General features: G+C 66.1%; 61 protein-coding genes (1 of these 61 cut by a window edge). 30 read left to right on the top strand and 31 right to left on the bottom strand.

Annotation, left to right across the window (positions count from 1 at the left end; translation table 11 throughout):
• The 5 genes from ABIA65_RS30250 to ABIA65_RS30270 all read right to left on the bottom strand — a co-directional run.
• The coding region (locus ABIA65_RS30250) for an MlaE family ABC transporter permease (protein ID WP_354526016.1) at window positions 1-473 on the bottom strand (473 nt) is incomplete at its 3' end.
• A gap of 14 nt (window positions 474-487) precedes the next feature.
• Window positions 488-1,297: an MlaE family ABC transporter permease gene (locus tag ABIA65_RS30255; RefSeq protein ID WP_354525865.1), complete on the bottom strand. Its 810-nt coding sequence runs from the start codon at window positions 1,295-1,297 to the stop codon at window positions 488-490.
• Entirely contained in the window at window positions 1,287-1,679 is a 393-nt protein-coding gene (locus ABIA65_RS33545; RefSeq protein ID WP_502919638.1) for a thiolase C-terminal domain-containing protein, read from the bottom strand. Before ABIA65_RS33545 ends, ABIA65_RS30255 begins: the two co-directional genes overlap by 11 nt.
• Window positions 1,680-1,695: 16 nt before the next feature.
• Window positions 1,696-2,904 carry a CaiB/BaiF CoA transferase family protein gene (locus ABIA65_RS30265; RefSeq protein WP_354525866.1) on the bottom strand — a complete coding sequence of 403 codons (1,209 nt, stop codon included), beginning with the start codon at window positions 2,902-2,904 and terminating at the stop codon, window positions 1,696-1,698.
• Window positions 2,904-4,406 carry an aldehyde dehydrogenase family protein gene (locus ABIA65_RS30270; RefSeq protein ID WP_354525867.1) on the bottom strand — a complete coding sequence of 501 codons (1,503 nt, stop codon included), beginning with the start codon at window positions 4,404-4,406 and terminating at the stop codon, window positions 2,904-2,906. Before ABIA65_RS30270 ends, ABIA65_RS30265 begins: the two co-directional genes overlap by 1 nt.
• A 268-nt stretch (window positions 4,407-4,674) precedes the next feature.
• Here ABIA65_RS30270 and ABIA65_RS30275 point away from each other — a divergent pair, with 268 nt between their 5' ends.
• Genes ABIA65_RS30275 through ABIA65_RS30290 form a run of 4 tightly spaced genes read left to right on the top strand, consistent with a single transcriptional unit; the run spans window position 4,675 to window position 7,946 of the window.
• Window positions 4,675-5,376, top strand: coding sequence for an SDR family NAD(P)-dependent oxidoreductase (locus tag ABIA65_RS30275; protein ID WP_241404228.1), 702 nt, complete (start codon window positions 4,675-4,677; stop codon window positions 5,374-5,376).
• Window positions 5,377-5,426: 50 nt separating this feature from the next.
• A complete protein-coding gene (locus tag ABIA65_RS30280; RefSeq protein ID WP_354525868.1) occupies window positions 5,427-6,287 on the top strand; it encodes a mycofactocin-coupled SDR family oxidoreductase in 861 nt (286 codons plus the stop codon).
• 51 nt (window positions 6,288-6,338) lie between these two features.
• A complete protein-coding gene (locus tag ABIA65_RS30285) occupies window positions 6,339-6,530 on the top strand; it encodes a ferredoxin (protein ID WP_354525869.1) in 192 nt (63 codons plus the stop codon).
• 51 nt (window positions 6,531-6,581) lie between these two features.
• Window positions 6,582-7,946, top strand: a complete 1,365-nt coding sequence (locus ABIA65_RS30290) for a cytochrome P450 (RefSeq protein ID WP_354525870.1) — start codon at window positions 6,582-6,584, stop codon at window positions 7,944-7,946.
• A gap of 66 nt (window positions 7,947-8,012) precedes the next feature.
• Here ABIA65_RS30290 and ABIA65_RS30295 read toward each other — a convergent pair whose 3' ends face one another.
• Window positions 8,013-9,188, bottom strand: a complete 1,176-nt coding sequence (locus ABIA65_RS30295) for an acyl-CoA dehydrogenase family protein (RefSeq protein ID WP_354525871.1) — start codon at window positions 9,186-9,188, stop codon at window positions 8,013-8,015.
• Entirely contained in the window at window positions 9,172-10,170 is a 999-nt protein-coding gene (locus ABIA65_RS30300; RefSeq protein ID WP_354525872.1) for an acyl-CoA dehydrogenase family protein, read from the bottom strand. Before ABIA65_RS30300 ends, ABIA65_RS30295 begins: the two co-directional genes overlap by 17 nt.
• A 284-nt stretch (window positions 10,171-10,454) precedes the next feature.
• On the opposite strand from ABIA65_RS30300, the gene ABIA65_RS30305 reads away from it, so the two are divergent.
• Genes ABIA65_RS30305 through ABIA65_RS30320 form a run of 4 tightly spaced genes read left to right on the top strand, consistent with a single transcriptional unit; the run spans window position 10,455 to window position 14,038 of the window.
• Window positions 10,455-11,576: an amidohydrolase family protein gene (locus ABIA65_RS30305; RefSeq protein ID WP_354525873.1), complete on the top strand. Its 1,122-nt coding sequence runs from the start codon at window positions 10,455-10,457 to the stop codon at window positions 11,574-11,576.
• Window positions 11,577-11,596: 20 nt separating this feature from the next.
• A complete protein-coding gene (locus ABIA65_RS30310) occupies window positions 11,597-12,739 on the top strand; it encodes an amidohydrolase family protein (protein WP_354525874.1) in 1,143 nt (380 codons plus the stop codon).
• A 3-nt stretch (window positions 12,740-12,742) separates the two neighbouring features.
• Window positions 12,743-13,132: a Rieske (2Fe-2S) protein gene (locus ABIA65_RS30315; protein ID WP_241404221.1), complete on the top strand. Its 390-nt coding sequence runs from the start codon at window positions 12,743-12,745 to the stop codon at window positions 13,130-13,132.
• 33 nt (window positions 13,133-13,165) lie between these two features.
• Window positions 13,166-14,038 carry an alpha/beta fold hydrolase gene (locus ABIA65_RS30320; RefSeq protein ID WP_241404220.1) on the top strand — a complete coding sequence of 291 codons (873 nt, stop codon included), beginning with the start codon at window positions 13,166-13,168 and terminating at the stop codon, window positions 14,036-14,038.
• 11 nt (window positions 14,039-14,049) lie between these two features.
• Here ABIA65_RS30320 and ABIA65_RS30325 read toward each other — a convergent pair whose 3' ends face one another.
• Entirely contained in the window at window positions 14,050-14,541 is a 492-nt protein-coding gene (locus ABIA65_RS30325; RefSeq protein ID WP_241404219.1) for a hypothetical protein, read from the bottom strand.
• A 68-nt stretch (window positions 14,542-14,609) separates the two neighbouring features.
• Between ABIA65_RS30325 and ABIA65_RS30330 the strand changes: the two genes are divergently transcribed.
• The 9 genes from ABIA65_RS30330 to ABIA65_RS30370 all read left to right on the top strand — a co-directional run bounded on the left by ABIA65_RS30330 (window position 14,610) and on the right by ABIA65_RS30370 (window position 22,812).
• Window positions 14,610-15,908: an NADH-ubiquinone oxidoreductase-F iron-sulfur binding region domain-containing protein gene (locus ABIA65_RS30330; protein ID WP_354525875.1), complete on the top strand. Its 1,299-nt coding sequence runs from the start codon at window positions 14,610-14,612 to the stop codon at window positions 15,906-15,908.
• Window positions 15,905-16,192 carry a ferredoxin gene (locus ABIA65_RS30335; RefSeq protein ID WP_354525876.1) on the top strand — a complete coding sequence of 96 codons (288 nt, stop codon included), beginning with the start codon at window positions 15,905-15,907 and terminating at the stop codon, window positions 16,190-16,192. The genes ABIA65_RS30330 and ABIA65_RS30335 overlap by 4 nt, the downstream gene beginning before the upstream one ends.
• A gap of 1 nt (window position 16,193) precedes the next feature.
• Window positions 16,194-17,846: a thiolase C-terminal domain-containing protein gene (locus tag ABIA65_RS30340; protein ID WP_354525877.1), complete on the top strand. Its 1,653-nt coding sequence runs from the start codon at window positions 16,194-16,196 to the stop codon at window positions 17,844-17,846.
• Window positions 17,847-17,946: 100 nt separating this feature from the next.
• Window positions 17,947-18,852, top strand: coding sequence for an alpha/beta hydrolase (locus ABIA65_RS30345; RefSeq protein WP_354525878.1), 906 nt, complete (start codon window positions 17,947-17,949; stop codon window positions 18,850-18,852).
• Window positions 18,852-19,670, top strand: coding sequence for an NAD(P)-dependent oxidoreductase (locus ABIA65_RS30350; RefSeq protein WP_241405563.1), 819 nt, complete (start codon window positions 18,852-18,854; stop codon window positions 19,668-19,670). The genes ABIA65_RS30345 and ABIA65_RS30350 overlap by 1 nt, the downstream gene beginning before the upstream one ends.
• Window positions 19,670-20,461 (top strand): NAD(P)-dependent oxidoreductase, encoded by a 792-nt coding sequence (locus ABIA65_RS30355; RefSeq protein ID WP_354525879.1) that lies wholly within the window; start codon window positions 19,670-19,672, stop codon window positions 20,459-20,461. The genes ABIA65_RS30350 and ABIA65_RS30355 overlap by 1 nt, the downstream gene beginning before the upstream one ends.
• A gap of 123 nt (window positions 20,462-20,584) precedes the next feature.
• A complete protein-coding gene (locus ABIA65_RS30360; RefSeq protein ID WP_354525880.1) occupies window positions 20,585-21,787 on the top strand; it encodes a cytochrome P450 in 1,203 nt (400 codons plus the stop codon).
• 34 nt (window positions 21,788-21,821) lie between these two features.
• A complete protein-coding gene (locus ABIA65_RS30365; RefSeq protein WP_241404212.1) occupies window positions 21,822-22,022 on the top strand; it encodes a ferredoxin in 201 nt (66 codons plus the stop codon).
• 10 nt (window positions 22,023-22,032) lie between these two features.
• Entirely contained in the window at window positions 22,033-22,812 is a 780-nt protein-coding gene (locus tag ABIA65_RS30370; protein ID WP_354525881.1) for an alpha/beta fold hydrolase, read from the top strand.
• Window positions 22,813-22,884: 72 nt separating this feature from the next.
• On the opposite strand, the gene ABIA65_RS30375 is transcribed toward ABIA65_RS30370, so the two are convergent.
• The 10 genes from ABIA65_RS30375 to ABIA65_RS30420 form a co-directional block, all read right to left on the bottom strand.
• The gene (locus tag ABIA65_RS30375; RefSeq protein WP_241404210.1) at window positions 22,885-23,169 is read right to left on the bottom strand and encodes a DUF1330 domain-containing protein; all 285 of its coding nucleotides are present in this window, start codon (window positions 23,167-23,169) and stop codon (window positions 22,885-22,887) included.
• A 34-nt stretch (window positions 23,170-23,203) separates the two neighbouring features.
• The gene (locus ABIA65_RS30380) at window positions 23,204-23,392 is read right to left on the bottom strand and encodes a ferredoxin (protein ID WP_241404209.1); all 189 of its coding nucleotides are present in this window, start codon (window positions 23,390-23,392) and stop codon (window positions 23,204-23,206) included.
• Complete coding sequence (locus ABIA65_RS30385) at window positions 23,389-24,684, bottom strand: cytochrome P450 (RefSeq protein ID WP_354525882.1); 1,296 nt, start codon at window positions 24,682-24,684, stop codon at window positions 23,389-23,391. Before ABIA65_RS30385 ends, ABIA65_RS30380 begins: the two co-directional genes overlap by 4 nt.
• 173 nt (window positions 24,685-24,857) lie before the next feature.
• On the bottom strand, window positions 24,858-25,043 hold the full coding sequence (locus ABIA65_RS30390) for a hypothetical protein (protein ID WP_354525883.1): 186 nt from the start codon (window positions 25,041-25,043) through the stop codon (window positions 24,858-24,860).
• Entirely contained in the window at window positions 25,040-25,768 is a 729-nt protein-coding gene (locus tag ABIA65_RS30395) for a helix-turn-helix transcriptional regulator (RefSeq protein ID WP_354525884.1), read from the bottom strand. The genes ABIA65_RS30390 and ABIA65_RS30395 overlap by 4 nt, the downstream gene beginning before the upstream one ends.
• A 37-nt stretch (window positions 25,769-25,805) precedes the next feature.
• A complete protein-coding gene (locus ABIA65_RS30400) occupies window positions 25,806-26,129 on the bottom strand; it encodes a cupin domain-containing protein (RefSeq protein ID WP_354525885.1) in 324 nt (107 codons plus the stop codon).
• On the bottom strand, window positions 26,126-26,956 hold the full coding sequence (locus ABIA65_RS30405) for a class I SAM-dependent methyltransferase (RefSeq protein WP_241404204.1): 831 nt from the start codon (window positions 26,954-26,956) through the stop codon (window positions 26,126-26,128). Before ABIA65_RS30405 ends, ABIA65_RS30400 begins: the two co-directional genes overlap by 4 nt.
• Entirely contained in the window at window positions 26,953-27,747 is a 795-nt protein-coding gene (locus tag ABIA65_RS30410; protein ID WP_354525886.1) for an ABC transporter permease, read from the bottom strand. The genes ABIA65_RS30405 and ABIA65_RS30410 overlap by 4 nt, the downstream gene beginning before the upstream one ends.
• Window positions 27,744-28,457 (bottom strand): ABC transporter ATP-binding protein, encoded by a 714-nt coding sequence (locus ABIA65_RS30415; protein ID WP_354525887.1) that lies wholly within the window; start codon window positions 28,455-28,457, stop codon window positions 27,744-27,746. The genes ABIA65_RS30410 and ABIA65_RS30415 overlap by 4 nt, the downstream gene beginning before the upstream one ends.
• A 7-nt stretch (window positions 28,458-28,464) precedes the next feature.
• Complete coding sequence (locus tag ABIA65_RS30420) at window positions 28,465-28,899, bottom strand: MTB12 C-terminal domain-containing protein (RefSeq protein WP_354526017.1); 435 nt, start codon at window positions 28,897-28,899, stop codon at window positions 28,465-28,467.
• A 204-nt stretch (window positions 28,900-29,103) separates the two neighbouring features.
• Here ABIA65_RS30420 and ABIA65_RS30425 point away from each other — a divergent pair, with 204 nt between their 5' ends.
• Genes ABIA65_RS30425 through ABIA65_RS30440 form a run of 4 tightly spaced genes read left to right on the top strand, consistent with a single transcriptional unit; the run spans window position 29,104 to window position 33,122 of the window.
• Window positions 29,104-29,763, top strand: coding sequence for a TetR/AcrR family transcriptional regulator (locus tag ABIA65_RS30425; protein ID WP_354525888.1), 660 nt, complete (start codon window positions 29,104-29,106; stop codon window positions 29,761-29,763).
• Between the two features lie 20 nt (window positions 29,764-29,783).
• Window positions 29,784-31,082 carry an acyl-CoA dehydrogenase family protein gene (locus ABIA65_RS30430; protein ID WP_354525889.1) on the top strand — a complete coding sequence of 433 codons (1,299 nt, stop codon included), beginning with the start codon at window positions 29,784-29,786 and terminating at the stop codon, window positions 31,080-31,082.
• A 38-nt stretch (window positions 31,083-31,120) separates the two neighbouring features.
• Complete coding sequence (locus tag ABIA65_RS30435) at window positions 31,121-32,107, top strand: phosphotransferase family protein (protein ID WP_371747088.1); 987 nt, start codon at window positions 31,121-31,123, stop codon at window positions 32,105-32,107.
• A 4-nt stretch (window positions 32,108-32,111) separates the two neighbouring features.
• Window positions 32,112-33,122, top strand: coding sequence for an NADPH:quinone oxidoreductase family protein (locus ABIA65_RS30440; protein ID WP_354525890.1), 1,011 nt, complete (start codon window positions 32,112-32,114; stop codon window positions 33,120-33,122).
• A gap of 13 nt (window positions 33,123-33,135) precedes the next feature.
• Here ABIA65_RS30440 and ABIA65_RS30445 read toward each other — a convergent pair whose 3' ends face one another.
• The 9 genes from ABIA65_RS30445 to ABIA65_RS30485 all read right to left on the bottom strand — a co-directional run bounded on the left by ABIA65_RS30445 (window position 33,136) and on the right by ABIA65_RS30485 (window position 42,380).
• Window positions 33,136-33,645: a hypothetical protein gene (locus ABIA65_RS30445; RefSeq protein WP_241404197.1), complete on the bottom strand. Its 510-nt coding sequence runs from the start codon at window positions 33,643-33,645 to the stop codon at window positions 33,136-33,138.
• A complete protein-coding gene (locus ABIA65_RS30450; RefSeq protein WP_354526018.1) occupies window positions 33,642-34,325 on the bottom strand; it encodes a TetR/AcrR family transcriptional regulator in 684 nt (227 codons plus the stop codon). The genes ABIA65_RS30445 and ABIA65_RS30450 overlap by 4 nt, the downstream gene beginning before the upstream one ends.
• A 213-nt stretch (window positions 34,326-34,538) precedes the next feature.
• The gene (locus ABIA65_RS30455; RefSeq protein ID WP_241404196.1) at window positions 34,539-35,687 is read right to left on the bottom strand and encodes an acyl-CoA dehydrogenase family protein; all 1,149 of its coding nucleotides are present in this window, start codon (window positions 35,685-35,687) and stop codon (window positions 34,539-34,541) included.
• A gap of 31 nt (window positions 35,688-35,718) precedes the next feature.
• Window positions 35,719-36,864, bottom strand: coding sequence for a thiolase family protein (locus ABIA65_RS30460; protein WP_354525891.1), 1,146 nt, complete (start codon window positions 36,862-36,864; stop codon window positions 35,719-35,721).
• The gene (locus ABIA65_RS30465) at window positions 36,864-37,757 is read right to left on the bottom strand and encodes an enoyl-CoA hydratase/isomerase family protein (RefSeq protein ID WP_354525892.1); all 894 of its coding nucleotides are present in this window, start codon (window positions 37,755-37,757) and stop codon (window positions 36,864-36,866) included. Before ABIA65_RS30465 ends, ABIA65_RS30460 begins: the two co-directional genes overlap by 1 nt.
• Entirely contained in the window at window positions 37,754-38,983 is a 1,230-nt protein-coding gene (locus ABIA65_RS30470) for a CaiB/BaiF CoA transferase family protein (RefSeq protein WP_354525893.1), read from the bottom strand. The genes ABIA65_RS30465 and ABIA65_RS30470 overlap by 4 nt, the downstream gene beginning before the upstream one ends.
• A gap of 20 nt (window positions 38,984-39,003) precedes the next feature.
• Complete coding sequence (locus ABIA65_RS30475) at window positions 39,004-39,768, bottom strand: SDR family NAD(P)-dependent oxidoreductase (protein WP_354525894.1); 765 nt, start codon at window positions 39,766-39,768, stop codon at window positions 39,004-39,006.
• A 15-nt stretch (window positions 39,769-39,783) separates the two neighbouring features.
• Window positions 39,784-40,962, bottom strand: a complete 1,179-nt coding sequence (locus ABIA65_RS30480) for an acyl-CoA dehydrogenase family protein (RefSeq protein ID WP_241405560.1) — start codon at window positions 40,960-40,962, stop codon at window positions 39,784-39,786.
• A 125-nt stretch (window positions 40,963-41,087) separates the two neighbouring features.
• The gene (locus ABIA65_RS30485; protein WP_354525895.1) at window positions 41,088-42,380 is read right to left on the bottom strand and encodes an amidohydrolase family protein; all 1,293 of its coding nucleotides are present in this window, start codon (window positions 42,378-42,380) and stop codon (window positions 41,088-41,090) included.
• Between the two features lie 356 nt (window positions 42,381-42,736).
• Here ABIA65_RS30485 and ABIA65_RS30490 point away from each other — a divergent pair, with 356 nt between their 5' ends.
• From ABIA65_RS30490 to ABIA65_RS30515, 6 genes are read left to right on the top strand one after another with little or no spacing between them, the layout of a single operon-like run.
• A complete protein-coding gene (locus ABIA65_RS30490; RefSeq protein WP_354525896.1) occupies window positions 42,737-44,077 on the top strand; it encodes an aromatic ring-hydroxylating oxygenase subunit alpha in 1,341 nt (446 codons plus the stop codon).
• On the top strand, window positions 44,070-44,408 hold the full coding sequence (locus ABIA65_RS30495; RefSeq protein WP_241404189.1) for a hypothetical protein: 339 nt from the start codon (window positions 44,070-44,072) through the stop codon (window positions 44,406-44,408). Before ABIA65_RS30490 ends, ABIA65_RS30495 begins: the two co-directional genes overlap by 8 nt.
• A gap of 2 nt (window positions 44,409-44,410) precedes the next feature.
• Window positions 44,411-45,667: a metal-dependent hydrolase family protein gene (locus ABIA65_RS30500; protein ID WP_241405559.1), complete on the top strand. Its 1,257-nt coding sequence runs from the start codon at window positions 44,411-44,413 to the stop codon at window positions 45,665-45,667.
• Window positions 45,651-46,103, top strand: coding sequence for a nuclear transport factor 2 family protein (locus ABIA65_RS30505; RefSeq protein ID WP_241404188.1), 453 nt, complete (start codon window positions 45,651-45,653; stop codon window positions 46,101-46,103). The genes ABIA65_RS30500 and ABIA65_RS30505 overlap by 17 nt, the downstream gene beginning before the upstream one ends.
• Window positions 46,100-47,233 carry an acyl-CoA dehydrogenase family protein gene (locus ABIA65_RS30510; RefSeq protein ID WP_354525897.1) on the top strand — a complete coding sequence of 378 codons (1,134 nt, stop codon included), beginning with the start codon at window positions 46,100-46,102 and terminating at the stop codon, window positions 47,231-47,233. Before ABIA65_RS30505 ends, ABIA65_RS30510 begins: the two co-directional genes overlap by 4 nt.
• A 2-nt stretch (window positions 47,234-47,235) precedes the next feature.
• Complete coding sequence (locus ABIA65_RS30515; RefSeq protein ID WP_241404186.1) at window positions 47,236-48,039, top strand: acyl-CoA dehydrogenase family protein; 804 nt, start codon at window positions 47,236-47,238, stop codon at window positions 48,037-48,039.
• Between the two features lie 18 nt (window positions 48,040-48,057).
• Here the strand turns inward: ABIA65_RS30515 and ABIA65_RS30520 are convergent, their stop codons facing one another.
• Complete coding sequence (locus tag ABIA65_RS30520; protein WP_354525898.1) at window positions 48,058-49,233, bottom strand: acyl-CoA dehydrogenase family protein; 1,176 nt, start codon at window positions 49,231-49,233, stop codon at window positions 48,058-48,060.
• Window positions 49,234-49,402: 169 nt separating this feature from the next.
• On the opposite strand from ABIA65_RS30520, the gene ABIA65_RS30525 reads away from it, so the two are divergent.
• The 3 genes from ABIA65_RS30525 (at window position 49,403) to ABIA65_RS30535 (ending at window position 52,158) form a co-directional block, all read left to right on the top strand.
• On the top strand, window positions 49,403-50,119 hold the full coding sequence (locus tag ABIA65_RS30525) for a TetR/AcrR family transcriptional regulator (RefSeq protein WP_354525899.1): 717 nt from the start codon (window positions 49,403-49,405) through the stop codon (window positions 50,117-50,119).
• Window positions 50,120-50,494: 375 nt separating this feature from the next.
• The gene (locus ABIA65_RS30530; protein ID WP_241405558.1) at window positions 50,495-51,328 is read left to right on the top strand and encodes a mycofactocin-coupled SDR family oxidoreductase; all 834 of its coding nucleotides are present in this window, start codon (window positions 50,495-50,497) and stop codon (window positions 51,326-51,328) included.
• Between the two features lie 35 nt (window positions 51,329-51,363).
• The gene (locus tag ABIA65_RS30535; protein WP_354525900.1) at window positions 51,364-52,158 is read left to right on the top strand and encodes a 1-acyl-sn-glycerol-3-phosphate acyltransferase; all 795 of its coding nucleotides are present in this window, start codon (window positions 51,364-51,366) and stop codon (window positions 52,156-52,158) included.
• Window positions 52,159-52,200: 42 nt separating this feature from the next.
• On the opposite strand, the gene ABIA65_RS30540 is transcribed toward ABIA65_RS30535, so the two are convergent.
• The 3 genes in view from ABIA65_RS30540 to ABIA65_RS30550 are tightly spaced (at most 13 nt apart) and all read right to left on the bottom strand, a layout consistent with a single transcriptional unit that may run on beyond the window.
• Window positions 52,201-54,636 (bottom strand): CaiB/BaiF CoA transferase family protein, encoded by a 2,436-nt coding sequence (locus tag ABIA65_RS30540; RefSeq protein ID WP_354525901.1) that lies wholly within the window; start codon window positions 54,634-54,636, stop codon window positions 52,201-52,203.
• A 13-nt stretch (window positions 54,637-54,649) separates the two neighbouring features.
• Window positions 54,650-55,636, bottom strand: coding sequence for an enoyl-CoA hydratase/isomerase family protein (locus tag ABIA65_RS30545; RefSeq protein ID WP_241404181.1), 987 nt, complete (start codon window positions 55,634-55,636; stop codon window positions 54,650-54,652).
• Between the two features lie 11 nt (window positions 55,637-55,647).
• Window positions 55,648-56,104: the end of a M24 family metallopeptidase gene (locus tag ABIA65_RS30550; protein WP_241404180.1), read on the bottom strand. 683 nt of this gene lie beyond the right edge of the window; the window shows 457 of its 1,140 coding nt (coding positions 684-1,140); its start codon lies beyond the right edge, outside the window; its stop codon occupies window positions 55,648-55,650.

A 56,104-nucleotide genomic window follows, 5' to 3' on the forward strand; every position in this document is an offset into this window, starting at 1 on the left:
AGATACTCGATCGGCCGGATCCCCATCGACTCCAACGCGTCGATCTCCTCGTTGATCCGCATCGCCCCCAACTGCGCGGTCACCCCGGCACCAAAAGTCGCCGCCAACCCGATCCCAGCCACCACCGGCGCCGAGATCCGCACATTGATGAACGCCGCCAAAAACCCCGTCAACGCCTCGATACCGATATTGCCCAGCGAGGAGTAACCCTGCACCGCCAGCGTGCCACCAGTGGCCAACGTCAAGAACCCGACAATCACCAGCGTGCCGCCGATCATCGCCAACACACCAGCACCCATGGAGATCTCAGCGATCAACCGCACAATCTCCTTGCGGAAGTGCACCGCGGCATGCGGTGTCCCACCGATGGCCCGACCAAAGAACAGCGTCTGATCCCCGATCCGCGACAACACACCAACCGGACGTGTCACCGCCCGGGTCAAACGCGGATACGTCGCTCGAAGCGCCACGATTGCGTCCCCGCCCGCTACTTGGCCGTCAACTGGATGCCGATCGCGGTGACCACCACGTTGATCACGAACAACGCCATGAACGCGAACACCACCGTCTCGTTGACCGCATTACCCACCGCCTTGGCCCCACCCCCGGTGATCGTCAACCCCCGATAACAGGCGATCAACCCGGCGAACAACCCGAACAACGCCGCCTTCACACACGAGATGATCACCTCGGGCACCCCGGTCAACAACGTGATCCCCGCCGCGAACGCCCCCGGGTTCACATCCTGAACGAACACCGAGAAGAAATACCCACCCAAAATCCCGATGATCACCACCAACGAATTGAGCAACAACGCCACCAGACCCGAGGCCAACATCCGCGGGGTCACCAACCGCTGCACCGGATTGATCCCCAACACCTCCATCGCGTCGATCTCCTCACGAATCGTCCGCGACCCCAGATCAGCACACATCGCCGTGGCCCCGGCCCCAGCCACGATCAACACCGTCACCAACGGACCCACCTGAGTCACCGCACCAAACGCCGCCCCCGCACCCGACAGATCAGCCGCACCCAACTCCCGCAACAAGATATTGAGCACAAAACTCACCAACACCGTGAACGGAATCGCCACCAACAACGTCGGCGCCAACGACACCCGCGCCACAAACCACGACTGCTCCAAAAACTCCCGCCACTGAAACGGCCGCACAAAGATGAACCTGAACGCATCCACCCCCATCGCAAACAACCCACCAACCGCCTGCATCGGCGACGCCAGTCCCTTGGGCAATGAGATCCCCGGCGACCAACGCTCTGGCCCTTTAACTGCCATACGTCCCGGGTCCTTCCGAGCTCGTCACGGCCGACGCATCCGTCGGACCGTCAATGTTGTGCGCCAGCGCGATTCGCGCGCGACCGTCCTTATTGACAGCATCCCGCAGTTGTTGGAACAACTCGACGCACTGTCCCATACCAAAGGCACCCGGCGGGTGCCGTTTGGCGTTAAAGCCACCACTGGAATTCACCGGTAAAGACTTACGAGACTGACGGTCTCGGTTGCGACGCGACGCATTGGCCGACTTATGTTGGCGCATAGCCGAATCCGGCGCTGTCCACACGCGCCCGATGCCACTCCCGGCGGCACCCACCATCGGCTGCTGAGCTGTCGCCCAGCACGGCAGGCGGGGGCGGTCAATCGCTGCGATTAACGGCATCGTTGTTATCCGCCGCCTAGGTGACGGCGCCAGCCGTCTTGAGTTCGATGATGCGGTCCCAATCCAGGTCGAGTTCCAGGAGGATCTCGTCGGTCTGCTCGGCGAACGCGGGTGCCGGCCCGGCCTGCGGAGCGGCCACATCGAACTGCACCGGGTTGGCGACCAACTCGAGTTCGCCTGCCGCAACGATGTATTCATTGGCTCGGACCTGTGCGTCCTGGGCCGCCTGCAGCGTGTCCTGCACGGGGGCCCACGGGCCGGCGAGGGTGGCGAAGCGCGCACTCCACTCCGGCAGGGTCCGCGTGGCGATCACCTCGCGCAGGATCTCGACGGCCTCGGCGGTGTGCTCGGCGATGCTCTGCGCCGTTGCGAACCGCGGGTCGTCGATCAGGTCCTCGCGATCGACGTGGCGGCAGACGTCGGCCCAGAACTTGGTCGGCTGCATCATCACCAGCGAGATGAAGCGGTCATCCTTGGTTCGGTAGACCCCCACCAGCGGGTTGATGGGTGAACCGTGCACCCCGGGCGGGGGCTGCACCATCAACTGGTTCAGGTGTGAGGTGAGTGCGATGGTGTGGCCCATCGCCCACAGACCGCTGCCGAGCAGCGACACGTCGACGATCGACGGCTCCCCCGTGCGCTCGCGCTTGAGCAGCGCCGCGGCGACTCCGCCCGCGAGATTGGTGCCAGAGATGGTGTCGCCGTAGGCCGGTCCGGGAGGCCCGATCATGCCCTCGACACCGGGTGGGGTGATGGTGGCTGCGGTACCCGCCCGGCACCAGAAGGCGGTCATGTCGTAGCCGCCCTTCTCGGACTCGCCGCCGCGCGGTCCGAGCGCGCTGCCGCGCGCGTAGACGATGGTCGGGTTGACCGCGCGGATGTCGTCGACGTCGATGCCGAACTTGGTGCGGTGCCCCGGCAGGAAGCTGGTCAGGAAGACGTCGGCGCGCTTGGCGAGCTCCAGCAGGACCTCACGCCCCTCGGGCTTGGAGACGTCCAGCCCGATACTGCGCTTGCCACGGTTGGCGTGCTCGATGTTGGGATTCGGGTCGCCCTCCACGCGCAGCGGGCCGGTCTGGCGCAGCCCGCGCTGGGGGTCACCGGTGACGGCGTGCTCGACCTTGATGACCTCGGCGCCCCACTCGGCGAGCACCGCGCCAGCGGACGGGACGAACCCGTACATGGCGACCTCGAGAACACGGATTCCATCCAGGGGCCCGGCCATCAGGACACCACCGTGGCAAAGGTCTTGGACTCGAGGAACTCGTCGAGGCCCGCCGAGCCCATCTCCCTGCCGATGCCGGATTGCTTGAACCCGCCGAACGGACTGTCGGGGCTGAAGTAGTTGCCGCCGTTGATCGAGAACGTGCCGGTGCGGATGCGGCGGGCGATCGCCAGAGCACGTTCCTGGCCGCCGAACACCGCGCCGGACAGCCCGTAGATCGAGTTGTTGGCAATCCGGACGGCGTCATCGTCGTCGTCGTAGGCGATCACTGCCAGGACCGGCCCGAAGACCTCCTCCTGGGCGATCTCACTGTCGGGCGCGACATTGGTCAGCAGCGTCGGCGTGTAGAAGTAGCCCGGGCCCTTCTTCTCGCCGCCGGTGACGAGCGTCGCGCCGGCCGCGACAGCCCGCTGCACCATCGCGTCGACCTTGTCCCGTTGCCGTCCACTGATCAGCGGACCCATGTAGGTCTTGGGGTCTGTCGGGTCGCCGTAGCGCACGTGGCTGAAGTTCGTCTTGATGAGTTCGACGATCTCGTCGTGGTGCTTGCGCGGCACCAGCAGCCGCGACGTCAGCGCGCAGCCCTGACCGGCGTGGGTGACCATGCTGAACGCCGAGAACACCGCGGCGGTGCCGAAGTCGGCATCGTCGAGCACAATCGCCGCGGACTTGCCGCCGAGTTCGAGAAACACCTTCTTGAGTGTCTCGCTGGCAGCCGCCATGATGCGGCGCCCTGTCGGGGTGGATCCGGTGAAGGTCACCATGTCGACGTCGGGGCTCGTGGTGAGCACCGCGCCGACCGCGGGGTCCGAGGAGCTGAGCACGTTGACGACACCCGCGGGGATGTCGGTGTGGTTGGCGATCAGCTCACCGAGCGCCAGCGTGACGAGCGGGGTGTCGGGTGCACCCTTGAGAACCACGGTGCAGCCCGCGGCCAGGGCGGGTGCGAGCTTCGCCAGGGCCAACTGGTTGGGGTAGTTGTAGGCGATGATCGCCGCGACGACACCTGCGGCTTCCTTCTCCACCCAGCGGTGGTGCTGCATGCCGCGGCTCTCGATGTTGCCGAGGTCCTCGGTCAGCGGATAGTCGCGCAGCAGATCGGCGTAGTACCGCACGATCGCGATCGGCTGATCGAGCTGTGCGCCCTGGGTCAGTGCCGGCGTGGCACCGACCTCGGCGATGGTGAGATCGGCCAGTTCGTCGCGGTGCTCGACGAGCGCGCGATGGAACTGATCGAGGCAACGGATCCGAAGGTCGACGTCGGTGGCCCAGTCGCCGGTGTCGAAGGCGCGCCGCGCTGCCGCGATCGCCCTCTCCGCGTCGGCCACCGTGCCCTCGGGGGCGTATCCCAGCACCTCTTCGGTCGCCGGATTCACCGAGGCGAAGGTCCCCGCCACCTCGACCAGTTCCCCGTCGATCAGCATCCGTCGATCAGCCTGCGACACCGGCGCCGACTCGGCGCGATCCTGTGCGCCACTGGAGATGGTCGGCGTCTGGGACATCCAGCCTCCTGGCTTCGTGATTTGGGTGGTGCGTGGTCACTGTGATGGAAATTTCATTCTCATCAGGGGCGAATCTTACATTCGCAGAGTGAGAACGCAAGGAATGCTAGACCACCTAGTCAGGTTGGTTGACGCCGCCGGACATGGTGTTAGGCGACGTCACCAGGACTGGCCCGGATCTTGCGGGACAACGCACCGCGAGAGTACGGTTCTCATAATCGAAAGGACGATTCTTGATGCCTGTGCGACAGCCCCTCGGAGGCCGTGAGTGAAGAACGCCGTTGTCACCGGAGGCGGGTCCGGCATTGGTGAGGCGATCGCCAATCGGCTGCGGTCCGATGGGCACCACGTCGCGGTCATTGATCTGAATCCGTCAGAGGCCGATTTCAGCTTCGTCGCCGACGTCACCGACCGTGGCGCGATCGATGAGGCCCTGACGGGTATCCGCGCACAGCTCGGCCCGGTGTCGATCCTCGTCAACGCCGCCGGCCTGGACAGCTTCAAGAAGTTCCACGACGTGTCCTTCGAGCGCTGGCAGCGCGTGATCGACGTCAATCTCAACGGCGTCTTTCACTGCATCCAGGCAGTGCTGCCCGACATGATCGAGGCGGGCTGGGGACGCATCGTCAACATCTCGTCGTCGAGCACGCACTCGGGCGCTCCCTATATGGCTCCGTATGTGGCGGCCAAGTCCGCGGTCAACGGCCTCACCAAGACGCTGGCCCTCGAGTACGGCCCCGACGGCATCACGGTCAACGCCGTGCCTCCGGGCTTCATCGACACACCGATGCTGCGCGCCGCCGCGGACAAGGGCTTCCTCGGCGATATCGAGCAGACCATCAAGGCCACCCCGGTGCGACGTATCGGCAGGCCCGAGGACATCGCCGCCGCGTGCGCCTTCCTCATCTCCGAGGAGGCGTCCTACATCACCGGACAGATCCTGGGCGTCAACGGCGGCCGCAACACCTGATCGACCACCACGACTTATGACAACGCAAAGACTCTCGAAAGGACAGACCTGTGGGACGTGTTGAGGGCAAGGTCGCATTCGTCACTGGCGCAGCTCGAGGACAGGGCCGCAGCCACGCGGTTCGACTGGCGGAGGAGGGCGCCGACATCATCGCCGTCGATCTCTGCGAGAACATCGACACCATCGGTTATCCGATGGCCACTCTCGAGGATCTCGAGGAGACGGCGAAGTTCATCGAGAAGACCGGGCGACGTGCCTTCACCGCGCGGGCCGACGTCCGTGAGGCGAGCCAGCTGCGTGAGGCGCTCGACAACGGGCTCAAGGAGTTCGGCAAGGTCGACATCGTGGTCGCCCAGGCGGGTGTCGCAGGGATGAAGGGCCAGCCGCCACTGCAGGCCTGGATCGACGTCATCAACACCAACCTGATCGGCACCATCAACGCCATCCAGGTGGCCCTGCCCCACCTCACCGAGGGCGGGTCGATCATCGCGACGGGTTCGACGGCGGCGCTGATGGACACCAGCAAGAAGGACAACCCCGGCAACGATCCCGGCGGCATGGCCTACGTCCACTCCAAGCGCGCACTGTCGGCCTTCGTCCACGACCTGGCCACCGAGCTGGCGCCACGCGGTATCCGCGCCAACGTCGTTCATCCGACGAACTGCAACACCAACATGCTCAAGAGCGACCCGATGTACCGCTCGTTCCGCCCTGACCTGGAGACCCCCGAACTCAAGGACGCCGAGCCGGTGTTCTACGTGCAGCAGGCGATGAAGGTGCCGTGGGTGGAGCCCGAGGACATCAGCAACGCGGTGCTGTGGCTGGCCTCCGACGAGGCCAGGTTCGTCACGGGAGCCCAGCTGCGCATCGACGCGGGCGGCTACCTGAAGTGGTACGACTACCACAACTGAGCCCATCTGGTTTCTCGCCCAACGGAAGTCACTACAAGAAGGGGTCCGCTCGTGAAGGTCTCGGTTGACGGACAGCGCTGCCAGGGCCACACCCTGTGCTCGATGATCGCGCCCGACTCGTTCGAACTCGATGACGTCGATGGCCACGCGACACCGGTCAACGAGGTGGTACCCGCAGACCAGGAGGCCCTGGTCGCCGAGGCGGCTCACTCCTGCCCCGAACAGGCCATCGTCATCGAATGACTCCCGTGAGGGACGTCTGATTCTTCAAGAGAGACAATAGGAGACACCGCCGTGAGCATCGACGACGTCGCATGCGACGACGATCGCAAGAAGGACAGCTTCCACTTCGACCGGCACACACCGGAGTACCGGGAGCAGTTCCAGCAGATCACCGAGGAGATGCACGCCAAGTGCCCGGTGGCGTGGACCGACGTCTACGACGGCCACTGGGTCGCCGCGGGCAGCAATGAGGTGTTCGAACTCGCCCGTTGCCCGGTGATCTCCAACGATCACGACCTGCACGGCGAACGCCGCGGCTACAAGGGCATCACCATCCCGAAGGCGCAGCGCGCCACGGTGGTCCGTGGCGGGATCCTGGAGATGGACGAGCCCGAGCACAGCACCTACCGGGGCGCACTCAACCCGTACCTGTCCCCCGCCGCGATCAAGCGGTGGGTGCCGTTCGTCGACGAGATCACCCGCGCGGCCATTGACGACAGGATCGAGACCGGCCGCATCGACTTCGTCGACGATCTGGCCAACATCGTGCCTGCGGTGCTCACCCTGGCGATGATGGGCATCCAGCTGAACAAATGGCTGATCTACAGCGAACCGGCCCACGCCGGGGTGTCCACGCCGGAACACTCGCCGGACGCCCCGCGCGTCGCCGAGATGAATCGGCAAATGGGCATCGACATGATCAACGCGATGATGGAGATCCGTGCGAATCCCCGGCCAGGTCTGGTGAACGCGTTGTTGCAGTTGCGCATTGACGGCGAGCCGGCGCCGGACCTGGAGATCCTGGGCAACCTGGGCTTGATCATCGGTGGCGGATTCGACACCACGACCGCGCTCACGGCGCACGCGCTGGAGTGGCTGTCGGAGAACCCGCACGAGCGTGAGCGTCTCAGCCGCGAGCGGGAGACACTTCTGCATCCCGCCACCGAGGAGTTCCTGCGCTTCTTCACGCCCGCGCCCGGCGACGGCCGCACCTTCGCCGACGATGTCGAGGTCGACGGACGCCGCTTCAAGGAGGGCGAGCGGCTGTGGCTGTCGTGGGCGATGGCCAACCGCGACCCGTCGGTCTTCGAGGACCCCAACAAGGTTGTCATGGACCGGAAGGGCAACCGCCACTTCAGCTTCGGCATCGGCGTACACCGCTGCGTGGGCTCCAATGTGGCCCGCACGGTGTTCAAGTCCATGCTGACCGCAGTCCTCGACCGGATGCCCGACTATGTCTGTGACCCCGAGGGCGCGGAGCACTACGAGAGCATCGGGGTGATTCAGGGCATGAAGCATCTGCCCGCAACGTTCACACCCGGCAAGCGCCTCGGCCCCGGTCTCGACGAGACGCTGGAGAAGTTACAGCGGATCTGCGATGAACAGCTACCGGCCCGGCCCATCACCGAGTACAAGGAAACCGTCGTCATCGACTGAGCCCCGTCCCCGTTGCGATTTCGGCGCGGTTTGGAGCGGTGAGCGCTCCAAAACGCGCCGAAATCGCTAGGAGCGGGGCAGTCCGAGCACCTGCTGCGCGATGATGTTGCGCTGGATCTCCGAGGTCCCGCCTGCGATGGTCCCCGAGAAGCTGCGGGCGTACCGCTCGAACCAGCTGGCGAAATAGTGGTCGAGGTTCATGTGCGCGTACGGGCCCGACGTGGACGGATGGATCAGCCCCTGTGGGCCGGCACCAGTGAGCGCGTTGCCCGCCGCCCGCATCTCGGCCTCGGCGCCAAACAGTTTGGGTATCGACACCGCAGCGACGTCGACCTGCCCGCGCGCCGCCTGCGCCAGACCCACCGAGCCGAGCAGCCGCAGGGCCTGGTAGTCCATGATCGTGCTGGCGAACGCGTCGCGCTCGAGCGCGTTGCTCGGCTTGAAGTCGGCGATCGAGTTGGCGATCCGGTCGGCGAATCCCAGCCACATCATCGTGCGCTCGTGGCCCAGTGAACCGTTGGCGACCTTCCAACCGCCGTTGAGCGGTCCGACGAGGTTCTCGGCGGGGACGCGGACGTCGGCGAAGAAGACCTCGTTGAAGTCCTTGTTCTCCTCGCCGCAGATGTCTGCGAACGGACGGCACACCACGCCAGGAAGGTCCGTCGGGATGATCAGCACACTGATGCCCTTGTGCTTGGGCGCATCGGGGTCGGTGCGCACGAAGGTCAGCAGCCAGTCGGCATCGTGCGCCCCCGACGTCCACACCTTCTGCCCGTTGACGACGAACTCGTCGCCGTCACGGACCGCGCGCGTGCGCAGCGACGCAAGGTCAGAACCCGCACTGGGCTCACTCATACCCAGCGACGCGGTGCGCTCACCACGCAGGACGGGCACGGCCCACCGCTGCTTCTGCTCATCACTGCCGAACGAGATCAGTGATGCGGCAATGATATTGACGCCCTGCGGGTTGAAGCTGTGATAGATCCGGCGGGTGCACAACTCCTCGAGGTGCACGTACTGCTGCAGGACCGACGCATTGCGCCCACCGAACTCGGGCGGTTGCGCGGGCAGGAGCCAACCGTTGTCGAACAGCAGTCGCTGCCAGTCGCGGGCCCACTGCGGCATGTGCGATACCGAGCGCGGACGCTCGAGGGTGTCGGCCGCCGAGGGTAGGTGCTCGTCGAGAAACGCGGCGAACTCGGCGCGGAACTCCTCGACCTCGGCATCAAATGTGAGCTGCATCGAACTCCTCCGCGATCAATGCACGGTGCTCCGCGGCACCACCGAGCATCAGCTCCCCCGCCTTGGCGCGCTTCAGCGCGAACTGCAGGTCGTTCTCCCAGGTGAATCCCATCGCCCCGAACGTCTGCAGTCCGTGCCGGAAGACCAGGTCCTGGCACTCGCCGGCGGACGCCTTGGCCATCGCTGCCGCGAGGCGGCGCCTTGGGTCGTCAGCGGCGATGGTCAGCGCCGCGAAGTAGGACAGGGCACGAGCACGTTCGATCGCGACGTGCATGTCGACGGCCTTGTGCTGAATGGCCTGGAAGGAGCCAATCGGCACACCGAACTGGTGGCGGTTCTTGGCGTGGTCGAGAGCCATGTCCAGGATGCGTTGACACGCACCGACCATCGTCATTGACATGCCCATCAGCGCGATATGCCTGGCGCGCTCCACGTCGACCTCGAGCCGATCACTGTCGGCGACGTGCGCGCCGTGGAATGACACCTCGGACACGTGCAGTACGGGGTCGAAGACATCGGCGCGGTGGGTGCTCACCGCGCCGGCCTCGACGAGGAACACACCGGCATCGGTCACCACGGCGAAGCGGTCGGCCCGGTCGCCGTCGAGGACGAACCGGTCGGTGCCGTTGAGCAGCCAGCCGTCGGCATCTCGGTGGGCGCTGATCCCGGTGTACACAGCACTTCCCGTGCACTGCGGATCGAATCGGTCCCCCACCAGGGGTGCGTACTGGGTGAGCGTGGCCAGAAACGGCGTCGGGTCGGTGGCGCGGCCGAGTTCCTCGAGCACGATCGCCAACTCGACGGCGTTCTCGGGATCGGTCAGCTCGGTCCAGCCGGCATCGACGTAGGTCTTCCACAACGGCGTCGCATCCGCACCGTTCTCAGCGATATCGCGCACCAACGTGGCCGGACACTGCTTGCCCACGGCGTCGCGGACAGTCTCCTGCCATAGTCGCTGATCAGCATCGAACTCCAAAAGCATGCAGCCGCCTCCCGATGACTTGCGTGGTCAGAGTGAGAATAACATTCTCATCATGTGGTTACGCGTTCTCCGTTTCCACGTACGCTGTTTCGCATCAGCCCCGCTGCGCAACTGACCAGCAGACACGCTTACCAGCGAAGACGTGAGAGATCATCTGGAGAATCTTGTTCTTGCTAATGAAGAACAACGATCTACACTGAGGATATGACCGACGTCGGTGGCCGCCTGGCACGACCCGTCGGCAGGTTTGGCCGGGCCATCAGGACATCGGAGGGCAGATCTCGGTGAGGGAACTCATTGACGGCGCGGGCAACGTCACGACGACGCCCGTGATCGACGCGAGCGTGCACATCTTCTGCCAGTCCAACAAGGACCTGCGGCAGACGTTCATGCGGGAGCCCTTCTCCAGCCGGGGCTTCCCCGATTACGAGATGGACTGGTACGGCGCGCCCGGCGGCGAGTACATCAAGGGCAGCAAGGGGCCGGACCGGCAGTACCCCGGCTCGGACCCCGGGCTCGTCGGCGAGGAGCTGTTCGGCAGGCGGGGCGTGGACATCGCCATCCTGCATCCGATGACGCGCGGCATCATGCCGGACCGCCACCTCGGCACCGCGATCGCAGCCGGGCACAACGAGATGATGGTGACGCGCTGGCTCGAGCACGACGAGTTCGGCGACAAGTTCCGTGGCACCATCCGGGTCAACCCCGACGACGTCGCCGGTGCGTTGCGCGAGATCGAGAAGTACAAGGACCATCCACGCGTGGTGCAGATCGGCATTCCGCTGCAGTCGCGTGAGCTGTACGGCAAGCCGCAGTTCTGGCCGCTGTGGGAGGCCGCGGTAGCCGCGAATCTGCCTGTCGCCGTTCACATCGAGGTGGGCGCAGGCATCGCCTTCCCGCCGACTCCGTCGGGTAAGACCCGCACCTACGAGCAGTACCTGTCCTTCATGTCGTTGAACTACCTGTACCACCTGATGAACATGATCGCCGAGGGCGTCTTCGAGCGTCTCCCGGAGTTGAGGTTCGTCTGGGCCGACGGCGCAGCGGACATGTTGACGCCATTCATGTGGCGGATGGACTGCTTCGGCCGACCGCACCTGGAGCAGACGCCGTGGGCGCCGAAGATGCCCAGCGACTACCTGCCGGGCCACGTCTTCTTCGTCCAGGGCTACTTCGACGGTCCCGGCGACACCGACTTCGCGGGTGAGTGGTTCAGCTTCACCGGCAAGGAGGACATGACGATGTTCGGCTCCAGCTACCCGCACTGGGACAGCAACGAGTTGGTCGTGCCGAGCAGCTACTCAGCCGAGCAGCGCGACAAGCTCTGCTGGCGCAATGCCGCTGAGCTGTACGGCCTTGAAATGCCGGCAAGCCCGGTCATTCCGTCCGCGCGTGCGGCACAGTAGAGGGAAGCGAGGAGGCCACCATGTCCGTGACTGCCAATCCACGAGTGCCCGCCGCCGAGCGCATCGCCGTTCGGTGCGTTGACTCCGATGTTCACCCGATGCCCAAGCGAGGGCAGCTGATTGAGTACATCCCGGAGCCGTGGCGCAGCAAGTACTTCACCAACCATGCCGTCGGTGACCAGATCTATTACGACGCGCCGGATTACGCGCACTCCTACGCCATGCGGGTCGACAGCTTCCCGCCGGACGGGGAGTTCGCGTGCAGCGACCCCGATATGGCACTGCGGCAGCTGATCATGGAGGCCGGCTCCGATATCGCCATCCTTGAGCCCACCCACGGCGAGAGCAGGCTGGCCGAGGCCACCGGCGCGTACTGCACGGCCACCAACGCCTGGCTCGCCGACAATTGGCTCGACAGCCACAACAACTGGCACGAGCGCTGGCGTGGTTCCATCTGCATCGCCATCGAGGATCAGAAGAGCTCCATCAGCGAGATCGAGAAGTGGGCCGAGCACCCCTACATGTCGCAGATCCTGATCAAGGCCGAGCCACGCCCGTCGTGGGGTGACCCGAGCTACGACCCGATCTGGGCAACCGCCACCAAGTACGACATGCCGGTGAGCTGCCACCTGTCACGCGGCGTGTACGAGACGCTGCCGATCCCGCCGGTGGGCCTGCCCAGTTACAACCACGACTTCATGGTCACCTACTCGCTGCTGGCGGCCAATCAGGTGATGAGCCTGATCTTCGACGGCACGTTCGACCGCCACCCCACCCTGAGGATCGTGTTCATTGAGCACGCGTTCACCTGGATCCTGCCGCTGATGTGGCGGATGGACGCCATCTACGAGAAGCGCAAGTCCTGGATGGACATCAAGCGCAAGCCCAGCGAGTACGTCAAGGACCACATCAAGTTCAGCACCCAGCCGCTGGACTATCCGCAGGACAAGACCGAACTCTCACGCACCTTCGAGTGGATGGAGTGCGAGAAGATCCTGCTCTACAGCAGCGACTACCCGCACTGGACGTTCGACGACCCACGCTGGTTGGTCAAGCACCTGCCCGAGCACGCCCGCGAGGCCATCATGTTCCGCAACGGCATCGAGACCTACAAGCTGCCGGACACCGTGCCGGTGCTCGAGGGTCAGGTCCGGGTCTTCTAGAGCATGGCTGAGGACAAGACGCCCCGGCTGGCGCAGGGGCGAGAGCACGCCGTCGCCACCGTCGACGAAATACCCCCTGGCACACACAAACTGGTGCCAATCGGCAGACATGGCGTTGGCGTGTACAACGTCAACGGTACGTTCTACGCCATCGCGAACTACTGCCCACACGAGGGCGGACCGCTGTGCGCGGGACGCGCGCGCGGCCGCAACATCGTCGACGAGAGCGTGCCCGGTGACGCGGTGATGGTGCGCGATATGGAGTACATCTTCTGCCCCTGGCACCAATGGGGTTTCGAGCTCGCAACGGGGACTACCGCGGTCAAGCCCGAATGGAGCATTCGCACGTACCCCGTCCGGGTCGTCGGCAACGACGTCCTGGTACAGGCCTGACCGGACTTCGAGCCCAGGAGAGTTGGAGAGAAGTTGCCCGACAAGAAGATCGAGATCAACGGCGGGAATGTCGTCTACGAGATCCTCGGCAAGGAGGGTGATTTCATCGCCCTCACCCCCGGCGGTCGATTCAGCAAGGACATTCCCGGTCTGAAGCCCCTTGCGCGCAAGCTCGTCGCGGGTGGCTACCGGGTGTTGCTGTGGGACCGGCCGAACTGCGGCAAGTCCGACGTGCAGTTCTACGGGCAGAGCGAATCCCACATGCGCGCTGAGACGTTGAAGGAGCTGATCACCAGGCTCGACATCGGGCCGTGCATCATCGCGGGCGGATCTGGTGGCGCCAGGGACTCGATGATCACCACGATGCTCTATCCCGAACTCGTCACCAAGCTGGTGGTGTGGAACATCGTCGGCGGGGTCTACGGGTCCTTCGTACTCGGCGGGCACTACATCGTGCCGAGCATCCTCGCGGTCCGCGGGATGGGCATCAAGGGGTTGCAGCACGTCGCGGAGTGGAAGGAGCGCATCGAAGAGAACCCCGACAACGAAGCGCGCCTGCTTGGTCTTGATGCCGATGAGTTCCTCAAGGTGATGTTGCGCTGGCTCAACGCATTCGTGCCCAAGCCCGGTCAAACCATCCCCGGCGTGCCGGACGATATGTTCGACGAGATCAAGGTTCCGACGTTGATCATCCGGGGCGGCGAGAACGACTGGGACCACCCCAAGCGCACCTCACTCGAGGTCAACTGTCTCATCAAGGGATCCAAGCTGATCGATCCACCGTGGCCGGAGGACGCCTGGGAACGGGCGGGCGAGAAGTTCGCCGCCAGCGGCGGAACGAAGTTCTGCCTGTTCGACACCTGGGTCAAGGCGGCGCCGCCGATCCTCGACTTCCTCAGGGATTGATGACGGTGCAGCTACACCGTCACGATCTGGACCTCGCAATTGAGCGACGCCTCCAAAGCGGTGTGGACACGGCTTTCCGGCACGCGTTCGAGGTCCGCCTTGCGCAGGGTCACCCGCACGGTGTCCCACCCCGGTCCGTCAGGGCCCCCATCGGTTCGCTCGACATCGCCACGAAGCCCCAGTCCGGCGAGCACGCCATGCGCGTCGTCATCGGTGCCCCTGCTGACGTAGGTCAGCACTCCCGCAGCGGGTTCCGCACCGAATCCGCCGAATGCCGTGGTGCACAACTCGACCGCCGTGCGCTCCAGCGCCTCGGCGTCGTCTCCGACGATCAGTACCTCGACCTGTCTGCGACTGGGTGGCATGGCCGCGAGGTCGACATGCACTACCTCGGCACCGATCGCCGCGGCCAACCTCGCGAGGCTCGTCATGCCGTCAGTGAGTTGGGCGGGCGCAAGCCGCGCAGACGGGTCGACGTCGACACGCACCACCGCAGTTCTCATGCCCGCCAGCCTATCCGCGGGAAGGAAGGCCGTGAAATGACTACCGACGAGCGCTTGCGCGAGGAGCCATGACTACCGCCGAGAATCCGGTTGCCACCGACCTCAAGGTCGCGTCGTGGCCCGGACTCCAACCGCGGCTGCTCCTGGACACCACATCCGGTGTCGAGGGCTACCCCGAGTACGTCCGGGCCGGCGGATATCAGAGCCTCACCGACCCCGATGCCCTGCTCGATGAGATCGACCGCAGCGGTCTATTGGGTCGCGGCGGTGCGGCATTCCCGATGGCGGTCAAACTGCGCACGGTGCGCGACGCTGGCCGCGCGGGCCGTCGCACGGTCTTGCTGGCCAACGGCGAGGAGGGCGAGCCGGCATCAGTCAAGGACAGGTGGCTGCTCCGAAACCGTCCGCACCTGGTACTGGACGGCGTGCGACTCGCGGCGCGCATCGTCAACGCCGACAGCGCATTCGTCTACGTGTCGGACCCGCACGCCGCCCACGCTGTACGCACCGCGTTAACGGCCGTGCCGTCGGACGGTGTCGCCGTCAGCGTCGTCACCGTCGATCCCGGCTACGTCGCAGGCGAGGAGACCGCCGCGGTGCGCGCCGTCAACGGCGGACCGGCCAAGCCCACCGACAAGCCGCCACGTCCCTTCCAGGAGGGCGTCGGCGGTCATCCCACGCTGGTGAGCAACGTGGAGACGCTCGCCAATCTGCCGTTCATCCTCAAGCACGGAAGCGATGCCTACCGCCTGACGGGCACATCGGCCTCCCCCGGCACGTTCCTGGCGACCGTGACGGGCGCAGGCAGGGCCGCCGGACTGTACGAGCTGCCGCACGGGACATCAGTGGCCGATCTGCTGGTCCTGCACGGTGTTTCGGCCGACGCCGTGACCGGTGTGCTGATGGGCGGCTACTTCGCCGGTTTCATCAACCGTGATGTGCTGGGCGCCACGCTCGACCACGAGACGATGCGAGCGCTGGGCAGCGGGCTGGGTTGTGGCGCCGTGGCGATCCTCACCGACGACTGCCCCGTTGCCGTCGCGGCCGCGGTGCTGGCGTACTTCGACCGCGAGAACGCCGACCAGTGCGGTTCCTGCTTCAACGGCACTGCTGCGATGTCCGCGGTCGCCGCAGCCCTGCGCGACGGCGTCGCCACCGTCGAGGACCTGGCCCGACTGGAGCGGTGGTCGGTGGTGCTACGGGGCCGAGGCGCGTGCGCGACCCTCGACGCCGCCACCAACGTGGCCGCGACCCTGCTCAAGCAGTTCTCCGAGGATGTCGCCCGCCATGTGACCGGCGACTGCGACTCATGCCGTAACGGTGCGTACACCGCGCTGCGGCCCTATGAAGTGGAGGTGGAGTCATGAGTGGCCCCATGAGGATTCGTCTGGACCGCACCCTGTGCGACGGCTTCGGCATCTGCGCAAAGCACGCCCCCGAGTACTTCTCATTGGACGACTGGGGATACGCGTCGCTCATCGGCGACGGCACGGTGCCCGAGGCCGACCACGATGCCGTCCAGCGCGCGCTGTTTGACTGCCCCGTCCACGCGATCATCGAAATGAGCGAGAACCCCGGCGCCACGAACGGCGCGAACGGTGCGACCAACCTCCCCGTGCACGCCACGGCATCCGCGAAGACGGGTAACTGACATGGACCTGCCCGGCCGCCCGCTACCGCAGATCACGGCGGAGAACGAGTTCTTCTGGACATCGGGCTCCGACGGCCAACTGCGCATCCAGGAGTGCCAGAGCTGTCAGGCACTCATCCATCCGCCCGCGCCGATCTGCCGCTACTGCCGAAGCCGTGACCTGGGTGTCCGCGCGGTATCCGGCAAGGCGTCGCTCTCGGCTTTCACGGTGAACCACCGGTTCGGGTTTCCCGACCTGCCTCCCCCGTACGTCATAGCGCAGGTCGGTATCGCGGAGGATCCGCGGGTGCGCTTGACCACCAACATCATCGAGTGCGATCCCGAGGACCTCAAGATCGGCCAGACAGTCGAGGTCGTGTTCCAGCAGATCGCCGACGTCTGGCTGCCGGTGTTCCGGCCAGCGAGCGACGGTGAGACCGCGGCCCTGCCCGTCGACGAGATCGCACCACAGGACTTCGCCAAGCACGTTCGCCCGGCGTTGTCGGAGAAGAGATTCGAGGAGCACTCGGCGATCACCGGAATCGGCGCCTCGCGCATCGGCCGCCGTCTGATGGTGCCTCCGCTGTCGCTGACCATTGAGGCGTGTGAGGCGGCTGTCGCCGACGCCGGCCTGACGTTCGACGATATCGACGGCCTGTCGACCTACCCCGGGCTGGACATGGCCGGCATGGGCGAGGGCGGCGTGAGCGCACTCGAGGGCGCCCTCGGCTTGCGGCCGACGTGGATCAACGGCGGTATGGACACCTTCGGTCCCGGTGGATCGGTGATCGCGGCCATGATGGCCGTGGCCACTGGTATGGCACGCCACGTGCTGTGCTTCCGCACGCTGTGGGAGTCGACATTCGGCGAGATGTTGAAGCAGGGCAAGATGTCGCCGCCCGGCGGAGCACGAACCTCCAGTTGGCAGATGCCCTTCGGCGCGTCGTCGGCGTCACACACCTTGGCGCTCAACGCTCAACGTCATTTCGACCGGTACGGCACGACGCGAGAAACACTCGGCTGGATCGCGATCAATCAGCGCACCAACGCCGCACTGAACCCGACGGCGATCTACCGCGATCCCATGACGATGGACGACTACCTCTCGGCGCGCCTGATCACGACACCCTTCGGGCTCTACGACTGCGACGTGCCCTGCGACGGCGCCGTCGCCGTCATCGTGTCGGCTGTCGACGTCGCGCGTGACATGCCCAAGACCCCGGTGCTGTTCGAGGCCGTTGGCACGCAGATCCTCGAGCGCACCGACTGGGATCAGTCCACCCTGACCCATGAGCCGCAGGTGCTCGGCCAGGCCGCGCACATGTGGTCCCGAACGTCGCTACGGCCAAGCGACGTCGACGTCGCCGAGCTGTATGACGGGTTCTCGTTCAATTGCCTGTCCTGGCTGGAGGCCCTGGGCTTCTGCGGTATCGGCGAGGCCAAGGACTTCCTCGACGGCGGCAAGAACATCGCGCGTGACGGCGTGATCCCGCTCAACACCCACGGCGGTCAGCTGTCGCACGGCCGGACGCACGGGATGGGCCTGATCCACGAGGCCGTCACCCAGCTTCGCGGTGAGGCGGGCGATCGTCAGGTCAAAGACGCCAAGATCGCGGTCACCAGCAGCGGCGGTCTGACGCCCAGCGGCGTCATGCTGATGCGGATCGATTCGTGAGAGTGCGCACGCGAGGAGCAAAATGACGGTGCGGACGCGAGGAGCAAAATGACGGTGCGGACGCGAGGAGCAAGATGACGGTGCGGACGCGAGGAGCAAGATGACAGAAGCCGCGCCACGTCCCCGCGTCGTCATGGTCGACGGCGTACCGATGTCCGGGCTCGTCGCCGAGGTACAGGATCCGCGGGCCGTGATCGTCGCCATCCACGGCGGCGCGACGTCGGCGGCGTACTTCGACTGCCCGGGCAATCCGCGATTGTCATTGCTGCGCTTGGCCGCAGCGCAGGGCTACACGGCGATCGCGCTGGACCGGCCCGGCTACGGCGCGTCCGCGCTCTACTCCGACGAGATGGCCGACCCCGACCGCCGCGTGTCACTCGCCTACGGCGCCGTCGACAAGATCATCGCCGATGCCGGACGCGGCGCGGGTGTGTTCCTGGTCGCCCACTCGGCGGGCTGCGAACTCGCCCTGCGGATGGCGGTCGCCGACCGTGCCTCCGACGTGATCGGCCTGGAACTCGCGGGCACCGGATTGCGCTACAGCCCCGACGCACACGCCGTGATCAAGGAAGCCACCCTCACGTCACGACCGGCCGGTCTGCGTGATCTGCTCTGGCAACCGACCGACCTGTATCCGCCCGAGGTGCTGACCGGCGCGCTCTCCGCACCGGGTGTGGCCTACGAAAGCGACGTCACCGCGAACTGGGCGAAACGCGACTTCGCCGAACTAGCTGCGCGCGTGAGTGTTCCGGTCGAGTTCAGCATCGCCGATCACGAGAGCGTCTGGGAGTCCACACCCCAGGCGATCGACGACATCACCGCGCTGTTCACCGCCGCCCCGCGCATCGCCGCCAACGAGATGGCAGACAGCGGACACAATCTCAGCGTTGGCCTGACGGCAGGCGAGTACCACCAGCGAGTGTTGTCGTTCATCTCCGACTGCGTGGCTGCCGCGAGGGACAGCGCACCAGCGGACCATTCAGCGAAGTTAGAGGTGGAGGCGTGATGCGGGTCGGATTCATCGGTTTGGGCAGTCAGGGCGGGCCAATGGCGCGCCGGATCGTCGAGGGCGGCTATGACCTCACGTTGTGGGCACGCCGGTCGGCGTCGGTCGAGCCCTACGCCGACACCGCGGCGAAGGTGGCGGCGACCCCCGCCGAGCTCGGTGCGGCCAGCGACCTCGTCTGCCTGTGCGTGGTCGGCGATGACGACGTGCGCCAGGTCATCCTGGGTGACCAAGGTGTGCTGGCCGGGATGAAGCCCGGCGGGATCATCGCGATCCACAGCACGGTGCACCCCGACACGTGTCGCGAGCTTGCAGAAGTGGCAGCGGCCCAGGGTGTCTCGGTGATCGACGCACCGGTCAGCGGTGGCGGTCCGGCCGTGGTGGAGGGCACGCTGATGGTCATGGTCGGCGGCGAGGAGGCTGATGTCGAGAGGGTCCGACCGGTGTTCGCCACCTACTCCGACGCGGTCGTGCACCTCGGCGCTCTTGGCGCCGGCCAGGTGGCCAAGATCCTGAACAATCTTCAGTTCACCGCGAATCTGGGCAGCGCCTTGAGCACCCTGGAACTCGGCGACGCGCTTGGCATCGCTCGGGAACGGCTGTGCGAGGTGCTCAATCGCGGGTCCGCCACCAGCAAGGCGATCAGCAGCATCACGATGTTCGGCGGCAGTGTGGAGGGATTGGCCCCCATCGCCGGTGCGCTACTGCAGAAGGACGTCCGCCACGCAGCGAGCCTCGCCGCGACGGCGTCGGCGCCCGAGGGCACGGTTTTCAATGTCGCGGACACGGCGTTGGCGACGATGGACCACTCACGCTGATGCGCATCGGATTCGTCGGCGCGGGCCGGATGGGCGCTCCGATGGTGCGCCGCCTGGTCGACGCCGGACACGACGTCGACGCCGTCGGTCGCACCGAGGGCAAGCGGCAGGCCGTCGCCGAACTCGGCGCACGACCGGTCCCCGACCTGGCCGCCACAGCACCCGATGCCGACGCGATTGTGCTGTGCGTATTCACCGACGACGAGGTGAAACAGATCTGCCTCGAGGGTGATCTGGTGGCCGGGATGCGCCCGGGCTCAGCTTTGATTCTCCACACCACGGGAAGCCCGCGCACCGCACAGGCGATCGCCGAGCGCTTCACCCATGTCGATGTCATCGACGCACCGGTGAGTGGGGGTCCGCACGACATCGCCGCAGGCCACGTCACCCTCTTCGTCGGGGGCGACGACGCCGCGGTGGCCCGGATACAGCCCGTGGTCGGTGCGTACGGCGATCCCATCGTGCATGCGGGCGCCGTCGGCGCAGGCCAGTTGGTCAAGCTGATCAACAACACCATGTTCGCCGCTCAGATCGGACTGGTAGCCGAGGGCGTGCGACTCGGCACCCAGTTCGGCATCGACGAGGGCGCACTGCTCGGGGCCCTGACCCACGGCAGCTCCTCGAGCCGGGTGCTGGGCATGATCGCCTCGGCCGGCTCGGCAGATGCGTTCATCTCGGCGGTCGGCGAGTTCATCGGTAAGGACGTGGCCGTCGTGCGCAAGACCGTCGCAGAACTGGGCGGTGACCTCGGTGTCCTCGATGCACTGGTGAACGCTGGGGCCACGTCGTGACGCGCGCGGCTCACTTCATGAATCCGCTGAAAATCTCCCTGCGATGCCGCATACTGTAAGCGTTACAATTAACCAGCCTTCCGTAACGTATCCGGCATTGAGCTCAGTGCCGAGGAGGACACAGTGACCAAGCCCAAAGTCGTGTTCAGCCCGGTCTCGCCGGAGTACTTCGAGAACCCGTACGAGGTGTACACGCGGATGCGCGATGAGGCACCGCTGTACTACGACGAGGAAGAGGACTTCTACGCCCTGACCCGGCACGAGGACGTGGCGGCGGCGTTCAAGGACCACGAGTCGTTCTCGTCGGCCCGCGGCTGCGATCTGGGCATGGTGCGCTCGGGTGAGGTACCGCAGAAGTCGATCATCTTCATGGATCCGCCCGACCACCGGCACATGCGCAGCCTGCTCAACAAGGCGTTCACACCGCGCGCCATCCAGTCGCAGCGCGAGACCGTGGTCGAGCTCATCGACCACTATCTCGGCAAGGTGGATCCGAACAACTTCGATGTGGTGCAGGACTTCTCGGGACCGTTCCCGGTCGAGGTCATCACCCGCATGGCAGGGGTTCCCGAGGACTTCCGCCAGCAGGTTCGGCACTGGATCGACACCAGCCTGCACCGCAAACCGGGCCAGATCGATCTCGATGAAGACAACATGCAGGCCAACATCGACTCCGGCATGTACTACTACGGCCTGGTCCAGGAGCGGCGTAAGAACCCGCAGGACGACATGATCAGCCGGCTGATCGCCGCGGAGATCCCCGACGACGAGGGCAACCTGCGCAAGCTCGACGACATCGAGATCACGGGCTTCACCACGCTTCTCGGCGGTGCCGGTGCGGAGACCGTCACCAAGCTCGTCGGCAGCGCGGTGGTGGAGTTCGCCCAGCACCCCGACCAGTGGCAGAAGCTGCTCGACGACCGCAGCAAGATCCCGGCCGCGGTCGAGGAACTGCTTCGCTACGTCGGCCCGGTGCAGTACAACGTTCGCTACAGCGTGAGGGAAGTCGAGGTGCCCAGCGGTGTGATCCCGGCGAACAAGCCGGTCTTCCTGATGGGAGCCTCGGCCAACCGCGATCCGCGTGCCTTCACCGATGGCGAGACCTTCGACATCGACCGCGACCGCGCCGAGGCGCAGAATCTCGGGCTCGGCTACGGCATTCACAGCTGCCTCGGTGCCGCACTCGCCCGTATGGAGACCGCCATCGCGCTCGAGAAGTTGCTCGACTTCATGCCTCGCTACGAGGTCGACTTCGATGGCCTGCAGCGCGTCAACATGCAGAACGTCGCGGGCTATCACCACGTGCCGGTGAGGGTCAGCCGATGAGCCGCTTGCGCGAAGAGAAGGTCGTGAGGTGATCGTGACTCAGAAGATCGTGGTCGACTTCGGCCTATGCGAGAGCAATGCCGTGTGCATGGGCATCATCCCCGAGGTGTTCGACCTGGACGAGGACGATTACCTGCACGTGCTGACCGACGAAGTGACCCCGGACAACGAGGCGCAGGTCAGGGAAGCCGTGCGCCAGTGCCCGCGGCAGGCCATCGCCATCAGCGACGAGTAGATCCGCTCCGGTGCGATTCGTCCTCGTGCACGGTGGTTTTCACGCCGCGTGGTGTTGGGAGCGCACCATCTCCGAGCTGGCGAGGTTGGGGCACAGCGCGGTCGCCGTCGACCTGCCCGGCCATGGCGCCCTGATCGACCAGGAGTCGACGCTGACCAATCGACGCGACGCGATCGTCGGCGCGATGGCAGCCGACGGACAGACCCTCAATGTGCTGGTCGGCCACTCGGGCGGCGGATTCGACGCGACGCTCGCCGCCGACGCGCGCCCGGACCTGGTAAGCCACATCGTCTATCTGGCCGCCGCACTCCCCCGTGAGGGCCGCACCTACCCGGAGGCGATGGCGATGCGTGACTCCGACGACGAGTTGGGTGACGAGTTCGACGGTGACGTCGGAGAGATGTTGAGCTACTTGAAGTTCGACGACGACGGCGCTATGACGTTCGCGGACTTCGACGGTGCCTGGAAGTACTTCTATCACGACTGCGATGAGGACACCGCGCGCTGGGCGTTCGACCGGCTCGGCCCGGAGCGGTTCGGTGACACCACCGCGACACCGGTGTCGGTGGCTCGCTTCTGGGAGGCCAACCTGCCGCGCAGTTTCATCGTGTGCGAGCAGGATCGGTCGATGCCACGGTGGCTGGCCGACACCGTGACCCGGCGACTCGGCGTCAATCAGATCAGCATCGACGCCTCGCACTCGCCGTTCCTCAGCCGCCCGCGCGAACTCGCCGATCTCCTCGTGCACGCCACGACCACCACACCCGTGGGCCCACTGATCCCCCACTAATTCGCCGCGAGCAGACGCAAAGCTGCCCCTTTTCGCGTGAAAAGGGGCAGCTTTGTGTCTGCTCGCGAAAACTCAGAAGCCCGAGACGATGACTCCGTTGCAGTCGGCGGCGCCCTGGCGCACCTTCACCGCCTCCTGGTACGCGTCGGAGTAGTACCAGTCCTTGGCCGCGTCGACCGATTCGAACTCCAGCACCACGGTCTGGTGACCATGCCAGTCGCCCTCGATCACCGTCGGCTTGGTGTCCACCGACAGCACGGTGGCGCCGGCCATGGCCTTCATCGCCAGCTTTCCGTAGTCAGCCATACCCGCCGGGTCGTTGATGTGCTCGGTGATGATCACATAGCCCTTTGCCACAGTACGAATCTCCTTGTCGGTGAAGCGGGTTGGATCAGATCTCGTGGATGGCGTGCTCGGGGCAGTTGTCGATGGCCTCGCGGGCCGCGCCCTCGAGTTCGGCGGGTACTTCCTCCGGGTCGGCAACAGCCCACCCGTCGTCGGACAGCTCGAACACCTCGGGGCACAGCGTCAGGCACATGCCGTGGCCCGCGCAGCGGTCTTCATCGACGGCGACCCTCACGAGGCCCCGCTCGGCTCGCGCACGTCGAATTCGAGATGCAGTTCGGTCAGCCCACGCAGGATGAACGTCGGGATGTAGTGGTACTCGCGGTGGCCCGCCGGCCCGTGCTTCTCCTCCGAGATCCTGATGTCGGTGGTGCGGTCGAGCAGTCGCTCAAGGCCGACGCGCGTCTCGGCGCGGGCCAACGGAGCCCCCGGGCAGCTGTGGATACCGCGCCCGAAGGCAAGGTGCTGGCGGGCGTTCTTGCGCGCCGGGTCAAACTCGTCAGGCTCTTCGAAACGGCGCGGATCACGGTTGGCTGCGCCGTTGACCACCATTACCGTTGTGCCTGACTTCAATTCGTGATCGCCGACGGTGACCGGGGTGCGCGACAGTCTGAAGTCACCCTTGACGGGGCTCTCGTGGCGCAGCGCCTCCTCGATGAAGTTGGGCAGCAGGCTGCGGTCCTCGCGGACCCTCCTCTGGATGTCAGGCCGGTCGCCGAGCACCTTGAGCGCTGTGCCGAGCAGCCGGACCGTGGTCTCCTGACCCGCCGAGAAGACATTGGTAGCAACACGTGCGACGTCGCCGGCGCTGGGCGTGGTGCCGTCGGGGAACAGCGCTGTGGCCAGCCCTGTCAGCACGTCCTCGCGGGGATTGACCCGACGGTCCTCGACGTACGCCTCGAACTGGCCGTACAGGAACTCCAGCGGGCTGTGCGACAGCGACTCCTTGCTGGTGCTGCCGACACCGCCACCCGAGTGCTGGGAGATGCCGTCGACGAAGGCGTTGCGGTCCTCCGGTGGAATGCCCAGTAGGTCGGCGATGACCAGCAGTGTGAACGGGCTCGCGAAACCCTTGATGAACTCACCCCGGCCGGGCGCCAGGAACTCGTCGAGCACCCCGTCGGCCAGTTGCCACATCGCGTCCTCGTTCTCCTTGAGGCGCTTGGGGGTGATGAGCCGCATCATCAGGGAGCGATGGTTGGTGTGGACGGGCGGATCCAGTGTGGGCAGCTGGTCGCTGAACGGCAGCTCGTCGCGGTGCTTCTCGATCAGCTCGGCGACGTCGTCACGGCCCTCCAACGGCACCGGGAACCCGGGGAAGGGACCCGTCACCGAGGTGCACGACGAGAAGGTCTCCTCGTCGTTGTAGACCGCGACCGCCTCCTCCCAGCCGGTCACCATGGTCACGCCGTAGTGGTCCTCGCGCTCGACCGGGCACTTGTCGCGCAGCGCATTGAAGAACGGGTACGGGTCGTCGACGAGCCGCGGGTCCCTGAACCAGTCGATACCGGCGGGGTCGATCGTCATGCAACGCTCCGTTCCTCACACATGCCAATGAGAACGTGGCTCTCATTGTTGAGCATTACATTTCCATAGCGCTGCTTCGACGTCAACGAAGGCAGCCGCCTAATCGCCTCGCTCAATGCGCGCGCGGACGCCACAGACTGCTCGACGTGGAGAACGCGATTCTCCAATCGGCGTCAACGCCGACCCCGTAGGACCGCCCCCACCGCGGCGCCCGTCACGCACAGGCCCACCGCCACCGCGAACGAGCCGACAACAAGGTGGCGCGGGAAGCCCGTCGCGACGTATGCCCAGATCTGCAAGCCGCCCGCCACGAGGGCGAGCACGCCGAGAGTCAGTGCCGCGATCCGCAGTGGGCTCACACCGCCGAACGGGCTCCCGGACGCAACACCAGGCTGACCTCACACGCGCCGTTCGTCGGGTCAGGCCGCACGACCGCGACGTAGGGCCTGTCCAGCAGATCGGCGTTGCTGTCGATGACCTCCTGTATCAGACCCTGCTGAATACCGCGCACCACCTCCGGAGCATCGGCGGCGATCTCGGCGAGCGGACAGGTACAGATCTGCACCGTCAGCTCTCCGAACGCGTTCACCACGGATCGAATCTGGAAACCGAGTGCTGTCAGCGCAGCGACGACGAGGTCGGTGATCGACGACTCCCGGCACGTCTCGGTCAGGCGCACCCGGCGGGCCAGGTCCGCACCGATCCGCAATGCGCGGGCCTCACGTTCCTCCGGCGTGCCGCCAAGGTGTGTCGCGAAGAGCGCCACGATGTCGGCATAGTCCAGGCGGGGTGCCAGCTCGTAAGTCAGGCGTGGCCGGCCGACGCGACCCGCCGTCGCGCCACCACGCCGGATGACCCCTTGCGACTCCAACGTGCCCAGATGGAAGCGTGCCGTGGTGACATGGATGTTCAGCGCATCGGCGACGTGGTGAGCGTCGACGGGCTCCTCCGCCGTGCGAAGCACACTCAATACCCGCTGACGCTGGTGTCCCACGGCACGGTCAGAGGAACCGCTGGCGTCGGCGTGTACTTCGGTGGCGGGCAACTGAACTCCCCCGTCCTGCGGCTGTGACAGATACTCCATCGTCGCACGTCGGGTGCGATCGCACCCGCGTGGGCGGTCAGAGCAGGAACGTGACCGTCAGCGATGTCGGTGCGATCGCGCGAACGGCGTGAACGGCGCCGCCGTCCACCGACATCAGCCCCCCGGCCCCTATCCGGGTGATCTCGCCTGCGCACGTGAACTCCACGTCACCGGAGAGAACCTGCACCAGGATCGGGTGCTGACTGGAGTGGTCGGCCAGCAGCGCACCCTCGACGAACGCGAGATTGACCACCTTGACCTCGGGTGAGGAGTACACCATCTTGCTGGCGATCTGACGCTCGGTTGCGTCGGGTGGCGGCAGGTGATCAGCACTGCTCTGGAAGTGCAGCCGACCCGTCATCGCGTCACCGTGTCCCGTCCTGAACCCTCCTGCGGCACCGTGCCGACGAGCGCAACGGCGGTCAACGCCTCCCGATACCGTCCGAACGTGCCACGCATGGCCAGCACCCGCTTGCGGGCCGCGGGCCGCCTGAGCACATTTCCGGCGATGCGCAGGGTACCCAGCAGACCTTCGTCGGCCAGCACGCGCGCGGGCCGCAACAGTGCCATGGGCGCGAGTTGCACCGAGGTGACCTCGAATCCGGCCTCGGTCAGCAGCGCGGTCCACTCCTGGGCTGTCAGCGGGCGCGCATTCACCTTGATCGACCGGGCGAGATCGCGCCTGATGGCGTCCTTGGTGTCTTGCGGCAGCGTGTCGGGGGTCAGGCCGAGTTCGTGGATGGCGTAGCGGCCCCCAGGCCGCAGCACACGGAAGGCCTCCGCGACGATCGCGCGCTTGGCGTTCTCCCCCTGCATGGTGAGCATGGCCTCGCCCACGACGACGTCCGCACTCGCATCGTCCAGTCCGGTCTCGGCGGCGTCGGCGGCGACGGTGCGGCCACCCGTGCGGGCGACCACATCGCGTAGCAGTGGAGAGGACGCAGAGCTGTCGTCCACTCCGACATAGGACTTCGGCCCCAGGGCACTAATGTCGTTGGCCGTCCTGCCGAGCCCCGGACCGAGTTCGACGACATCTGAGCCGGCCACTTTGGCCGCGGACAACAGACGAGCCGTCAGTTCGACCCCGCCAGGCCTCAGCACGCGCTTGCCCAGCCGCGCCAGCAGCCAGTGGCCAGGTACGTCGGCGTCCGATCGACTGCTCAGGGGAATGCTTTCCTGGTCGGTCACGAGGTGACCCCTCTCTTCAGGCGGGCGGCGCACAGGCCTCCCGCGAACATGATGGCGAACACGGCACAGGCATAGGCCAATCCCGCGTCGGGACCCCACGGTGGGGCCAAAATGATGTCCTGTCCCGTGCCGTACACACCGTTCAGGAACGGCATGAAGCGTTGCGTGGAGATGCCGCCGGGGATGTAGCCCACGGCGGTCTCGATGACGTAGACCCACAACAGCACCGCACCCACGGCGGCTGCCGGGCTGCGGGTGATGGCCCCGACACCGATGCCGAACCCGGCGGCGAAGAACGCGAGGATCGGCACGGTCACCAGCAGCCTGCGGCCGACGGGGTCGGCGATGGACACCTCGCCGTAGACCAGCGGCGACACCATCGGCAGGGCAATGAGCACCACTGCCACCATCACCGCCGCGGCGAACGCTGCGAGCAACCCGTAGAAGAGCCACTTACCCGCGTCGGCAGTCCAGGTGCGAGGCAGCGCGGCCTTTACGAAGGCGCCTGCTCCCCACTGAGATTCACTGCTTCGCCCGTACGCCGCAGCGGTCGCCGCCATCACGACGGTGACCGTGACGACCCAGTAGGTGGCATTGGATGTCGCGACCTGCTGGACGTAGGCCTGGCCGGGGATGCGCGCGAAGTACTCGGCGACGATGGCGATCGTGAAGGTGATGACAGCCGGAACGAGGCAGGCCGCCGGGATCAGAATGGTCCACAGCGGACCGCGTCCGCCGGTGCGGATGGACTCGGCGCGCACGCTGCGGAGAACATGCGTCGGCACGGTCATGACGCGACTCCGACGCCGCTGGCGAGTTGCTGCTCGAGGTGTTCGCGCGGATCGGACCCGAAGGGCACGACGTCGGCCAGCGAGCCGTCGACAGCGATCTGGCCGGCGGACATGATGACCACGCGGTCGGCGGTGAGGACCACCTCGGCAAGTAGGTGACTGGCGATGACGACGCTTCGACCGCGAGAGGCCAAGTCGCGCAACAGGTGCCGCAGCCAGACGATGGCCGGCACATCGAGGCCGTTCACGGGCTCGTCGAGTACCAGCACGTCGGGGTCGCCGAGCAATGCGCCTGCGATCGCGAGCCGCTGCCGCGCACCCAGCGACAGCGCGGCGATGCGGTGGTTGCTCAGGGCGGTCATGTTGGCCATCGCGAGAACCGTGTCGACGCGCCCCGCGTCGAGACCGCCAAGGGCGGCCAGCCACCGCAGGTGGCGCACCACAGTGTGGCGGGTGTCCAGCGGACCGGGCCCGAAGTGCGAACCCACCAGGCGATTTGGGTCGCGCACGTCCCGCAGACGCAGGCCGTCGATCGTCACCGTGCCGCGGTCGGGGGTATCCAGCCCCGCGATGAGCCGCAGCAGGGTGGACTTGCCCGCACCGTTGAGTCCCAGCAGTCCCGTGACCGTGCCCGCGGGGATGGACAGGGTCACATCGCCGACGGCGCGGCACCGGCCGAAGCTCTTCGAGACTCCCTCGACGTGGATCACCAGTGGCTCATTCGAAGTTGCACGGGATGGGCAGGCCGAGGGTCTTGATGCCATTGCACAACGACTTGCTCGCGAGTTTCCAGCGCCCGTCGAGGTAGCGCCACTCCGCCTCGATCAGGATCGTCGGCCGACCCGCTCGACTGGCGTTGATGATGGCGGTGTGGCGGCCCTCCTCATGCGTTTCGGGTCCGGTGACCACGCTCGAACCCTTTGGTGGACGGAAGAATCCGATGCGGTAGACCATCTTCGGCACGACCGCCGCACGCGAACCACCCTCCAATTGCGCGGCCTTCACGTGGTCCTGGGCGGGCGAGGCGACCAGCAGGGCGATCTGCGCGCTGAGCTCCTCGAGCGTGGGGACCTCCGAGGTGATGGCGAAGTCCTCGGCATGCGCGGGCGGGTCATCGGCCTGCGCAGGCGACGCCGAGAACACTCCGAACACAACCACAGACGTGAGCACTGCGCCGTTCACGACGCTGAAGAGTCGAGGCACCAGCCAGCCCTTAATTTAGAGGATATTTCTCCGGTAAATATAGATAGGTTAGCCGTGCCTTACAAGACCTACGTCCGGGGCGCCCCGCCCTGGCCATTAGTTAGACGCGAGTCGACTAGTGACAGCCCGACAATCCCCTGTTACTTTGCGTATATGGCTAGGCCCACGAATTCGACCTCGCCTGACCGTGGTCAGCGTAGGGCGACCTTCCAGCGGGCGAACTCACGTGAGACCAAACGGATGCTGGTCCAGGCCGCGATGGCACTGTGGCGCACCAAGGGATATGCCACCACCACCGTCGCCGACATCTGCACCGCGGCGGGAGTCTCCAAGGCGCTGTTCTACTTCTACTTCCCCCGCAAGGAGGACGTGCTCTTCGAGGTGGGCGTCATGTCGACGCAGTCGGCGCACCGCACCATCCACGACATGCTCGACAAGCCCTACGAGATCGCCACCGTCATCGGCGCTGCCATGACGACGTTGGAGAAGTCGATGAGCCGCAACCCCCGTGAGCTGATCATCGAGGCGATCCTCGAGGGCTACCGCGTCGAGCACCGCCTCATCGCCGAGGGCACGCCCTCCGATCTCGAGGACGATATGTTCAGCGAGCTGTTCACAAAGGCCAAGGCCGACGGCAAGCTCCCCGACCACGTCAACGTCGCGCATCTGGCGTACTTGGCCCAGACCTTCGTCAGCGAGGGCGCACGACACTGGGCCGCAGGCACATTCGGAGAGCGCTCATTCGCCGACGTCGTCACCGACGACATCACCACGCTCATCGACGGCTACGCACACCGACGCACCACACCCTGATCCCTGCCAAGGAGGCCGAAATGTGGGACTTCGAGACCGATCCGCAATACCAGGAACTGCTCGACTGGGCGGACGCATTCGTGCGCGACGAGGTCGAGCCGCTCGACCTGATCTGGCCCCATCTGCAGTTCACCCCGCTGACCGAGACGCGACGCAAGGTTGTCGACCCCCTCAAGCAGCAGGTGCGCGAGAAGGGTTTGTGGGCCACGCATCTCGGACCTGACCTTGGCGGGCAGGGTTATGGCCAGCTGAAGCTGGCACTGCTCAACGAGGTCATCGGCCGATCGCAATGGGCACCCATCATCTTTGGCTGCCAGGCCCCCGACACCGGCAACGCCGAGATCATCGCGCACTACGGCACGCCCGAGCAGAAGGAGACCTACCTGCGCCCGCTACTCGACGGCGAACTGTTCTCGAGCTACTCGATGACCGAACCCCAGGGCGGCGCGGACCCAACGCAGTTCACGACCAGCGCCGTGCGCGATGGTGACGACTGGGTCATCAACGGCTGGAAGTACTTCTCCTCCAACGCCAACACCGCCGCGTTCCTGATCGTGATGGTGGTGACCAACCCCGACGTCAGCGCGTATCAGGGCATGTCGATGTTCCTGCTACCCACCGACACCCCGGGGGTGAACATCGTTCGCAACGTCGGGTTGTACGGCGAGCGCGAGAACGAGGGCAGCCACGCGCTCATCCACTACGACAATGTGCGGGTGCCGAACTCAGCCTTGCTCGGCGGCGAGGGCCAGGCGTTCGTCATCGCGCAGACCCGGCTCGGCGGTGGCCGCATCCACCACGCGATGCGCACCATAGGCCTGGCCCAGAAGGCCATCGACATGATGTGCGAGCGCGTGCTGAGCCGCGAGACCGCGGGCAGCCTGCTGTCGGACAAGCAGACCGTGCAGTCCTACATCGCCGACTCCTACGCCCAGCTCAAGCAGTTCCGGCTGATGGTGCTCCACACCGCGTGGGAGATCGACAAGTACAACGACTACAAGAGGGTGCGCAAGGACATCGCGGCGGTCAAGGTCGTCATGCCGACCGTGCTGCATGACATCGCCTGGCGCGCAATGCAAGTCCACGGCGCTCTGGGTGTCACCAACGAGATGCCGTTCCTCGGCATGGTCACCGGCGCGGCCGTGATGGGACTGGCCGACGGACCCACCGAGGTGCACAAGGTCACGGTCGCCAAACAGGTGCTGCGTGGCTACAAGCCCAGCGAGGACATCTGGCCGTCCGAATGGCTGCCCCGCAAGCGGGACGCCGCGCGGGAACGCTTCGCCGAGTACCTCGAACTCGAGGCGGGCAACCAGTGAGCGAACCCGCTATCGACACCACCCGGCTGGCCGCCTGGATGGACGGCACCGATCTACCGGGCAGGGGCGAACCCCTGCGGGCACGCTTCCTGTCCGGTGGCACCCAGAACGTGATCTATGAACTGACGCGCGGCGACGCACGCTGTGTCATCCGCATGCCACCGCCCGATGCACCCTCGGACCGAGACCGGGGCATCCTGCGGGAGTGGCGCATCATCGAGGCACTCGACGGCACGGATGTGCCGCACACCAAGGCCATCGGCGTGTGCGACGACGCGGACGTTCTGGGTCGGCCGTTCTACCTCATGGGCTTCGTCGACGGTTGGTCTCCCATGGATCAGCACGCCGTGTGGCCCGAACCGTTCAACAGTGATCTGAGTACCCGGCCAGGCCTGAGTTATCAACTGGCCGAGGGCATCGCACTGCTGTCGAAGGTCGATTGGAAGGCCAAGGGACTGTCCGACCTCGGGCGACCGGACGGGTTCCACGAACGGCAGGTGGCCCGGTGGACCGGCTTCCTCGATCGGATCAAGGGACGCGATCTGCCCGGGTTGGAGGTCGCCACCGGCTGGCTCAAGGCCCACGGTCCGCTCGATTTCATCCCCGGATTGATGCACGGTGACTACCAGTTCGCAAACGTCATGTACCAGCACGGTGCACCGGCTCGGCTCGCCGCACTGGTGGACTGGGAGATGGGCACCGTCGGCGACCCGAAACTCGACCTCGGGTGGATGGTGCAGTCCTGGCCGTCCAGCGATTCCGACGACGCCGCGATGAGCTATGTCGACATGCGCGGAATGCCCTCCCGCGACCAGGTCGTCGCGCACTATGCCGAGGTGTCCGGCCGCCAGGTGGACGACTTGGACTACTACCTGGTGCTGGCGAAGTGGAAGCTGGCGATCGTGTTGGAGCAGGGCTTTCAGCGTGCCGGTGACGACGAGAAGCTGCTGGCGTTCGGGCCGGTGGTCACCGACCTGATGGCCTCGGCCGCCGAACTCGCCGAGTCCACCGACTACAGAGGTTGACCCGGTGCGTGCTGCGGTGTGCCCGTCCTACGGGCCTCCGGAGGTGGTCCGGATCGAGGAGCGCGCCACGCCGATCCTGGAACCGGGTCAGGCATTGGTGCGCGTCCAGGCGGCAGCGGTCAACTTCCCCGACGTTCTCCTGGTCGCCGACAAGTACCAGATCAGCGTGCCGCCACCGTTCGTGCCCGGTAGCGAGTTCGCCGGGATCATCTCCGAGACATGCGGGGAGACAGACGGTTTCATGGTTGGCGACCGAGTCACCGGCACCGGACTGTTCGGTGCGTTCGCCGAGCAGGTGGCGACGGCCGCCGCAGGCCTGGCGCGAATTCCCGAGGGCGTGGACGCTGGCACGGCGGCCGCGTTCGGGGTGGGCCACCGCACCGCCTATCACTGCCTGCGGTCGGTCGCGCTCATCGGCGCCGGTGACGACATCGTGGTCCTGGGCGCCGGCGGTGGCGTCGGTCTGGCCGCGGTTCAGCTGGGCGTCGCACTCGGCGCCAGGGTCACGGCGGTGGCTTCGACGCCCGAGAAGCTGGCCGTCGCACGCCAACTCGGGGCCGTCAACCTCGTGAACCACCGGCGGGCAGGAGCGCAGCGACCGGGGAGTGAATCCAGCGACGGTGACCTGCGCGACGCGTTGCGCAGCGCGTTACCCGATGGGTGCCACGCCGTGCTCGATCCGGTCGGAGGGGCACTGTCGGAGCCCGCGTTGCGCTCACTGCGTCGCGGCGGCCGATTCGTCACCATCGGCTATGCCTCGGGCGACATTCCCCGGATCCCCTTGAACCTGGTGCTGGTGAAGGGAGTTCACCTCCTGGGCTTCCAGTTCCAGGATGTGCCACCGGCCGAGTTCACTCGCAACGAGACCGAGCTGCGTGACCTGCTGCGGTCGGGTCGCGCGACACCGCACGTCGGCGCGGTCTACCCGCTCGTGGACACCGCGAAGGCGTTACGGCACGTCGCCGACGGACGGGCCGTGGGCAAGGTCCTGATCGACGTCGGCGGCATGGGCTGACGCCGCCAACCGCTCAGCTGGCCGGGACCAGGTCCGCGGCCACCGATGGGACGGTGGTGACACCGCAGCGGAACGACTCGGCCCGCCCGACATCGAACGCCTCCTGATTGTCGGTCGCCGCCAGCGCCTGAGCCTTGAACGCACGGGCTGCCGCGCTCAACTTGTGCTGTACCGAACCCACCGTGGCATCGAGTTCCTCGGGCCAGCTCTCGCCCCACAGCGTCACCTCGGTCATACCGTGTTCCAGCGCACTGAGCACACCCTTGCGGACCCGCGCGTCAGAGGCGAACAGATCGGCGGCCACCGCAACGGTCTGCGGATGCGGACGGTCGGCCCACAGGGTGAGCGCCGACTCCAGGTCCTGGGTCTCCACGCCGAGGATCTCCAGCGCGCGGAGGTCCTCGTTCGAGTCGATCAGGACGGTGACGTCCCAGCCGGCCATCACGCGGTCGACGAGCCAGCCGCCCGCGTACTTGACCACCTCGGGCACGTTGGCCGCGACGACGTCGAGGCGATATCTCACGTCGAGTTCCGGTTGAGATCCGCGCTCTGCTCGCGGGCTGTCTGCGGCGTGAAGTCGCGGTCCAGTGTCTCGGCGTACCCCTTGAACACGTCGTTCAGAGGTATCGAAGGATCGAGAAGCCATGCGGTCTCCATTCCGTTGACGAATGCCAGAATCTCAATGGCCTTGACGGCCGGGTCAAGGTCCGCGCGGTAACGCCCACGGGCCTGACCTGCGCGGATGAGGTCCGCGACGATATCGACGGCCGCCTGCTGACGCTTGAGCAGGCGATCGTGCAGCGGTGCGTCCGGATCGATGTTCTCGATCAGGAGCACGGTGAATGTGCCGAGCAGTTCCGGCGCGCGATTGAAGCGCTCGGCCACCCGGCAGATCTCGGTGATCAGATCCCCGGTGCGGTCGGCGTGGATGTCGTCATCGGTATCGCGGGCGTCGAGCACCGCGTTGAGGAGTTGTTCCTTGGATTCGAAGTGGTGCAGCAGACCCGCCGGGCTGACCCCGGCCTCCTTGGCGATCTGAGCCAGCGACGTGTTGCGCCAGCCGTTGCGAATTACCAGGCGCTCGGCGATCGCCAGGATCCGCTGCTTGCGGTCATCACCCTTCGCGAGCAACGTGGCGTACGGACGAGCGCTTGCGCGAGGATCGGACGGCTCCTGACGAGCGCTTGCGCGAGGATCGGACAGATCCTTCGACTCCACTGCGGACACGGAACCCCTTCGCCAAACCAACCTAGTGAACACACAGTAGGTAGGTTTGGCGCGTGTGACAAGGGTCTCAGCGCATCTATTTCGTGGCGACCGTCACCAGCCCAGCTCACGGGGCGAAACCAGCGCGATTTCGGCGCGGAAACGATCGCTGAGCGAGCGTTTTCGCGCCGAAATCGCGGGAGGGCGGGGCTAGAGGCCGAGCGATTTCGCGATGATCACCTTCATGACCTCGCTGGTGCCGGCGTAGATCCGCGCCACGCGGGCGTCGGTGTACAGCCGGGCGATCGGGTACTCCATCATGTAGCCGTAGCCGCCGAATAGCTGCAGGCAGCGGTCGATGACTCGGGCCTGCATCTCGGTGCAGAACAGCTTGACCCGTGCGGCGTCTGCGCCGGAGAGCTCTCCGTCAACGTGCAGCGTGACGGCGCGGTCCAGCATTGCCTGGGCGGCCTCGACCTCGGTCGAGCAGGCGGCGAGTTCGAACTTGGTGTTCTGGAATGACGCCACGGGCGTGCCGAAGGCCTTGCGGCTCTGCGTGTACTCGATGGCTGCGCCGATCGCCGAGCGCGCCTGGGCCACCGATCCGACGGCCACCGTGAGCCGCTCCTGCGCCAGGTTGTGGCCGAGGTAGCCGAACGCCTCGCCCTCCTCCCCCAGCACGTTTGCCATGGGCACCCGGACGTCGACAAAGGACAGCTCCGCGGTGTCCTGCACCTTGCAGCCCATCTTCTCGAGTTCGCGGCCACGGGTGAAACCGGGCATCCCGTCCTCGACAACGAGCAGAGTCAGACCCTTGCGCCGGTTGTCGGGGTCGCTGGAGGTGCGGGCGACGACGACGACGAGGTCTGCCTGCATGCCGCCGGTGATGAACGTCTTGGCACCGTTGACGACGAAGTGATCACCGTCCCTGACGGCGGTGGTGCGCACACCGGCGAGGTCCGAGCCGGTGCCCGGTTCGGTCATCGCCACCGCGGTGAGCAGCGTGCCGTCGGCCAGCCCGGGGAACCAGCGCTGACGCTGCTCGGCGTTCGCGTAGTGCAGGAAGTACGGCAGGATCACCTCGAGCTGGGTGCGCACCGTCGACAGGGTCACCAGAGCGCGGGCAGCCTCCTCCTGCAGCACCACGTTGTACCGGTAGTCGGGCATGCCACCGCCGCCGTACTCCTCCGGGATCGCCATGCCGAGCATGCCCAGTGCGCCCATCTGCTTGAAGGCCTCACGGGGCATGCGACCGCCCTTCTCCCAGGCCGGGTAGTTCGGGACGATCTCCTTCTCGACGAAGTCCCGGGCCAGCCCGCGGAATGCCTCGTGGTCCTCGGTGAACAGATCTCGGCGCATCACGCGTCCTCTTTCGATTCGGGGTGCGGGTCTACGGAAGCAGTTCCACGACGGTGGCGTTGGCCGTGCCGCCGCCCTCGCACATGGTCTGCAATCCGTAGCGAATTCCGTTGTCCCGCATGTGGTGAAGCATCCGCGTCATCAGGACCGCACCGGATCCGCCGAGCGGGTGACCGAGCGCGATCGCGCCGCCGAGGGGGTTGAGCCTGCTCTCATCGCCACCGGTCTCGGCAAGCCAGGCCAACGGCACCGGCGCGAACGCCTCATTGACCTCGTAGACGCCGATCTCGGACAGGTCCAGGCCCGCCTTGTGCAGCACCTTCTCGGTCGCCGGGATGGGTGCGGTCAGCATCAGCCTCGGGTCCGCGCCGACGACCGCGCCGGCCCGGTAACGCGCCAGCGGGGTGAGCCCCAGCGCCACCGCGTTCTCGGCCGTCATGACCATAAGCGCCGCCGCCCCATCGGAGATCTGCGACGAGTTCCCGGCGTGGATGACCCCGTCGTCGGTGAAGGCGGGTTTGAGGCCGGCGAGCTTCTCGACGGTCGTCCCGCGGCGGATGCCCTCGTCCTTGGTCACCACTCCGTCGTCAGTGAAGACGGGGACGATCTGATCCTTGAACGCACCCGCGTCCTGGGCGGCGGCCGCCCGGGCGTGCGACTGCGCCGAGTACTCGTCGAGGCGGGTGCGCGAGAGGTTCCACTTCTGCGCGATCATCTCCGCGGAGATGCCCTGGTTGAAGGAGAAGTCGTCGTAGCGAGCGAGAACCTTGGGCCCGTAGGGCATTCCGGTGGAGCGTGCGGAGCCCAACGGCACCCGGCTCATGACCTCCACGCCGCCGGCGACCACCACGTCCTGCTGACCGGACATCACGGCATGCACGGCGAAGTCGAGCGCCTGCTGGCTCGATCCACACGCACGGTTCACCGTGGTGCCGGGAATGCGCTCGGGCCATCCCGCGGCCAGCACCGCAAAGCGGCCGATATTGCTCGACTGGTCCCCGACCTGAGACACACACCCCCACACGACGTCGTCGACGATGTCGGGGTCGACGCCGGTGCGCTCGGCGAGTTCGTTGAGCACGATTGCCGAGAGGTCGGCCGCGTGCTGGTTGGACAGGCCGCCGTTGCGCTTGCCCACGGGCGTGCGCACGGCACCGACGATGACGGTCTCCCGCATTACCTCTGCTCCGATCTGTCCGACTCATCCCCCGAGTCGGTCCGTTCCTGCCCCCTGGCCGGCGATACCGCCCACCGGCCAGTGAACTCCACATTCCGTTTCGCTGCGAACGCCGCGTAGGCCTCCGCAGAGTCTGTCGTCGCGAAATTCCCCGGCTGGGCCCGAGCCTCGTTCGCCAGCGCCTCGCGCAGTGTGGCGTTGACACCGTCGTTGAGCAGCGCCTTGCTCTGCGCCAGCGCGAACGTCGGTCCCGCGGCGAGTCGCGCCGCGAGATCGTCGACGAACGCGTCGATCTCGTCGCTCGGCGTCACCCAGGTGACCAGCCCGAGGCGGTGCGCCTCAGAGGCATCGATCATGTCGGCGAGCAACACCAGTCGCTTCGCCTGCTGTAGCCCGACCAGCTTGGGCAGCAGCCACGATCCGCCGAGGTCAACCGACAGACCTCGCTTGGCGAAGATCTGACAGAACCGCGATTCGGGGGTCGCCACCACCAGGTCGCAGCCCAGCGCCAGATTCCAGCCGGCGCCGACGGCGATGCCGGTCACCTTGGCCACGGTGGGGATCGCGAGTTCGTGCAGGGCCAATGCGACGTCGGTCAGCCGGTCCAGCTTGTAGCGCGGATGAATGTCCTCGGGTGTCGAGATGTCGGCACCCGAGCAGAACGCGCCACCCGCCCCGGTGAGCACGAGTGCGCGAATACCGGTCGCCCGCTTGGCGGCGCGCAACGCGTCGGCCAACTCGACCCACAGCGCCGCGTTGAGCGCGTTCTTGCGCTCGGGCCGGTTCAACGTCAGGGTGCGCACACCGTCCCGGTCGTCTGTCAGCAGCGCCGCAGTCTTCTCCGGACGCGAGGGGGAATCGGTCTTCTCCGGACGCGAGGAGGAATCGGTCATGAGTAGACCGGCCCGATCGCACCCTCGGAACGCAGCGCCGCGATCTCGTCGGCGGCGAGGCCGAGTTCGGCCAGCACCGCGTCGGTGTGCTCGCCCAGCCCGGGTACCGCACCCATGGGCGGTTCGTAATCACTGATCACCGGCGGCGGCCGAAGTGCGGAGATCTCACCCTTCGACGTGCCGACCGTGCGCCAGCGATCCCGAGCGGTCAGCTGCGGGTGCACCACGACCTCGCTGGGCAGGTTGTAGCGGGAGTTGCCGATTCCGGCATCGTCGGCGACCTTCTGGATGTGTGCGAGATCGTGCTGGGCACACCATGTTCCGATGGCGTCGTCGAGCACGCCCCGGTGCGCACATCGATCGGAGTTGGTGCTGAATCGGGGGTCCTCGGCCAGGTCGGGCCGCTCGATGATGTCCCTGGCCACCCGCTGCCACTCACGATCGTTGGTGGTGCCGAGCACGACGGTCTGTCCGTCGCGGGTGGGAAAGGCGCCGTATGGCGCGACCGCCGGTGAGCTCACCCCGAGCGGCTGCTGGTTGATTCCAGTGTGCTGGGTGTAGGTCAATGCGTAGCCCATGACATCGGTCATGACGTCGAACAGGCTCAGCTCCACCGCCGGTGCCGTCGCGCCCTCGGGCCGGCCACCGCGCCCGACGAGCAGCGCCAGAATCGAGATTGCGGCATAGAGCCCGGTGGAGAAGTCGGCCATCGCAGGCCCTGGTTTGGCGGGCATGTCGGGATATCCGGTGACGGCACACGATCCCGCCTCGGCCTGAACGAGTAGGTCATATGCACGCTTGTGCGATATCGGGCCGCCAGGTCCGTATCCGTCGATCTCGACCGGGATGACATCGGGATGCCGGACCGCAAGATCGGCAGCCGAAATCCCCAGCCGCGCCGTCGCACCGGGCGCGAGGTTGGACACGAACGCGTCGGCGCGGTCGAGCAGTCGGTGCAGCACATCCATCCCGGCAGCCGATTTCGTGTTGATCGTGACTGACTCCTTGCCACGGTTGCACCACACGAAGTGGGCCGCCAGCCCGCCGGGACCGTTCACCACGTCGTCATAGTCGCGGGCGAAGTCCCCACCTCTTGGGTTCTCCACCTTGATGACGCGGGCCCCGAAGTCGGCGAGCACCCGTGTGCACATCGGCGCGGCCACGGCCTGCTCCATGGCGACGATCGTGATCCCCGCCAGAGGGGCTGTGCTTGATCCCCCGGTCATAGCGCTCCTGCCCGCCGGCATCACATCACCATGCCGCCGTCAACCGGCAGCACCTGACCCGTGATGTAGGAGGCGGCATCCGAGGCGAGGAACACGAACGCTCCCGCCACCTCCGATGGTTCCGCCCAGCGCTTCAACGGGATTCGCGTCATCATGTTCGCCGCGAACTTCTCGTTGGTGCGGATGGTCTCGGTCATCGGCGTGGCTGCCAGCGGCGCAAGGGCATTCACCAGAATGTTCTTGGCGGCGAGTTCACGGGCCAGCGATTTCGTGAAGCCGATGAGACCCGCCTTGGCGGCCGAGTAGTTGACCTGCCCCAGGGTTCCGGTGATCCCGGCCGAGGACGTCACATTGATGACGCGGCCCGTGCCGTCGGTGGGAATGTAGGGCAGCGCGGCCTGGGTGCAGTGGAAGGTGCCCATCACGTGCACGTCGAACGTCAGCCGAAACGTCTCGTCGGTCAGCTTGGGGAACATCGCAGGCTTCGTCACCCCGGCGTTGTTGACCAGGATGTGCAGAGCTCCTCCAGCCAGTCCCGCCGCCTGCGCCGCCGCGGCGTCGGCCGCGGCGCGGTCACCGACATCCAGCGCGCAGGACTCGGCCTTGCCTCCCTCGGCGCGGATACCCTCGGCAACCGAGGCCGCTGCGTCACCGTTGATATCGGTGACCAGGACGGCCGCACCGGCCTGGGCGAGAGCAGTGGCGACAGCCGCACCGATTCCCCCATTCGCGCCCGCGCCGGTGACCATCGCCGAACGGCCGGTCAGGTCGAAGTATCCACTCATCGGTAGCGCTCCATCTCAGTAACTACGGGGAAGGCCCAGCACGTGTGAGCCGAGGAAGTTGAGGATCATCTCCTGGCTCACCGGCGCGATCTTCATCAAGCGTGACTCGCGGAAGAACCGGGAGATGTTGTACTCCTCCGAATATCCCATCCCGCCATGTGTCTGCAGCGCGCGGTCGGCGGCGTCGAATCCAGCATCCGCGCACAGGTACTTGGCCATGTTGGCCTCGCGGCCGCAGGACTTGCCGTTGTCGTAGAGCCAGGTGGCCTTCCGCAGGATCAGCTCTGCGGCATCGAGGCGGGCCAGCGAGTCGGCCAGCGGAAACTGGATTCCCTGGTTCATGCCGATCGGCCGGTCGAACACGACACGTTCGTTGGCGTACTTCACCGCCCGGTCCAGCGAGACCCGGCCGATGCCGAGCGCCTCGGCGGCGATCAACATTCGTTCCGGGTTGAGCCCGTGCAGAATGTAGCTGAAACCCTTGCCCTCCTCGCCGATCCGGTCCTCGACTGGGATCCGGAGGTCGTCGATGAACAACTCATTGGACGAGACGGCGTTGCGGCCCATCTTCTTGATCGGCCTGATGTCGACGTGGTCGCGATTGAGATCGGTCAGAAACAGCGACAGGCCATCGGTCTTCTTCGTCACCTCGTCATACGGCGTTGTGCGGGTCAACAGCAGGATCTTCTCGGACTCGAGCGCCTTGGAGATCCATACCTTGCGACCGTTGACAGTGTAGTAATCGGCGGAATGGCCGCTACTACGCTTGGCGAAGGTGGAGATGCGCGAAGTATCCAGTCCCGCACCGGGTTCGGTGACACCGAAGCACACGTGCAGGTCGCCGTTGACGATTCGAGGAAGGGTGGCCGCCTTCATCTCGTCGGACCCGAACACGACGACCGGCTGCATACCGAAGATGGACATGTGAATCGCGCTGGCCGCATTCATCCCGCCGCCCGACCGTGCCACCTCCTCGGCCAGGATCGTCGCCTCGGTGATGCCGAGACCGTGTCCGCCGTACTCCTCGGGAATGGTCATCCCGAGCCAGCCCCCAGATGCGATGGCGTCGTAGAACTCCCGAGGAAACTCGTGGTTCTGGTCCTTGTCCATCCAGTAGTGGTCGTCGAACTTCGCCGACAGTTCCGCCACGGATCTTCGGATCAGTTCCTGATCCTCGGTCAGCTCGAAGTTCATCCCGCCGGACACGGCGCCCTCCTCAACTCGAAAAACATCGATAAGCTATGTATAGCAGCGGTCGCGTGGGCCAGTCGATGCGGACGCCATAACCGAGGTCCGCACCGACTTGCCCGCGATGGAGATCAGTCCTTGTTGCCCGTCAGCTCTTTCGCATTGGCGGCGAAGGCCGCGAAGCTGGCGGTGCCGTGGTCGTGTTTGGAGAGCGCCTGGATCGAGACATCGTGCCCCTCTGCGGATTTGCGCAGGGCGCCGACGGTGGCCTGGTCCTTGGGAATGTGGGCGAAGGGGTCCCAGTGATACCAGCGCATGGCGTTCTCATAGGTCATCTTGTTGATGTCGGCATCGGACACGTCGTTGGCCTTGAGCACGTCGTCTAGCTGCTCGGGCGCGCCGGGCCACATCGAGTCACTGTGCGGGTAGTCGGCCTCCCAGCAGATGTTGTCCACACCGATCTGATCGCGCAGCGTCACCCCGACCGGGTCGGCGATGAAGCAGGTCAGGAAGTGCTCACGGAACACCTCCGAGGGCAGCTTCCCGCCGAAGTCCTGATGGGTCCAGGTCGAGTGCATCTCGTAGGTGCGGTCGACTCGCTCCAGGAAGTAGGGGATCCACCCGGTGCCGCCCTCGCTCAACGCGATCTTGAGCGTCGGGTACTTCTTGATGGGCGCCGACCACAGCAGATCGGCCGCGGCCTGCACGATGTTCATCGGCTGCAACGTGATCATCACGTCCATCGGCGCATCGGGCGCGGTGATCGCCAACCGGCCCGAGGACCCGATGTGCACGTTGAGAACGGTCTCGGTGTCCACCAGCGCCTCCCAGAGCGGCGTCCAGTAGTCATCGTGGAACGACGGATATCCCATCGCCGCCGGATTCTCGGTGAACGTCAACGAGTGCACCCCGCGCTTGGCGTTGCGGCGCACCTCATCGGCACACAACTGGGCATCCCAGATGACCGGCAACGTCATCGGGATGAAGCGCGCGGGATAGGCACCGCACCACTCCTCGACGTGCCAGTCGTTGTAGGCCTGCACCAACGCCAGCGAGAAGTCCGAGTCCTCCGTAGCGAACAACCGACCCGCGAACCCCGGAAACGATGGGAAGCACATCGATCCCAGGATGCCGCCGGCGTTCATGTCCTTGACCCGCTCGTCGACCTGATAACAGCCCGGCCGGATCTCATCCAGACCCTGCGGCTCCAGGCCGTACTCCTCCTTGGGGCGACCGGCCACCGCGTTGAGGGCCACGTTCGGGATCACGATGTCGCGGAACTGCCAGGTGTCCGAACCATCGGCGTTGTGCACCAAACGCGGCGCCTCATCGCGGTACTTCGCCGGCAGATGGTTCTTGAACATGTCCGGCGGTTCCACGATGTGGTCATCCACACTGATCAAGATCATGTCGTCTTTGTTCACGACCGCTCCCTCCACATTGGCCCAGGGGCTTGTCCTCGAGGCATGTTCGCTTTCTAGGAAAACTAGCTTCTCACGATACGAGAATCAACATCTGATAACGCCTGTCAGCCTGCTGACCCCGCAGTTTCACCTCCACGAAGGCGCCCACGGGCAGCCACAACACGGCCCTCCCATTGACCATCTCGCCGAAGAGTGGAAATCTATTGATCAAATATGAGAACCTGATTCTCGTACCCGAGAGGAAGTGGGATGTCCGCACGCGTGGCCCGTCACGGACCTCGTACCCACAAGCCAGCACCGCCCGCCGGCCATCCACGAACCGAACATGACACCGAACACCAGGAGAGGCAGTAGAAGTGGCACACTTCCCGAAACCCGCTGAGGGCAGCTGGACCGAGCATTGGCCCGAACTCGGCACCGCTCCGATCGACTACACCGACTCCATTGACCCCGAGCACTGGAAGCTCGAGCAGCAAGCCATCTTCCGCAAGACCTGGCTGCATGTCGGCCGCGTCGAGCGGCTGCCCAAGGCCGGCAGCTACTTCACCCGCGAGATGCCGTCGGTGGGCACGGGCACCTCGATCATCATCAACAAGGACAAGGAAGGCGCCATCCGCGCCTTTTACAACCTGTGCCGGCACCGCGGTAACAAGCTGGTCTGGAACGACTACCCGGGCGAGGAGGTCTCGGGCAGCTGCCGCCAGTTCACCTGCAAGTACCACGCCTGGCGCTACGCCCAGAACGGTGATCTGACGTTCATCCAGCAGGAGCAGGAGTTCTTCGACGTCGACAAGGCCGACTACCCGCTCAAGCCAGTCCGCTGCGAGGTGTGGGAGGGCTTCATCTTCGTCAACTTCGACGATGACGCCCAGCCGCTGGTCGACTCGATGGGTGACTTCGGCAAGGGCCTGGAGGGCTACCCGTTCCATGAGATGACCGAGGTCTACAGCTACAAGGCGGAGATCAAGGCGAACTGGAAGCTGTTCATCGACGCGTTCATTGAGTTCTACCACGCGCCGATCCTGCACATGAAGCAGGCGACCAAGGAGGAGGCCGAGAAGCTCGCCAAGGTCGGCTTCGAGGCGCTGCACTACGACATCAAGGGCGATCACTCGATGATCTCGTCCTGGGGTGGCATGTCACCGCCCAAGGACCTCAACATGGTCAAGCCCATCGAGCGGATCCTGCACAGTGGCCTGTTCGGCCCGTGGGACCGCCCCGACATCAAGGGCATCCTGCCCGACGAGTTGCCGCCGGCCGTGAACCCGGCCCGCCAGCCCACCTGGGGCCAGGACAGCTTCGAGTTCTTCCCCAACTGGACTCTGCTGCTGTGGGTTCCGGGCTGGTACCTGACCTACAACTACTGGCCGACGGGCGTGGACAGTCACATCTTCGAGGCCAACCTCTACTTCGTGCCACCGAAGAACACCCGGCAGCGACTGAGCCAGGAACTGGCCGCGGTGACCTTCAAGGAGTACGCACTGCAGGACGCCAACACGCTGGAGGCCACCCAGACCCAGATCGGCACCCGGGCGGTCACCGAGTTCCCCCTGTGCGACCAGGAGGTCCTGCTGCGCCACCTGCATCACACCGCGCACAAGTACGTGGATGAGTACAAAGCGGCCCAAGCCGAGAAGGCCGCCACCAATGGGAGGGCGAAGACCGCTCAGAATGAGAAGGACGGGGCACATGTCTGAAACCAAGAGGCTGCCAGCTGAATTCGCCGACCTGGAGCGCTTCAGCGACTGGATCCTGCCGACCGAACCGGAGCGCTACGCCAAGCGGCTGGCATCGAGCATGGACGAGATGCAGGATCTCTACGACGTCGGCATGGCCCGGCTCGAGGAGGTCATGGTGTACCTGGATGCCCGCTTCCCGCTGCATGACATGCCCGCGGATGCCAAGAACCTGATGCACCTGATGCAGTCGGTGGTGATGGTCAGCTTCCCGGTGGAGGCCTGGAAGCAACCGCGTGTGCTCGACAGCGGTGCGGCATGGGTCAGCATCACCAGGGAGCCGGTGGTCTGAAGGTGCTGACCCTCAAAGCTGCGGGTCTACTCGACGTCGATGCCGGGGCGATCGTTCGCCCCGGCATTGTCCGTGTCGACGGAGACCGCATTGTCAGCGTCGGCGGAGCCGACACATCAGGCACCGTTGGTGAAGGCGCGGAAGACGACAGCTCACAGGTCATCGATCTGGGCGACGCGATCCTGCTGCCCGGCCTGATGGACATGGAGGTCAACCTGCTCATGGGCGGGCGCGGGGAGAACCCCGGCCTGTCTCAGGTGCAGGACGATCCCCCGACCCGCGTGCTGCGCGCGGTGGGCAATGCCCGTCGCACGCTGCGCGCCGGCTTCACCACCGTCCGCAACCTGGGTCTGTTCGTCAAGACCGGCGGCTACCTGCTCGACGTGGCACTGGGCAGGGCAATCGACGCCGGCTTGATCGAGGGGCCGCGCATTGTGCCCGCCGGGCACGCGATCACCCCCACGGGCGGGCATCTGGACCCCACGATGTTCGCCGGTTTCATGCCGGGCGTGCTGGAGTTGACCCTCGAGGAGGGCATCGCCAATGGCGTCGACGAGATCCGGAAGGCGGTGCGCTACCAGATCAAGCACGGCGCACAACTGATCAAGGTGTGCTGCTCGGGCGGCGTCATGTCGCTGACGGGTGAAGCTGGTGCGCAACACTATTCGGACGAGGAACTGCGCGTCATCGTTGACGAGGCGCACCGACGCGGGTTGCGCGTCGCGGCGCACACCCACGGCGCCGAGGCGGTCAAGCACGCCATCGCGTGCGGAATCGACTGCATAGAGCACGGTTTCCTGATGGACGACGAGGCCATCCAGATGCTGGTGGACAACGACCGCTTCCTGGTGACGACCAGACGCCTCGCCGAGTACATGGACGTCTCGAAGGCTCCGCCGGAGTTGCAGGCCAAGGCCGCCGAGATGTTTCCGAAGGCACGCACGTCGATCAAGGCGGCGTATGAGGCCGGGGTGAAGATCGCGGTCGGGACCGACGCGCCCGCCATCCCGCACGGGAGGAACGCGGATGAGCTGGTCACGCTGGTCGACTGGGGCATGCCACCCGCGGCGGTCCTGCGTGCGGCCACCGTGGTCGCCGCGGACCTGATCAACGTCACTGACCGCGGCCGTCTGGCCGAGGGTCAAGTGGCGGACATCATCGCCGTCCCCGGCGATCCCCTGCAGGACATCAGCGTTACACAGCATGTCAATTTTGTAATGAAGGGCGGTAAGGTCTACCGACATGACGCAGTCAACTAACCGGCGCCCCCGCCGCACCGACGACCTGGTCGAGATCCAGCAGCTCCTCGCCAAATACGCGGTCACCATCACCCAGGGCGACGTCGAGGGTCTCATCGAGGTGTTCACCCCGGACGGCACGTACAGCGCCTTCGGGTCGACGTACACGCTGGCTCGCTTCCCCGAGTTGGTGGCGGCGGCGCCCAGCGGATTGTTCATGACCGGCACGTCGCTCGTCGACCTCAGCGGCGACGATCCTGACACCGCGACCGGGACGCAGCCGTTGTGCTTCATCGAGCACTCCAAGCACGACATGCGCATCGGCTACTACCGAGACACCTACGTCCGCACCGATGACGGGTGGCGGCTCAAGACGCGCGCCATGACCTTCATCCGGCGCAGCGGCGAGCATGACTCCGGTCGTCCGCACGCGATCGGGCGGCCGGAGGCGGGATGACCGACGACCTGACGGCCGGCACCGCGTTCGCGACCGTCGACGAGTTCCGGTCGCAGTTCGTCGAGTGGCTGCAGAGCCACGACCTGACCCCGCCGCCCGGCGACCACTCGCTCGACGCCCATCACGCACAGCACTCGCGTGTGTTGAGGGAGTTGTACGACGCCGGCTGGATGCGTTGGGGCTGGCCCGAATCCGCGGGCGGCCTCGGCGGCCCGATGATCCTGCGCGCGATCGTCGGCGAGGAGGTCGTGGGTCGCGGGCTCGACGATCCCGGACCGTACTCGATGCTCGAGGTTCTGACCCCGACGATGATCGACTATGCCCGTCCCGAACTCGCGGCGGAGATGGTGCCGCTGCTGCTGTCCGGTAGGGAGACCTGGTGTCAGGGCTTCTCAGAACCCGGCTCCGGCAGCGATCTGGCATCGCTAACGACCCGCGCCGAACCGCGCGGCACGGACTGGGTCGTCAACGGCCAGAAGGTCTGGACTAGCTTCGCGCAGTACGCAACTCGCTGCGTCCTGCTGACGCGTACCGGGCCCGGTCATGCCGGCATCACGGCCTTCTTCGTCGACATGGACAGCCCCGGCATCGACGTCCGCCCACTGCGGACGATGCACGGCGTCGACGAGTTCTGCGAGGTCTACTTCGACGATGTGGTCGTGCCTGCCGATCGCATGCTCGGGAACCCCGGCGACGGCTGGCAGCTCGCGATGGACCTGCTGCCCTACGAGCGCTCGACATGCTTCTGGCAACGAATCGCCCACCTGTACCACAGGTTCGACGCGTTGATCGACGAGGTCGCAGGCGTCGGTCAGGCCGCGGACGCTGAGATGGGTGCTGCGTATCTGGCACTGCACACGCTGCGCTGCCGGTCCCGAGCCACCCAGCATCGGCTGGCCGACGGCCAGAAGCTGGGTGCCGAGACGTCGATCGACAAGGTGCTGCTGGCGGGCGCCGAACAACAGCTCTACGACACCGCACGCGATCTGCTTCCGGGGGCGATCGAGCTGGACGAAACCGCCTGGCGCACTGAGTACCTGTACTCGCGGGCGGCCACCATCTACGGAGGCACCGCCGAAGTGCAGCGCAACATCATCGCCCGCCGGCTGCTCGACCTCGGCAAGGAGTGATCATGGCTAACCAACCAGACGCGGCGTCCCTCGACTTACTCGAGGACGGACTGCGCAAGACCATGCTGGCGGCCTCCGGCGCGGAGCTCGACGCGGCGCTGGCCCAACTGGGCTGGGCCGACATGCTGTCCGACATGTCGGAGCAGGCGATACCGCTGGTGTTCCGACTCCTGGGCGAAACGGGTTCGCACGCCTCGGTTCTCAACGATGTGGTGCTTCTGACCGCTGGCCGTGATGCCGGCACCACCCCAGCGCTGCCGTATGCCGGCGGCACTTGGGTGGTGTGGGACGAGTCCCGTCCGGGCCAGAGTTCGACGCTGGGCGGGCTGCCTCTGCACCGGGTTGACGAGGGCGGGCACCTACGGCTACCTGACGCCCGCCGCGCGCTGGGCTGGTGGCTGGTCGGTTCGGCCAGGGCGATGCTGACGCTGGCCCGCCAGCATGCGCTTGATCGGGTCCAGTTCGGCCGACCGATCGCAGGTTTCCAGGCGGTCCGGCACCGACTGGCCGAGACACTGGTCGCCATCGAGGGCGCCGAGGCGACACTGGACCTGCCGGGCGACGACAACCCGGATCTGACGGCGCTGCTGGCCAAGGCCGCTGCGGGCAAGGCCGCGCTGACCGCGGCCAAACACTGCCAGCAGGTGCTCGGCGGCATCGGCTTCACCGAGGAGCACGATCTGCACCACCACGTGAATCGCGTCCTGGTTCTCGACGGATTGCTGGGCAGCTCAAAGGAACTGACCCGGAGGGCCGGAGCGGGGCTGCGCGCCCGCGGTTCGGCGCCACGGCTGGCTCAGCTGTAGTACCTCGTTCGCCGCGAGTCAGCCGCGTGGCAGTCCCAGTACCCGCTGGGCGATGATGTTGCGCTGGATCTCCGATGTGCCTCCGGCGATGGTCCCCGCGAACGATCGGATGTAGCGATCCGCCCAGCTACCGGCGTAGCCGTCGTGGTTCATCGGCCGGTAGCGCGTCGACACCCCGGGATGGATGAGCCCGTCAGCGCCGCTGGCGTTCAGCGCGTGCCCACCGGCGGCCTGACCGGTCTCGCCCCCGAGAAGCTTCAGCACCGACAGTGCGGGCACATCCTCCTCGCCGCGCGCGGCACGCGCGATGGCCGCCGAGCCCAACAGCCGCAGCGCCTGGTTGTCCATCACCAGCGTCGCGAAGCGGTCCCTCTCCAGCTCGGTGCGCGGCCGCCAGTCAGCGATCAGGTCGGCCAGCCGGTCGGCGTAACTGAGCCACAACATGTTCCGTTCATGCCCCAGCGAGCCGCTGGCGACGCCCCAGCCCTTGTCGAGCTCACCGACCAGGTTCTGCGCAGGCACTCGCACGTCGTCGAAGAACACCTCGTTGAAGTCCAGATCGTCGCGGTCGGCCGCCGACCCGAACGGGCGGCACGTGACACCCGGCGAGTCGGTGCGGATCAGCAACACGCTGATCCCCTGATGCTTGGGGACATCGGAATTGATCCGAACGAAGGTCAGCAACACGTCGGCATCGTGGGCCCCCGACGTCCACACCTTCTGCCCGTTGACGACGAAGTCGTCGCCGTCGCGCACGGCACGGGTCTTCAGCGACGCCAGGTCCGAGCCCGCCGCGGGTTCGCTCATGCCAAGGGCCGCCGTGATCTCACCCCGCAGGATCGGCACCGCCCACCCCTGCTGTTGTTCGGTGGTCCCGAACGTGATGAGCGAGGCGGCGATGATGCCCACGCCCTGCGCGTTGAAGCTCGGCACCATGCGCCGGCGGGACAACTCCGTCTGGTGCACGTACTGCTGCAGGATGGTTGCATTGCGGCCGCCGAACTCGGGCGGATTACCCGGCACCAGCCAGCCATTGTCGAAAAGCAGACGCTGCCACCGACGGGCCCAGTCCGGAAGGTGCGACGACGAGCGAGAACGTTCGAACGCCTCGGCGTCCGTCGGGAGGTGCTCATCGAGGAATGCGACGAACTCAGCCCGGAAGGCCTCGACATCGGAATCGAACGTCAGCTGCACGGCGCTCCCCGCATGATGTGCGACCTGCGGCATCACACGCACGGGACGATGTGAATCGGGTCGCGGCTTCCACATAAGCCTTCTGTAATGGCAGAAATGAGAATACTATTCTCGTCATGAGGAAGTTACAATCTCAGACACGGCGGTCGCGAGGGGGTCCAGGACCACAATGCCCAGGCGTCCTCCGGTACAGTTCATCCATGCTCTTCCCACCCAGCCCGCGTCCGAGCCGCTGGTGAGCAGCCCCAGCGAAGAGCCGGCCTGGAAGCAAAGGGCCGTCGAACGCTCGATCAAGACCGCGAAGGTGCGCGCCGCTCAGCGGGTGCAGCGGTTCCTCGATGCCGCCCAGGCGATCATCATCGAGAAGGGCAGCACCGACTTCACCGTGCAAGAGGTCGTTGATCGCTCCCGCCAGTCGCTGCGCAGCTTCTACCTGCAGTTTGACGGTAAGCATGAGCTTCTGCTCGCCCTCTTCGAGGACGCGCTCGGCCGATCTGCGGACCAGATCCGCGCGGCCGTCGCCGGCCAGACCGACCCGATCGAGCGGCTCAAAGTCGCTGTCCAGCTGCTGTTCGAGTCCTCGCGCCCCGATCCCACTGCCAAGCGCCCGCTCTTCACCGACTTCGCGCCACGCCTGCTGGTGTCGCATCCCTCCGAGGTCAAGATCGCGCACGCACCACTGTTGGCGCTGCTCACCGAGCTGATGGAGGAGGCCGCGGAGGCAGGAGCCCTGCGCCCCGACGTCAGCCCGCGGCGCATGGCGGCCATGACCATGCAGACGGTGATGTTCGTCGCCCAGTCCAGCGGGTCCGAGGACATCGCCGTCAAACCCATCTCTGCCGACGAAGTATGGGACTTCTGCTCCCACGGATTCGCCTCCAGCTAGCAGAGAATTACATTCTCGACCAGGAAGAACTTCGCTCGCGCCTGCGCGCGAAACCGATCTCTGGTTCGATTTGGCGTGCACCCGGTCGGGGTCGACGCCGGAGCCTCCCCCGCCCTTGAGCCTCGGTGCGCCAGATCGCACGCGGCGTCGTCCGCTCCACGGCACATCGACGGGTACGCCGATATCTCACAACGTGATTCGCCGCGGCCGGGTTGCGGTTTAAGCGGACAGTACAAACGGCCCGAGCCGAGAGAGCCGTTGACACAATGGGATCGACGATGACAGAGTGCTGAGCAAGTGCACAGCGTGAGGTGTCTGGCGTCGAACAGGGAGTCGAGGATTCACATGGCAGGCAGCGGACGCGAGGAGCAGAAAATGGGCCGGCTAGAGGGCAAGGTCGCGTTCATCACGGGCGCGGCGCGCGGGCAGGGTCGCGCACACGCGGTTCGCATGGCGCAAGAGGGCGCCGACATCATCGCCATCGACATCTGCAAGCAGATCGACAGCGTGCTGATCCCGCTGGCCAATCCCGAGGATCTCGCCGAGACCGCCGATCTGGTCAAGGGTCTGAACCGGCGCATCTACACCGCGGAGGTCGACACACGCGACTACGACGCGATGAAGGCCGCCGTCGACGCCGGTGTCGAGGAACTCGGCAGGCTCGACATCATCGTCGCCAACGCCGGCATCGGCAACGGTGGTCAGACGCTGGACAAGACCAGCGAGGGCGACTGGGACGACATGATCGCCGTCAACCTGTCCGGCGTGTGGAAGACCGTCAAGGCGGGCGTCCCCCACATCCTCGAGGGTGGCCGCGGCGGGTCAATCATCCTGACCAGCTCGGTCGGCGGACTCAAGGCCTACCCCCACACCGGGCACTACGTCGCCGCCAAGCACGGCGTCGTCGGGCTCATGCGCACGTTTGCCGTAGAGCTTGGCGCGCAGAACATTCGGGTTAACTCGGTGCACCCCACCAACGTCAACACCCCGCTGTTCATGAACGAGCCCACGATGAAACTGTTCCGACCCGACCTGGAGAACCCGGGCCCCGAGGACATGAAGGTCATCGGTCAGCTGATGCACACGCTGCCCATCGGCTGGGTGGAGCCCGAGGACATCGCCAACGCGGTGCTGTTCCTGGCCTCCGACGAGGCACGCTTCATCACCGGTGTCACGCTGCCCGTCGACGGTGGCAGCTGCCTGAAGTAGCCGCGGACAGCGCGCAGCACTGCCACACTCATGGAATGAGCGAGCCCGCGTTTGTCGGGTACAGCCCCTCGATCACCAGGTTCGTGGCCGAGAGGATCGGACCGCTGCTGCGCCGGTGGTATCGCGCCGAGACACATGGCCTCGACGCGTTTCCCTCCACGGGCGGCGCGTTGGTCGTGTCGAACCACTCCGGTGGGATGCTCACGCCCGATGTGATGTTGTTCGGATCCGCGTACTACGACCGCTTCGGATACGAGGATCGGCCGCTGATCACGCTGGCCCACTACGGCGTCGTGATGGGGCCGCTCGGCGATCTCATGCCCAAGGTCGGCGTCATCGAGGCCAGCCGCGAGAACGCAGCGGCGGCACTCGATTCCGGTGCCGTCGTGTTGGTCTTTCCCGGCGGCGACTACGACTCCTACCGACCGACGATGTCGGACACGGTGATCGATTTCAACGGACGCACGGGTTACGTGAGCACCGCCATCGCGGCGCGAGTTCCGATCGTGCCGTCGGTGTCCATCGGCGGTCAGGAGAGTCAGCTGTTCCTCACCCGCGGGTACGGGATGGCCAAACTTCTCCGCCTGACGAGGGCACGGGTGGAGATCCTGCCGATCACGTTCGGCTTCCCGTTCGGATTCAGCGTTCTGGGGCCACCCAACGTGCCCCTGCCGACCAAGATCGTCACGCAGGTCCTGGAACCCATCGACGTCATCGCACGCTTCGGGTCCGATCCCGACGTCGACGACGTCGACGTGTATGTCCGGTCGGTAATGCAGGGCGCCCTCAACGAACTGGCCCGCAAGCGCCGGTTTCCGATCATCGGCTGAGGAGCGGCCTACTGACTGCGTTTTCGGCGCGCTGAGCCGCGTTCAGCGCGGCTCAACGCGCCCAGACCGCCGATGGCCGGGTGCGGTGCCTATGACCCCGTCCTCGAGCAGCGCGTCGATCTCCTCGTCGGTCACGCCGAGTTCACGCAGCAACTCGGTGTTGTGCTGGCCCAGTAATGGTGCGGGAATCCGGTGAAACCTCGCGGGCCCGTTCGACAGGCGCACGGGCAGCGTGCTGTGTGGGGCCGACGGGTTGATCGGATGGTCCAGGCTCTCGAAGAAGCCCCGATGCGCCAACTGATCCAGCTCGGTCTGGCGGTGCGGCTGCATCACCTTGGCCACCGGCACCCCTGCGCTCCACAGCACTTCGACCACGTCGTCCGCGCTGCGCACCCGACACCACGCGCCGAGCCACTCGTCGATATCGTCGTCGCGCGACCTGCGCCCAGCCACGCCGTCCAGTTCGGGATCCATCGCCCAGTCGGGACGACCGATCGCGTCGCGCAGCGCCACCCACTGCGCATCGGTGTTCACCGCCACCGCGACCCAGCAGTCGTCGCGGCCGAACTCGTCGGTGCCCGCGACCTGGTAGAGGTTCTGCGGCGCGGCCGCGGGTCCGCGGTTGCCCGCGCGTTGCAGCAGGACCCCGTAGGCGGAGTGTTCGATGACCTGTTCTGCGGCCACGTTCAGCGCGGCGTCCACCATGGCGGCCTCGACCAGGACGCCCTCGCCCGTGCGACGGCGGTGCTCGAGCGCGAGCTGTACGGCATTGAGCGCGTGGACACCCGCGTTCGGATCACCGATCGAGTAGGGCTCGCAGGGATTGCGATCGGGATAGCCCGTCAGCCAACTCAGCCCGGACGCGTCCTCAATGATGTAGGCGAACGCCGGGTTGTCCCGCCAGGGACCGTCAAGGCCGAACCCCGGCATGCGGACCATGATGATGTCGTCACGCAGCTCGCGTACCGAGGCGAAGTCCAGCCCGAGTTGGTCGATCACCCGGGGAGTGAAGTTCTCGACGATGACGTCGCAGGTCGGTATCAGGCGACGCAGCAGATCCCGGCCTCGCTCGGTCTGGAAGTCGAGTGTGAGTCCCAACTTGTTGGTGTTGAGCGCGGAGAAGATCGGCGAGCGCTCCCACCACTTGTCCACGCTCGCGGGGATGCCGGCGATCAGCCGGGTGCCGTCCGGCCGCGACGCCGACTCCAGGTGGATGACCTCGGCGCCGAGCAACGCCATAGCGTGCGTGCACGACGGTCCTGCCCAGAACGTCGTCATATCGAGAACGCGAAGACCACTGAACGGCAACCGGTCCCGGTCGGTACGGGTCGGCGGTACGGTCCGCGCTGGCGCCGGGCGCGCGCGGTGTGCCGCGGTGTGCTCGCCAAGGCGCGGAGCTGGCTCCGGGCTCCGCAGCTCGACACCGCTGAGCCGGTAGGGGTGGCTGGGTTGGACGAAGCCGTCGCGAGGATTCTCGGTGAACGCGTTGCGCTCGCGGTAATGGTCCATCGCCGTGACGTTCTCACCATTGCCCACCGGGCTGTTGGGAATCCGGAACGCCGAGGCGAGATCTCGCACATCGTCGACGCGCTGACCACGCAACCAGTCGTAGAGTTCCTCGGCGTGCAGGTTGGCCTGCTCGGTGATGGTGAGCGTCGTCTCCTCATCGATCCAGTCGTCGTGACCCGACATGGCACACAGGTCGTGCCACTGCTGGGCGGTGCCGCACCCCAGTGCGACGAGACCGTCGGCGGCCTGAGCCACACCGGGCACGGTGGGTTTGCGTTCGGTGCGCCAGGGCCGCCCGAGCATCTCGTAGTAGGTCACCGGATAGTAGGTGAGGCCGAGGATCTGGACCTCGAGCATCGACAGGTCGATAAGCTCGCCCTTGCCGTCATCGAGTGCCCTGGCGCGAAACGCCAGTGTCATCGCGGAAGCGTAGGCCCCGGCCAGCCAGTCCCCCACCTGCCCACCCACGTGCACGGGTGCCCTGTCCTGGGAGCCCCGGCCTATGCCGATCGTTCCACCGGACCAGGCCTGCAGGGTGAACTCGGTGGCGGGCCGGTCATGCCACGGGCCGTCGAGTCCGAACGCCGTGATCGACGTGATCACCAGGCGGGGGTGTCGTTCGTGAATCCGGCGCGGGGACAACGAGTCCAGCTCCGCAACCCGCGATCCACGCGACCACACCACCGCGTCGGCCGACGCCAGCAGTGACTCGACCAGCGCGGTGTCCATCCCCTCGTCGGGGTCGATCACCACACTCTGCTTCGAACAGGACAGGAAGCTGAACAGCGCGCCGTCACAACCCGGCTCGATGGTCGCACCCGAGGCCGACCACCCGCGCAACGGATCGCCCTCGGGTGGTTCAACCTTGATCACGTCGGCACCGCCGTCGGCGAGCAGCTTGGTGCAGTACGCGCCCGCAATGCCGGTCGACAGGTCGATGACGGTGTACCCACCCAGTGGCGATGTCATGAGGGGGCCGTGGCTATTTCGGCTTCTTGCGGTTCTTCTTGGACAGCCGGAAGTCGGGAGGGAACTTGTCGTCGTTGTCGTTCACCGCAGCGGCCAGACCAGTGCCGATGGCCTCGTGCATGTCGAGATCTCCGTCGCTGTCGTTGGTCACCCCGCTGCCCATCGACTCGAAGAACGCCGACAGCAGGCTGCCCATGTACTCACCCTGATGCTGCTTGTAGACCTCGAAGAAGAGCTTCTGCATGTAGACGGTGTCGACGGGCCGGTTACGCGCGCACGCCTCGGCGTACTTCTGCGTCTCAGCCTCCAGTGCGTCGCGCGTCACGACCTTATTGAGGAAGTTGCACTTCTCCATGTCCTCGGCGGTGAACGGCCGCCCGGTGAACACCATCTCCTGGAACTTGCGCAGTCCCATCATCTGCACCCAGGTCCACATCCGCGGACCCCAGCCGTAATAGCGGAACGACGGGTGCCCGAAGAGCGCGTCGTCCGACGAGATCACCAGATCGGCGTCGGCGCACTGGTAGAAGTGCCAGCCATAGCAGTATCCCTTGGCCTCGACGATGCTGATCTTCTTCAGCTCCTGCAGCGGCCGGTTGCCCGCCTGCACGTTGGCGTACCAACCGCTGATGGTCGCCCCGTTGCGGAATGACCCCTTGGGCGGATACTCGACGCCCATCCCCTCGACCTTGAGTTCCCGCAGTCGAAGTTCTGGATCGTCATTGCCCTCCATGAACTCCGGCAGATCCGCTCCGCTACCGAGGTTGTCTCCGACCCCGCGAATCACCACGACCTTGACGTCGTTGTCGACGCTGCACGCACGAATCAGGTCCGCGTAGCGCAGCCGCGCATCCGATGTCGGCGCGTTGAGGAACTCGGGACGATTGAACGTGATCGTCGCGATCTTGGTCTTGGGGTCCTTGGCGTAGAGGATGATCTCCTCGGCCGACGGTCGCTTCTTGGTCTTGTTCTTGTCAGGCATCTGCTTCTTTCCCGGCATCTCCGCGCCTTCTAGCTCGTGCCGACAGAGGCAGCTCGATGGGACGAGGCATCCGTGGTCAGAACCTCGGGACCATTCTGGGTGATCAGGACCGCGTCGCGCTGGTAGACGGCGCCGACTCCCGCTTCCCACACGTATCCGGTCACGGCGAGCACCGTGCCGGGATCGAGGCGTTCGGCTGCAGATGTCGCGGGTAGGTCCGGTGACACCACGGGCGGGTCGAACCCGAGACCCAGGCCGTGCGCCACCGGCATCGGGGGCAGCGACTCACCTGCGGCCTCGTAGGCCGCGAGCAGGTCGCTGGCCGGAGCACCGGCACGGCACGACGCAACCAGCCTGTCCCACAACGCTGCCGAACGCTGATACAACTCATCGGCACCGGGGACGTCGCCGACCGGCGCCGTGCGGCCCACCTCACCGACGTAACCGTCCGCGAGTGCGCCAGACGCGAACGCCACCAGGTCGCCT

This window comes from Mycolicibacterium sp. 624 (genome assembly GCF_040548615.1).
In the GTDB taxonomy this organism is placed as follows: Bacteria; Actinomycetota; Actinomycetes; order Mycobacteriales; family Mycobacteriaceae; genus Mycobacterium.

Excerpts from the sequence above, each read along its gene's own strand:
- ABIA65_RS30395 (WP_354525884.1), bottom strand. The coding sequence starts at position 25,768 with ATGGAGTATCTGTCACAGCCGCAGGACGGGGGAGTTCAGTTGCCCGCC.
- ABIA65_RS30425 (WP_354525888.1), top strand. The coding sequence starts at position 29,104 with ATGGCTAGGCCCACGAATTCGACCTCGCCTGACCGTGGTCAGCGTAGG.
- ABIA65_RS30495 (WP_241404189.1), top strand. The coding sequence starts at position 44,070 with ATGTCTGAAACCAAGAGGCTGCCAGCTGAATTCGCCGACCTGGAGCGC.
- ABIA65_RS30315 (WP_241404221.1), top strand. The coding sequence starts at position 12,743 with ATGGCTGAGGACAAGACGCCCCGGCTGGCGCAGGGGCGAGAGCACGCC.
- ABIA65_RS30270 (WP_354525867.1), bottom strand. The coding sequence starts at position 4,406 with ATGTCCCAGACGCCGACCATCTCCAGTGGCGCACAGGATCGCGCCGAG.
- ABIA65_RS30295 (WP_354525871.1), bottom strand. The coding sequence starts at position 9,188 with ATGCAGCTCACATTTGATGCCGAGGTCGAGGAGTTCCGCGCCGAGTTC.
- ABIA65_RS30325 (WP_241404219.1), bottom strand. The coding sequence starts at position 14,541 with ATGAGAACTGCGGTGGTGCGTGTCGACGTCGACCCGTCTGCGCGGCTT.
- ABIA65_RS30300 (WP_354525872.1), bottom strand. The coding sequence starts at position 10,170 with ATGCTTTTGGAGTTCGATGCTGATCAGCGACTATGGCAGGAGACTGTC.
- ABIA65_RS30505 (WP_241404188.1), top strand. The coding sequence starts at position 45,651 with ATGACGCAGTCAACTAACCGGCGCCCCCGCCGCACCGACGACCTGGTC.
- ABIA65_RS30475 (WP_354525894.1), bottom strand. The coding sequence starts at position 39,768 with ATGAGTGGATACTTCGACCTGACCGGCCGTTCGGCGATGGTCACCGGC.
- ABIA65_RS30525 (WP_354525899.1), top strand. The coding sequence starts at position 49,403 with ATGCCCAGGCGTCCTCCGGTACAGTTCATCCATGCTCTTCCCACCCAG.
- ABIA65_RS30385 (WP_354525882.1), bottom strand. The coding sequence starts at position 24,684 with ATGACGATCGACCCCGCCGGTATCGACTGGTTCAGGGACCCGCGGCTC.
- ABIA65_RS30430 (WP_354525889.1), top strand. The coding sequence starts at position 29,784 with ATGTGGGACTTCGAGACCGATCCGCAATACCAGGAACTGCTCGACTGG.
- ABIA65_RS30435 (WP_371747088.1), top strand. The coding sequence starts at position 31,121 with ATGGACGGCACCGATCTACCGGGCAGGGGCGAACCCCTGCGGGCACGC.
- ABIA65_RS30455 (WP_241404196.1), bottom strand. The coding sequence starts at position 35,687 with ATGCGCCGAGATCTGTTCACCGAGGACCACGAGGCATTCCGCGGGCTG.
- ABIA65_RS30510 (WP_354525897.1), top strand. The coding sequence starts at position 46,100 with ATGACCGACGACCTGACGGCCGGCACCGCGTTCGCGACCGTCGACGAG.
- ABIA65_RS30460 (WP_354525891.1), bottom strand. The coding sequence starts at position 36,864 with ATGCGGGAGACCGTCATCGTCGGTGCCGTGCGCACGCCCGTGGGCAAG.
- ABIA65_RS30465 (WP_354525892.1), bottom strand. The coding sequence starts at position 37,757 with ATGACCGATTCCTCCTCGCGTCCGGAGAAGACCGATTCCCCCTCGCGT.
- ABIA65_RS30310 (WP_354525874.1), top strand. The coding sequence starts at position 11,597 with ATGTCCGTGACTGCCAATCCACGAGTGCCCGCCGCCGAGCGCATCGCC.
- ABIA65_RS30545 (WP_241404181.1), bottom strand. The coding sequence starts at position 55,636 with ATGCCGGGAAAGAAGCAGATGCCTGACAAGAACAAGACCAAGAAGCGA.
- ABIA65_RS30265 (WP_354525866.1), bottom strand. The coding sequence starts at position 2,904 with ATGGCCGGGCCCCTGGATGGAATCCGTGTTCTCGAGGTCGCCATGTAC.
- ABIA65_RS30540 (WP_354525901.1), bottom strand. The coding sequence starts at position 54,636 with ATGACATCGCCACTGGGTGGGTACACCGTCATCGACCTGTCGACCGGC.
- ABIA65_RS30530 (WP_241405558.1), top strand. The coding sequence starts at position 50,495 with ATGGGCCGGCTAGAGGGCAAGGTCGCGTTCATCACGGGCGCGGCGCGC.
- ABIA65_RS30355 (WP_354525879.1), top strand. The coding sequence starts at position 19,670 with ATGCGCATCGGATTCGTCGGCGCGGGCCGGATGGGCGCTCCGATGGTG.
- ABIA65_RS30535 (WP_354525900.1), top strand. The coding sequence starts at position 51,364 with ATGAGCGAGCCCGCGTTTGTCGGGTACAGCCCCTCGATCACCAGGTTC.
- ABIA65_RS30515 (WP_241404186.1), top strand. The coding sequence starts at position 47,236 with ATGGCTAACCAACCAGACGCGGCGTCCCTCGACTTACTCGAGGACGGA.
- ABIA65_RS30345 (WP_354525878.1), top strand. The coding sequence starts at position 17,947 with ATGACAGAAGCCGCGCCACGTCCCCGCGTCGTCATGGTCGACGGCGTA.
- ABIA65_RS30480 (WP_241405560.1), bottom strand. The coding sequence starts at position 40,962 with ATGAACTTCGAGCTGACCGAGGATCAGGAACTGATCCGAAGATCCGTG.
- ABIA65_RS30410 (WP_354525886.1), bottom strand. The coding sequence starts at position 27,747 with ATGACCGTGCCGACGCATGTTCTCCGCAGCGTGCGCGCCGAGTCCATC.
- ABIA65_RS30330 (WP_354525875.1), top strand. The coding sequence starts at position 14,610 with ATGACTACCGCCGAGAATCCGGTTGCCACCGACCTCAAGGTCGCGTCG.
- ABIA65_RS30255 (WP_354525865.1), bottom strand. The coding sequence starts at position 1,297 with ATGGCAGTTAAAGGGCCAGAGCGTTGGTCGCCGGGGATCTCATTGCCC.
- ABIA65_RS30350 (WP_241405563.1), top strand. The coding sequence starts at position 18,852 with ATGCGGGTCGGATTCATCGGTTTGGGCAGTCAGGGCGGGCCAATGGCG.
- ABIA65_RS30340 (WP_354525877.1), top strand. The coding sequence starts at position 16,194 with ATGGACCTGCCCGGCCGCCCGCTACCGCAGATCACGGCGGAGAACGAG.
- ABIA65_RS33545 (WP_502919638.1), bottom strand. The coding sequence starts at position 1,679 with ATGCCGTTAATCGCAGCGATTGACCGCCCCCGCCTGCCGTGCTGGGCG.
- ABIA65_RS30400 (WP_354525885.1), bottom strand. The coding sequence starts at position 26,129 with ATGACGGGTCGGCTGCACTTCCAGAGCAGTGCTGATCACCTGCCGCCA.
- ABIA65_RS30335 (WP_354525876.1), top strand. The coding sequence starts at position 15,905 with ATGAGTGGCCCCATGAGGATTCGTCTGGACCGCACCCTGTGCGACGGC.
- ABIA65_RS30470 (WP_354525893.1), bottom strand. The coding sequence starts at position 38,983 with ATGACCGGGGGATCAAGCACAGCCCCTCTGGCGGGGATCACGATCGTC.